Origin of the sequence: Roseateles microcysteis, assembly GCF_036880965.1 — a bacterium.
Taxonomy (GTDB): domain Bacteria; phylum Pseudomonadota; class Gammaproteobacteria; order Burkholderiales; family Burkholderiaceae_C; genus JAUASW01.
Window position 1 is genome coordinate 1 of record NZ_JBAJMV010000009.1, and the last position, 57,440, is coordinate 57,440.

The 57,440-nt window shown below is 65.4% G+C and carries 48 protein-coding genes and 1 tRNA gene; 19 read left to right on the forward strand and 30 right to left on the reverse strand.

Features of this window, described 5'->3' with window-relative positions; translation table 11 throughout:
* The first annotated feature begins 527 nt into the window (after positions 1-527).
* Positions 528-746, forward strand: coding sequence for a hypothetical protein (locus tag V3596_RS21230; protein WP_334279841.1), 219 nt, complete (start codon positions 528-530; stop codon positions 744-746).
* Between the two features lie 210 nt (positions 747-956).
* Here V3596_RS21230 and alaS read toward each other — a convergent pair whose 3' ends face one another.
* Positions 957-3,584 carry an alanine--tRNA ligase gene (gene alaS / locus V3596_RS21235; RefSeq protein WP_334279842.1) on the reverse strand — a complete coding sequence of 876 codons (2,628 nt, stop codon included), beginning with the start codon at positions 3,582-3,584 and terminating at the stop codon, positions 957-959.
* A 158-nt stretch (positions 3,585-3,742) separates the two neighbouring features.
* On the opposite strand from alaS, the gene V3596_RS21240 reads away from it, so the two are divergent.
* The 6 genes from V3596_RS21240 (at position 3,743) to V3596_RS21265 (ending at position 17,101) form a co-directional block, all read left to right on the forward strand.
* Positions 3,743-5,239 (forward strand): NAD-dependent succinate-semialdehyde dehydrogenase, encoded by a 1,497-nt coding sequence (locus tag V3596_RS21240; protein ID WP_334279843.1) that lies wholly within the window; start codon positions 3,743-3,745, stop codon positions 5,237-5,239.
* A gap of 98 nt (positions 5,240-5,337) precedes the next feature.
* Complete coding sequence (locus V3596_RS21245; RefSeq protein ID WP_334279844.1) at positions 5,338-10,194, forward strand: CHASE domain-containing hybrid sensor histidine kinase/response regulator; 4,857 nt, start codon at positions 5,338-5,340, stop codon at positions 10,192-10,194.
* The gene (locus V3596_RS21250; RefSeq protein WP_334279845.1) at positions 10,194-11,165 is read left to right on the forward strand and encodes a diguanylate cyclase; all 972 of its coding nucleotides are present in this window, start codon (positions 10,194-10,196) and stop codon (positions 11,163-11,165) included. Before V3596_RS21245 ends, V3596_RS21250 begins: the two co-directional genes overlap by 1 nt.
* An 8-nt stretch (positions 11,166-11,173) precedes the next feature.
* Positions 11,174-13,663: a hybrid sensor histidine kinase/response regulator gene (locus tag V3596_RS21255; RefSeq protein ID WP_334279846.1), complete on the forward strand. Its 2,490-nt coding sequence runs from the start codon at positions 11,174-11,176 to the stop codon at positions 13,661-13,663.
* Positions 13,656-15,488 (forward strand): GGDEF/EAL domain-containing response regulator, encoded by a 1,833-nt coding sequence (locus V3596_RS21260; RefSeq protein WP_334279847.1) that lies wholly within the window; start codon positions 13,656-13,658, stop codon positions 15,486-15,488. Before V3596_RS21255 ends, V3596_RS21260 begins: the two co-directional genes overlap by 8 nt.
* A gap of 80 nt (positions 15,489-15,568) precedes the next feature.
* The gene (locus tag V3596_RS21265; protein WP_334279848.1) at positions 15,569-17,101 is read left to right on the forward strand and encodes a methyl-accepting chemotaxis protein; all 1,533 of its coding nucleotides are present in this window, start codon (positions 15,569-15,571) and stop codon (positions 17,099-17,101) included.
* 107 nt (positions 17,102-17,208) lie between these two features.
* Here V3596_RS21265 and V3596_RS21270 read toward each other — a convergent pair whose 3' ends face one another.
* Positions 17,209-17,844 carry a hypothetical protein gene (locus V3596_RS21270; protein ID WP_334279849.1) on the reverse strand — a complete coding sequence of 212 codons (636 nt, stop codon included), beginning with the start codon at positions 17,842-17,844 and terminating at the stop codon, positions 17,209-17,211.
* Positions 17,845-17,982: 138 nt separating this feature from the next.
* Between V3596_RS21270 and V3596_RS21275 the strand changes: the two genes are divergently transcribed.
* A tRNA-Gly gene (locus V3596_RS21275) sits at positions 17,983-18,056 on the forward strand.
* Between the two features lie 22 nt (positions 18,057-18,078).
* Here V3596_RS21275 and V3596_RS21280 read toward each other — a convergent pair.
* Both V3596_RS21280 and V3596_RS21285 read right to left on the reverse strand, forming a co-directional pair.
* Positions 18,079-19,302, reverse strand: a complete 1,224-nt coding sequence (locus tag V3596_RS21280; protein ID WP_334279850.1) for a hypothetical protein — start codon at positions 19,300-19,302, stop codon at positions 18,079-18,081.
* 57 nt (positions 19,303-19,359) lie between these two features.
* Positions 19,360-20,193, reverse strand: coding sequence for a dioxygenase family protein (locus V3596_RS21285; RefSeq protein WP_334279851.1), 834 nt, complete (start codon positions 20,191-20,193; stop codon positions 19,360-19,362).
* Between the two features lie 98 nt (positions 20,194-20,291).
* Here V3596_RS21285 and V3596_RS21290 point away from each other — a divergent pair, with 98 nt between their 5' ends.
* Positions 20,292-22,841, forward strand: a complete 2,550-nt coding sequence (locus tag V3596_RS21290; RefSeq protein ID WP_334279852.1) for an ABC transporter permease — start codon at positions 20,292-20,294, stop codon at positions 22,839-22,841.
* 81 nt (positions 22,842-22,922) lie between these two features.
* Here the strand turns inward: V3596_RS21290 and V3596_RS21295 are convergent, their stop codons facing one another.
* From V3596_RS21295 to V3596_RS21315, 5 genes are all read right to left on the reverse strand, one after another.
* On the reverse strand, positions 22,923-23,417 hold the full coding sequence (locus tag V3596_RS21295; protein WP_334279887.1) for a chemotaxis protein CheW: 495 nt from the start codon (positions 23,415-23,417) through the stop codon (positions 22,923-22,925).
* A gap of 116 nt (positions 23,418-23,533) precedes the next feature.
* A complete protein-coding gene (locus V3596_RS21300; RefSeq protein WP_334279853.1) occupies positions 23,534-25,366 on the reverse strand; it encodes a methyl-accepting chemotaxis protein in 1,833 nt (610 codons plus the stop codon).
* Between the two features lie 54 nt (positions 25,367-25,420).
* Entirely contained in the window at positions 25,421-27,535 is a 2,115-nt protein-coding gene (locus V3596_RS21305) for a chemotaxis protein CheA (protein ID WP_334279854.1), read from the reverse strand.
* Between the two features lie 30 nt (positions 27,536-27,565).
* Positions 27,566-27,928, reverse strand: a complete 363-nt coding sequence (locus V3596_RS21310) for a response regulator (protein WP_282826159.1) — start codon at positions 27,926-27,928, stop codon at positions 27,566-27,568.
* A 50-nt stretch (positions 27,929-27,978) separates the two neighbouring features.
* A complete protein-coding gene (locus V3596_RS21315) occupies positions 27,979-28,428 on the reverse strand; it encodes a hypothetical protein (protein WP_334279855.1) in 450 nt (149 codons plus the stop codon).
* 297 nt (positions 28,429-28,725) lie between these two features.
* Here V3596_RS21315 and V3596_RS21320 point away from each other — a divergent pair, with 297 nt between their 5' ends.
* From V3596_RS21320 to V3596_RS21345, 6 genes are all read left to right on the forward strand, one after another.
* Positions 28,726-29,871 (forward strand): hybrid sensor histidine kinase/response regulator, encoded by a 1,146-nt coding sequence (locus V3596_RS21320; protein WP_334279856.1) that lies wholly within the window; start codon positions 28,726-28,728, stop codon positions 29,869-29,871.
* Entirely contained in the window at positions 29,868-30,509 is a 642-nt protein-coding gene (locus V3596_RS21325; RefSeq protein WP_334279857.1) for a response regulator transcription factor, read from the forward strand. The genes V3596_RS21320 and V3596_RS21325 overlap by 4 nt, the downstream gene beginning before the upstream one ends.
* 199 nt (positions 30,510-30,708) lie before the next feature.
* Entirely contained in the window at positions 30,709-31,302 is a 594-nt protein-coding gene (locus V3596_RS21330) for an EF-hand domain-containing protein (protein WP_334279858.1), read from the forward strand.
* Positions 31,303-31,409: 107 nt separating this feature from the next.
* A complete protein-coding gene (locus V3596_RS21335) occupies positions 31,410-32,789 on the forward strand; it encodes a diguanylate cyclase domain-containing protein (protein WP_334279859.1) in 1,380 nt (459 codons plus the stop codon).
* Positions 32,770-34,743 carry a TonB-dependent receptor plug domain-containing protein gene (locus V3596_RS21340; protein ID WP_334279860.1) on the forward strand — a complete coding sequence of 658 codons (1,974 nt, stop codon included), beginning with the start codon at positions 32,770-32,772 and terminating at the stop codon, positions 34,741-34,743. Before V3596_RS21335 ends, V3596_RS21340 begins: the two co-directional genes overlap by 20 nt.
* The gene (locus V3596_RS21345) at positions 34,740-35,249 is read left to right on the forward strand and encodes a YfiR family protein (RefSeq protein ID WP_334279861.1); all 510 of its coding nucleotides are present in this window, start codon (positions 34,740-34,742) and stop codon (positions 35,247-35,249) included. The genes V3596_RS21340 and V3596_RS21345 overlap by 4 nt, the downstream gene beginning before the upstream one ends.
* Positions 35,250-35,328: 79 nt before the next feature.
* Here the strand turns inward: V3596_RS21345 and fliR are convergent, their stop codons facing one another.
* From fliR to fliF, 13 genes are all read right to left on the reverse strand, one after another.
* Entirely contained in the window at positions 35,329-36,093 is a 765-nt protein-coding gene (fliR, locus tag V3596_RS21350; protein ID WP_334279862.1) for a flagellar biosynthetic protein FliR, read from the reverse strand.
* A 12-nt stretch (positions 36,094-36,105) separates the two neighbouring features.
* Positions 36,106-36,375, reverse strand: coding sequence for a flagellar biosynthesis protein FliQ (gene fliQ / locus V3596_RS21355; RefSeq protein WP_334279863.1), 270 nt, complete (start codon positions 36,373-36,375; stop codon positions 36,106-36,108).
* A 14-nt stretch (positions 36,376-36,389) separates the two neighbouring features.
* Positions 36,390-37,139, reverse strand: a complete 750-nt coding sequence (gene fliP / locus V3596_RS21360; RefSeq protein ID WP_334279864.1) for a flagellar type III secretion system pore protein FliP — start codon at positions 37,137-37,139, stop codon at positions 36,390-36,392.
* Positions 37,129-37,476: a FliO/MopB family protein gene (locus V3596_RS21365; RefSeq protein ID WP_334279865.1), complete on the reverse strand. Its 348-nt coding sequence runs from the start codon at positions 37,474-37,476 to the stop codon at positions 37,129-37,131. Before V3596_RS21365 ends, fliP begins: the two co-directional genes overlap by 11 nt.
* A gap of 75 nt (positions 37,477-37,551) precedes the next feature.
* Positions 37,552-37,998, reverse strand: a complete 447-nt coding sequence (fliN, locus tag V3596_RS21370; RefSeq protein ID WP_334279866.1) for a flagellar motor switch protein FliN — start codon at positions 37,996-37,998, stop codon at positions 37,552-37,554.
* Positions 37,991-38,992 carry a flagellar motor switch protein FliM gene (gene fliM / locus V3596_RS21375; protein ID WP_334279867.1) on the reverse strand — a complete coding sequence of 334 codons (1,002 nt, stop codon included), beginning with the start codon at positions 38,990-38,992 and terminating at the stop codon, positions 37,991-37,993. The genes fliN and fliM overlap by 8 nt, the downstream gene beginning before the upstream one ends.
* Positions 38,993-39,092: 100 nt before the next feature.
* Positions 39,093-39,689, reverse strand: coding sequence for a flagellar basal body-associated FliL family protein (locus V3596_RS21380; protein ID WP_334279868.1), 597 nt, complete (start codon positions 39,687-39,689; stop codon positions 39,093-39,095).
* A gap of 146 nt (positions 39,690-39,835) precedes the next feature.
* Positions 39,836-41,260, reverse strand: a complete 1,425-nt coding sequence (locus tag V3596_RS21385; RefSeq protein ID WP_334279869.1) for a flagellar hook-length control protein FliK — start codon at positions 41,258-41,260, stop codon at positions 39,836-39,838.
* A gap of 70 nt (positions 41,261-41,330) precedes the next feature.
* Positions 41,331-41,804 (reverse strand): flagellar export protein FliJ, encoded by a 474-nt coding sequence (gene fliJ, locus V3596_RS21390; protein ID WP_334279870.1) that lies wholly within the window; start codon positions 41,802-41,804, stop codon positions 41,331-41,333.
* A gap of 39 nt (positions 41,805-41,843) precedes the next feature.
* A complete protein-coding gene (gene fliI / locus V3596_RS21395; RefSeq protein WP_334279871.1) occupies positions 41,844-43,268 on the reverse strand; it encodes a flagellar protein export ATPase FliI in 1,425 nt (474 codons plus the stop codon).
* A complete protein-coding gene (locus tag V3596_RS21400; RefSeq protein ID WP_334279872.1) occupies positions 43,265-44,053 on the reverse strand; it encodes a FliH/SctL family protein in 789 nt (262 codons plus the stop codon). The genes fliI and V3596_RS21400 overlap by 4 nt, the downstream gene beginning before the upstream one ends.
* A gap of 12 nt (positions 44,054-44,065) precedes the next feature.
* The gene (gene fliG, locus V3596_RS21405) at positions 44,066-45,061 is read right to left on the reverse strand and encodes a flagellar motor switch protein FliG (RefSeq protein ID WP_334279873.1); all 996 of its coding nucleotides are present in this window, start codon (positions 45,059-45,061) and stop codon (positions 44,066-44,068) included.
* 20 nt (positions 45,062-45,081) lie between these two features.
* Positions 45,082-46,779 (reverse strand): flagellar basal-body MS-ring/collar protein FliF, encoded by a 1,698-nt coding sequence (fliF, locus tag V3596_RS21410; RefSeq protein WP_334279874.1) that lies wholly within the window; start codon positions 46,777-46,779, stop codon positions 45,082-45,084.
* A gap of 177 nt (positions 46,780-46,956) precedes the next feature.
* On the opposite strand from fliF, the gene fliE reads away from it, so the two are divergent.
* A complete protein-coding gene (fliE, locus tag V3596_RS21415) occupies positions 46,957-47,280 on the forward strand; it encodes a flagellar hook-basal body complex protein FliE (RefSeq protein ID WP_334279875.1) in 324 nt (107 codons plus the stop codon).
* 7 nt (positions 47,281-47,287) lie between these two features.
* Here fliE and V3596_RS21420 read toward each other — a convergent pair whose 3' ends face one another.
* The 8 genes from V3596_RS21420 to V3596_RS21455 all read right to left on the reverse strand — a co-directional run bounded on the left by V3596_RS21420 (position 47,288) and on the right by V3596_RS21455 (position 54,279).
* Entirely contained in the window at positions 47,288-47,776 is a 489-nt protein-coding gene (locus tag V3596_RS21420; protein WP_334279876.1) for a pilus assembly FimT family protein, read from the reverse strand.
* A complete protein-coding gene (locus V3596_RS21425) occupies positions 47,776-48,534 on the reverse strand; it encodes a flagellar brake protein (protein ID WP_334279877.1) in 759 nt (252 codons plus the stop codon). The genes V3596_RS21420 and V3596_RS21425 overlap by 1 nt, the downstream gene beginning before the upstream one ends.
* 24 nt (positions 48,535-48,558) lie before the next feature.
* Entirely contained in the window at positions 48,559-48,858 is a 300-nt protein-coding gene (locus tag V3596_RS21430) for a flagellar protein FliT (protein ID WP_334279878.1), read from the reverse strand.
* 53 nt (positions 48,859-48,911) lie between these two features.
* Positions 48,912-49,346, reverse strand: coding sequence for a flagellar export chaperone FliS (fliS, locus tag V3596_RS21435; protein ID WP_334279879.1), 435 nt, complete (start codon positions 49,344-49,346; stop codon positions 48,912-48,914).
* Between the two features lie 179 nt (positions 49,347-49,525).
* Complete coding sequence (gene fliD / locus V3596_RS21440; protein WP_334279880.1) at positions 49,526-50,968, reverse strand: flagellar filament capping protein FliD; 1,443 nt, start codon at positions 50,966-50,968, stop codon at positions 49,526-49,528.
* Positions 50,969-51,121: 153 nt separating this feature from the next.
* Positions 51,122-51,979, reverse strand: a complete 858-nt coding sequence (locus tag V3596_RS21445) for a flagellin N-terminal helical domain-containing protein (RefSeq protein ID WP_334279881.1) — start codon at positions 51,977-51,979, stop codon at positions 51,122-51,124.
* 212 nt (positions 51,980-52,191) lie between these two features.
* Entirely contained in the window at positions 52,192-53,031 is an 840-nt protein-coding gene (locus tag V3596_RS21450) for a flagellin N-terminal helical domain-containing protein (protein WP_334279882.1), read from the reverse strand.
* A gap of 408 nt (positions 53,032-53,439) precedes the next feature.
* Positions 53,440-54,279, reverse strand: a complete 840-nt coding sequence (locus V3596_RS21455; protein ID WP_334279883.1) for a flagellin N-terminal helical domain-containing protein — start codon at positions 54,277-54,279, stop codon at positions 53,440-53,442.
* A 706-nt stretch (positions 54,280-54,985) separates the two neighbouring features.
* On the opposite strand from V3596_RS21455, the gene V3596_RS21460 reads away from it, so the two are divergent.
* From V3596_RS21460 to flhD, 3 genes are all read left to right on the forward strand, one after another.
* A complete protein-coding gene (locus tag V3596_RS21460; protein ID WP_334279884.1) occupies positions 54,986-55,510 on the forward strand; it encodes a tetratricopeptide repeat protein in 525 nt (174 codons plus the stop codon).
* A 23-nt stretch (positions 55,511-55,533) separates the two neighbouring features.
* Complete coding sequence (locus V3596_RS21465; RefSeq protein ID WP_334279885.1) at positions 55,534-56,982, forward strand: class I SAM-dependent methyltransferase; 1,449 nt, start codon at positions 55,534-55,536, stop codon at positions 56,980-56,982.
* Positions 56,983-57,119: 137 nt separating this feature from the next.
* Positions 57,120-57,440: flagellar transcriptional regulator FlhD (gene flhD / locus V3596_RS21470; RefSeq protein ID WP_334279886.1), on the forward strand; the 321-nt coding region annotated here is incomplete at its 3' end.

Sequence of the window (57,440 nt, forward strand, 5' to 3'; positions counted from 1 at the left end):
GAAATGACTCAGCGCCGATGATAGTGCGGATTCCCGTGTGAAAGTAGGTCATCGTCAGGCTATTTACCCCGCGAAACCCTCCGACTCCCATGAGTCGGAGGGTTTTTGCTTTTGCAGCGTGCAATATCTGCGCTCAGCATGCAATATCTCTGCGTCCTGCTGCAGTCGGCATCCTGGCTCATCTTGGACGCCCCGTTCCGTCAATACCTTGAAAGCGCCGCCGTCTTCCGATGCATCGGCTACAAGGTGCGGCAAGTCCCGGTGACATGTCGAAGACGGCGATGAAGTTGTCTTGAAGTTCATTAATCGAACATGTCGAGATCTCCCTCCTGCAGGTATTCGCTCCCTCGTATCCCCGCTTTGTCGCAGCGGGATGCAGTTCGTCGCTTGTCCGTGGCGGCTCATCTCGGCACTGGGAATACTCCGATCCCTACAAAGCTCGGCCATCAGACCGGGCTCGTGGAGAGAGACCCATGCGACGCTGCGATTACCGCCTTATTGCGAGTTCTTTGACCCTTGCCCTGACGTTGGGCTTGCCTGCTGTGCCTGCGCAAGCGAGTGAGGTGGTCAAGCTGGCGCGCCTGGTCATCACGGGCAAGCGCCTGGGCAGCACGCCGCCCCCGCCGGTGGCGCCCGCTCCGGCCAAGCTGCCCCGAGTTGTGATCGAGGGCCAACATGTCGAGCCCATGTATCGCGTGGCTCAGCAGCATCCCATGCCTGTGCGCGGTCTTGTCAGGCCCATCTGATTCCTTCCAGCGCAACCTGAGCGCTGTCCTTCGGACTCAGACCCAAGCGGGTGGCTTCGGGTTTCGGCGGCCCATCGCGAAGCTGTCCACACATGGTGGCGCCGCCTAGCACTTGAAGTGGAGGGTAGTTAAGGTGGTGCGGTGGGGCTCATGGTCCCAAGAAGAAAAGGGCCCAGAAGGGCCCTTGAATCTTCGAGTGAGTGACTCGGGTCAGAGCCGCTCCGCCACCCAGGCTTGCACACCAGCCAATGCAGCAGGCAAGGCCTTGGCATCGGTGCCACCGGCCATGGCCATGTCGGGCTTGCCGCCACCCTTGCCGCCCACTTGCTGTGCCACGAAGTTGACCAGGTCACCGGCCTTGACTTTGCCGATGCTGTCCGACGTGACTCCGGCTGCCAGCTGGACTTTGTCGCCGTCGACAGCTGCCAGCACGATGGCTGCCGTCTTGAGCTTGTCCTTCAACTTGTCCATGGTTTCGCGCAGCGTCTTGGCATCTGCGCCGACCAGCGTGGCGGCCAGGACCTTGATGCCCTTGACGTCTACGGCTTGAGCCATCAGCTCATCACCCTGGGCGGAGGCCAGCTTGCTCTTGGCCGAAGCGAGTTCCTTCTCGAGTGCCTTGACCTGATCCAGCACCGCATGAACGCGTTGCTCCAGCTCGGTGGGAGCCGCCTTCAGCGTGCCGGCCACAGCCTGCACCGTGTCTTCCAGCGATTGCAGATAGGTGAGGGCGCCGTCGCCCGTGACTGCTTCCACGCGGCGCACACCAGCAGCCACGCCGCCTTCGCCAACAATCTTGAACAAGCCGATATCGCCCGTGGCCTTGACGTGTGTGCCGCCGCAGAGTTCCTTGGAGGATCCGATGGAGAGCACGCGCACAGTCTCGCCGTACTTCTCCCCGAACAGCATCATCGCGCCGCTCTTCTGAGCGTCGTCCAGCGCCATCACTTCGGCCTTGGCCCCCGCATTGGTCAGGATTTCGGCGTTGACGATGGCCTCGACCCTGCGGATTTGCTCGGCCGTCATTGGCGCGTTGTGCGCGAAGTCGAAGCGGGTGCGCTCGGCGTTGACCAGCGAGCCCTTCTGTTGCACATGGCCGCCGAGCACTTCGCGCAGGGCCTTGTGCATCAGGTGGGTCGCGCTGTGGTTGCGCACGGTCTTGCTGCGGGCTTCGGCGTTCACCTTGGCGGCGAACTGGTCGCCGGTCTTGATCGTTCCTTCCAGCACCCGACCATGATGACCGAACACATCGGCCTGGATCTTCAACGTATCTTCCACGGCGAAGCGGCTCGTGTTGTTGCGCAGCTCGCCGCTGTCGCCGGCCTGGCCTCCGCTCTCGGCGTAGAAAGGCGTGTGGTCCAGCACCACCACGGCGTCGTCACCGGCCTTGGCTTCGCTGACCAGCGCGCCATCCACATACACAGCCGTGACCTTGCTCGTTTCGCAGACCAGGTGCTCATAGCCGTGGAAAGCCGTGGCCGTGCCCTTGTACTCAAGGCCGGCGGCCATCTTGAACTTGCCGGCGGCACGGGCCTGCTCGCGTTGACGGGTCATGGCGGCGTCAAAGCCCGCTTGATCGACAGTCACGCCACGCTCGCGGCAGACGTCGGCGGTCAGGTCGACCGGGAAGCCGTAGGTGTCGTGAAGCTTGAAGGCGGTTTCGCCGTCGACCTGCTTCTCGCCCTTGGCCAGAGCGGCCTCGAGGATTTCCATGCCATTGGCAATGGTCTGGAAGAAGCGTTCTTCTTCCTGCTTGAGCACCTCGGTCACGCGCGCCTGCGCCTGGCGCAGTTCCGGATAGGCATCGCCCATCTGGTTCACCAGCTCGCCAACGATCTGGTGGAAGAAGGGCTTGCGGGCGCCGAGCTTGTAGCCGTGGCGGATTGCGCGGCGAGCGATGCGGCGCAGGACGTAGCCGCGGCCCTCATTGCCCGGGATCACGCCATCCACAATGGTGAATGAGCAGGCGCGGATGTGGTCGGCGATGACCTTCAGCGAGGCGCTTTCCTTGTCGCAGTCGCCGCCACCGGCCGCATCGACGGCCGCCTTGGCCGCAGCGAGCAGGCTGACAAAGGTGTCGATCTCATAGTTCGAATGGACATGCTGCAGGACGGCCGCCAGGCGCTCCAGGCCCATGCCGGTATCGACGGAGGGCTTGGGCAGCTTGTGCATCACACCGTCTTCGGTGCGGTTGAATTGCATGAAGACGTTGTTCCAGATCTCGATGTAGCGATCGCCGTCTTCGTTCGGGCTGCCCGGCGGGCCGCCAGCGATTTCTTCGCCGTGGTCGTAGAAGATCTCGGTGCAGGGGCCGCAGGGGCCGGTGTCGCCCATCATCCAGAAGTTGTCGGACATGTAGCGGCCGCCCTTGTTGTCGCCGATGCGCACGATGCGCTCGGCGGGCACGCCCACAACCTTGTTCCAGATCTCGTAGGCCTCGTCATCCTCGGCGTAGACCGTCACCCACAGCTTCTCTGCCGGCAGCATGAACTTGGTGGTTAGCAGCTCCCAGGCGAACTGGATGGCGTCATGCTTGAAATAGTCCCCGAAGCTGAAATTGCCCAGCATTTCGAAGAAGGTGTGGTGGCGCGCGGTGTAGCCCACGTTGTCCAGGTCGTTGTGCTTGCCGCCGGCGCGAATGCACTTCTGGCTGGTGGTGGCCCTGCTGTAGGCGCGCTTGTCAAAGCCCAGGAACACGTCCTTGAACTGGTTCATGCCCGCGTTGGTGAACAGCAGCGTCGGGTCATCGCCGGGCACGACCGGGCTCGAGGCAACGATCTGGTGACCCTTGGACTCGAAGAACTTCAGGAAGGTTTGGCGAATCTCTGCTGCTTTCATTCCGGAGGGCTTTCTGCGGCTACCGCAAGCGGTAAATACTTGATTTTTCGGGGCTTTCGATTATAAGCGGCCTGACCCGTCGAAGCGGCTCCCGGCCCGGGTAGAGTTGCCCCTCCAACGCATCGAGCGAATGAACGAACGAGACGGAGCGAGTGACGATGGACCAATCCCTGTTGGAACCCCTGGCGACCCTGGATGACGCCAGTCTGCTCAGGACCCAGGCCCTGATTGGCGGCGAATGGGTGAGCGGCAGCAGTGGCGCCCGCTTCCCGGTGCATGACCCCGCGACCGGTGCCTTGCTGGCCGAGGTGGCCAATCTCGGCGCGGTGGATGCCGAAGCGGCCGTGGCGGCGGCCAACAACGCCTGGCCAGCCTGGCGCACCAAGCCGGCCAAGGAGCGCGCAGCCATCATGCAGCGCTGGTTCCAGTTGCTGATAAGGCATGCGGACGACCTGGCCCGCATCATGACGGCCGAGCAGGGCAAGCCGCTGTTCGAGGCGCGCGGCGAGGTGACATACGGCGCGAGCTTCATCGAATGGTTTGCCGAGGAGGGCCGGCGCATCTATGGCGAAACCATCCCGACCACGGACAACAACAAGCGTTACCTGGCGATCAAGCAGCCCATCGGCGTCTGCGCCGCGATCACGCCCTGGAATTTCCCCATCGCGATGATCACCCGCAAGGTCGCGCCGGCCCTGGCTGCGGGTTGTACTGTGGTGATCAAGCCCGCCGAGGCCACGCCGCTGTCGGCCTTGGCCGTCGCCGAGCTGGCCCAGCGCGCCGGGATGCCGGCCGGCGTGTTGAATGTCTTGAGCGCCGACGCCGACGCGTCCATCGCCATCGGCCAGGTGCTGTGCGACAGCCCCGTGGTACGCCATCTCTCCTTCACAGGCTCCACCGAGGTTGGCCGCATCCTGATGCGCCAGTGCGCGCCGACGATCAAGAAACTGTCGCTGGAGCTCGGCGGCAACGCGCCCTTCATCGTGTTTGATGACGCCGACCTGGATTCGGCCGTCGAAGGCGCGCTGGTCAGCAAGTACCGCAATGCCGGGCAGACCTGCGTCTGCGCCAATCGCTTCTATGTGCAGGAAGGCGTTTACGACGCCTTCGTCGAGAAGCTGGCGGCCAAGGTGGCCGGCATCAAGGTCGGCAATGGCTTCACGCCGGGCATCAACCAGGGCCCGCTGATCGATGACGCTGCCATCACCAAGGTCGAGGCCCACGTGGCTGATGCCCTGGCTCTGGGCGCGCGCCTGGTTGTGGGTGGCCGCCGGGCCGAGGCGCTGGGCCTGCGCTTCTTCGAACCCACGCTGCTGGCGGACGCCACGCCCGACATGCTCTGCGCCCGCGAAGAAACCTTCGGCCCGGTGGCGCCGGTGTTCAAGTTCAAGACTGAGGCCGAGGCGATTGCCCTGGCCAACAACACCGAGTTTGGCTTGGCCAGCTACTTCTACAGCCGCGACATTGGCCGCGTGTTCCGAGTCGGCGAGGCGCTGGAGTACGGCATGGTGGGCGTGAACACCGGGCTTATCTCCACCGCTGAAGTCCCCTTTGGTGGGGTCAAGCAAAGCGGTCTCGGCCGGGAGGGGGCTCGCCAGGGCATCGAGGACTATGTGGAGATCAAGTACCTCTGTCTGGGGGATCTCCAGGGCTGAACAGACCGTTCGCCAGGGATTCCACGGGGGCGGCGGACGCGTGCCTGCGTTGAATATCGGGTCATCCGCGCTGCATCTTGCGCGCGCGGAGCAAGCCCATGCAGGCATCGCCCCTGGTCGACGGCATCCACAAGGTCTGGCAGCGCCTGCTGGTGCTGGCCGAGACCTGGCCTGCCTTGCTGGTGCTGGTTGGCGGCCTGGCCAGCACGGGCCTGCTGGCCATCACCTGGCAAGCCGAGGCCGAGCATGAGGTGCAGGGGCGGTTTGCCGGCCTGAGCGAGCGGATCGAGGCCGAACTTGGCCGTCGGCTGGATGCCAGCGTGCTGGCCCTGGAAGGTGCCCGCGGCCTGTTCGCTGCCTCCGGCGAATTGCGGCGCGAGCAGTTCAGCGTCTTTGTCGAATCCTTGAGCCTGCGGCGCGAGCTGCGCGGTGTGCGCGGCCTGGGCTTCGTGCAGGCCGTGCCGCGCGAAGAGCTGGCGAGTTTCGTCCGGGCGCAGCGTGCGCAAGGGGCGGAGCATTTCAACTTGCAGAGCCAGCTGTCCGACGCCGAGCAGTATGTGGTTCGCTTTGCCGAGCCGGCGGCGCGCAATCGCGTGGCGCTGGGCCTGGTGATGAACGCCGAGCCCACGCGTTATGCCGCGGCCTTGCAGGCGCGTCGCAGCGGCGCGCTCACTTTGTCAGGCCGGCTGCGCTTGTTGCAGGAGGAGAGCAATGCGCAGGCCTTCCTGCTCTTGCTGCCGATCTACCGAAGTGGCGTGCCGCGCGCAGGCGAGCCGGAACCGCCTCAGGCCTTGCAGGGTTTTGTCTATGCAGTGCTGATGGCCGATGAACTGGGCGCCGGCATGGGCGAGGCCGCCGACGGCCTGCTGGAGTTCGAGCTCTTTGACAGCCCGCTGCCCTTGCCGGAACAGCGCGTCTATGTCTCCACCACCAACGCTGGCAGCGCTCGTTTCAGTTGGCAGCGACGCATTGCCCTTGGTGGTCGCGAACTGCTCCTGCGAACACAGAGTACGCCGGCCTTCGAGCAAAGCCCCAACCTGGAACGACCGTGGCTGCTGGCCGGTGCAGGCACTCTGTTGAGCCTTGCGCTGGCCTGGGTAACCTGGCTGCTCAGCTCGGGCCGACGGCGTGCTCAGGCACTGGCCAAGGAGATGACGGTCGATCTGGAACTGCTCGCACGCGTGGCCCGTGCGACCAACAACGCGGTGCTCAGCGGCGACCGCGAACTGCGCATCAACTGGGTGAACGAGGGCTTCACCCGGCTGACCGGCTACAGCAGCGAAGAGGCCTTGGGTCGAACGCCGGGTGAACTGCTCACGGGACCGGAGACCGACCCTGCGGCGCTGCAGTTGCTGGCCGATGTGACCTCTGAAGGCGTCGGCGCCCGCCTCGAAATCCAGAATCGACGCAAGGACGGCAGCCTCTACTGGGCCGAGACCGAGATCCAGCCCATCCGCAACGCTGACGGCGCGGTCACCGGCTTCATCGAGATCGCGCTGGACATCACCGAGCGCAAGGCCATGGAGGCCGAGCTGCGTGCGCGCAACACCATGCTGGACCACGCCGGCCGCCTGGCCGGCGTCGGTGGCTGGGAACTCGACCTGCCGACGCGGACCATGCGCTGGTCGATGCAGGCCTGCCACATCCACGACGAACCCAGCGGCCTCGCACCCGAACTCGACCAGGCACTGAAGTACTACGGCAGCGGCGGCCGTGGCCTGTTGCGCGATGCGGTGGAGACGGCTGCGCGCACCGGCGAGGGCTGGGACATCGAGCTGCCCCTGACAACTGCGCTCGGTCGCTTCATCTGGGTGCGCGTGGTTGGCGAAGCCGCCGAGCGCGGGCCCGATGGCAGCGTGATCAAGCTGGTCGGAGCCTATCAGGACATCACGGCCCGTCGCTCTCTCGAGGCCCGCACCGTGCGCAACAACGAAGTGCTGCGCAGCGTGCTGGAGAACCTGCCCTGCGGTCTGAGCGTGTTCGATTCCGAGCTGCGCCTGCAGGCCTACAACGCGCAGTTCCGTGCGCTGATCGAGCTGCCCGACGAGCAGTTCCAGGTCGGCCGCACCCGCTACGAAGACATCGTGCGCTTCAATGCAATGCGCGGCGAGTACGGCCCGGTCGAGAAAGCCGAGCGACATATCGCCAAGATCATGGCGCGCGGTCGCAGCGAGGAGCCACACCAGGTCGAATGGAACCGGCCGAACGGCTGTGTGATCGAGGTGCGCGGCGCGCCTATGCCCGGTGGGGGCTTTGTCGCCACCTACCTCGACATCAGCGAACGCAAGAAGGCCGAGGCCGAGATCGCCCGCACCGGCCTGCTGCTGCGCACGGTGCTTGACGCTGCGGTTGACGTATCGATCATCGCCACCTCGCGATCGCGCGAGATCACCGTCTTCAATCGAGGTGCCGAGCGCCTGCTCGGCTATCGCAGCGAGGAGGTGCTGGGCCAGCGCGCTATGGAGCTGTTCCATGATGCCGAGGAGGTGCGCCAGCGCGCGGCCGAGTGGTCGGTGCGGCTGATGCGTCCGATCATGGGCAACGAGGTCTTTGTCGACCGCGCGTTGCTGGGTGTGGCCCAGGAATGGACCTATGTCCACAAGAGCGGCGCTCGCGTGCCGGTGCTGCTGACGGTGAATCCAATGCAGACCGAGGACGGCGAGATGCTGGGCCACCTCGGACTGGCCATCGACCTGACCCGCCAGAAGCAGCACGAGGCTTCGCTGCAGCTGGCCACGCAGAAGGCCGAGCAGGCCAACGAGGCCAAGAGCCAGTTCCTCGCCAATATGAGCCACGAGATCCGCACGCCGATGAATGCCATTCTCGGCATGCTCAGGCTCTTGCAGAAGACCACGCTGAACCCACGCCAGGCTGACTATGCTGGCAAGGCTGATGGCGCGGCCCGCTCGCTCTTGGGCTTGCTCAACGACATCCTCGACTTCTCCAAGGTCGAAGCGGGCAAGATGAGCCTGGATCCGCATCCGTTCCGGCTTGACCAGCTGTTCCGCGAGCTCTCGGTGATCCTCTCGGCCACGGTGGGCAACAAGCAGGTCGAGGTCTTGTTCGACATCGCACCCGATCTGCCGCCGCTGCTGATGGGCGACGCCTTGCGGCTGCAGCAGGTGCTGATCAACCTCGGCGGCAATGCGATCAAGTTCACGCAGAAGGGCGAGGTCGTGGTGCAGCTGCGGCTGCTGGAGCGAGGCGACAAAGACGTACTGCTGGAGTTTGCGGTGCGCGACACCGGCATCGGCATCGCGCCCGAGCACCAGGCGCAGATCTTCACCGGCTTCACCCAGGCAGAAGCCTCGACGACGCGGCGCTTCGGAGGCACCGGTCTGGGCTTGGCGATCAGCCAGCGCCTGGCTCGAATGATGGGCGGCGAGCTCAAGCTGGACAGCGTGCTGGGTGCCGGCAGCCGCTTTCATTTCCAGCTGCGCCTGCCGGTCCTGGCGGCCGCCGAGGCCGGCGCACCTGTGCATGAGGATCAGGAGCTGCGCGTGCTGATCGTCGATGACAACTCGAGCGCTCGCGAGATGCTCGGCTCGATGGCCCGCTCACTCGGCTGGCGGGTCGATACCGTCGGCTCCGGCGCTGAGGCGCTGGCCCAGTTGGCCGCGCGGCATGGCGGTGGCGCCAGCTACCAGGTGGTGCTGGTGGACTGGCAGATGCCCGGCATGGACGGCTGGGAAACCAGCCAGCGCATCCGCGAGCTGGCGCCCGATGCGGCCACGCCGCTGCTGGTCATGGTCACTGCCCATGGCCGCGAAATGCTGGCCCAGCGCAGCGAGCAGGAGCAGGGTCTGCTGAACGGCTTCCTCGTCAAGCCGGTCACTGCCTCGATGCTGCTGGATGCGGTGGTCGATGCCCGCACCGCCGGCGGCGCCGAGCCCGGCAAGCCCTTGCGTCTGCCTTCCTTGCAGCGCCTGGCCGGCTTGCGGCTGCTGATCGTCGAAGACAACCTCAACAACCAGCAGGTGGCCTGCGAGCTGTTGGAGGATGAAGGCGCCAGCGTGCTGCTCGCGGCCGATGGTCAGCAGGCGGTCAACCTGGTCAGCAGCGCGCAGCCGCAGTTCGATGCCGTGCTGATGGACGTGCAGATGCCGGTGATGGACGGTTACGAGGCCACGCGCGTGATTCGAGAGCAGCTGGGCTTGCGCGAGCTACCTATCGTCGCGATGACCGCGAACGCCATGCCGGCGGACCAGGCAGCGAGCCGGGCCGCTGGCATGGACGAGCATGTCGGCAAGCCCTTCGAGATCGACCATCTGGTGGCACTCCTGAACCGGCTCTGCGGCCGCGGCAATCTCGCCGCGCGCCTGCCGCGTGCCGGCCTGGAAGACATCGCAGTGCTTGTGGAGGCTGCGCGCCAGCAGGGTGTAGTCATCGCCGCAGCACTCGACCGGCTGGGCGGCAAGCGCGAACTGCTTGCACGGATGTCCGCCAGCTTTGCGCAAGGTCAGGCTGGGCTGGCTGCGCGTCTTCGTGAGCTTCTTGGCGCACGCCAGGTGGCCGAGGCGGCGGGTGCCTTGCATGGTCTGCGCGGTCTGGCTGCCACGCTTGGGGCCGAGCGCCTGAGCGCCCAGGCCCAGCTGCTGGAAAGCCGCCTTCGCGCGGACGGCTCGCTGGCGGATGATCAGCTGCAGCGCTTCGAGCACGAACTGGCCGAGGCCTGCGCAGCACTGCAGTCGGTTGCCAAGGCGCTCGCCGGCGCGGAGCCGCCGCCCGCAACAGCAGCGATTTCCCACGGGCCCTCACTGGCTTCGCAGATGCGCAACCTGGTGGCGCTTCTGGCCCAGTCCGACCTGGCAGCGCTCGACGCCTTCGAGCAGTTGCGCCAGCAGCATGGCGCCAGTCTGGGGCCAGGTCTTGCCTCTTTGCAGGCAGCGATCACCGAGCTTGATTTTGAGACTGCGCTGGCTCAGTGCCAGAATCTGCCGCAGGGAGTCAGCTGATGGAAGACCTGGGCCTGACAGCGGATGGTGCACCGGCGCATGACCACGGCAGCCTGCTGAGGCTGCTCGGGCGGCGTCCGCGCCTGCTGCTGGTCGACGACCAGCCGCTCAACATCCAGGCGCTCTACCAGGTGTTCTCGGCTGACTATCAGGTCTTCATGTCCACCCACGCCTCGCAGGCGCTGGCCCTGTGCCGGGACCGCCAGCCCGATCTGCTGCTGCTCGACGTGGAAATGCCCGGCATGGACGGCTACGAGCTGTGCCGCGAGCTCAAGCGTTCGCCCGACCTGCGGGGTATTCCGGTGATCTTCGTGACCGCCCACCAGGATGCCGAAGCCGAGACCCGCGGCCTCGAGGCCGGCGCGGTGGACTTCATCTCCAAGCCCTTCAATGCAGGCGTCGTGCGGGCCCGGGTCAAGGCGCAGCTGAGCCTGAAGCTGCAGTCCGATCTCTTGCGTCGCCTGGCCTTTCTGGACGGTCTCACCGGCCTCTACAACCGGCGTCATTTCGACGAACGCTTCGAGCTCGAATTCCAGCGAGCCCGCCGCACCGGCGCGCCCTTGTCCCTGGTGCTGGCCGATGTGGACTTCTTCAAGCGCTATAACGACCACTACGGCCATCTGGCCGGCGACGATTGCCTTCGCCGTGTCGCCTTGGCCCTGAAGGATTGCCTGAAGCGGCCTGGCGACCTGCTCAGTCGCTATGGCGGCGAGGAGTTCGCTTGCGTCCTGCCTGAAACCGACCTGGCGGGCGCGCTGGCGGTGGCCACCGGCATGGAGCAGGCGGTGCGTGAGCAGCAGATGGCGCATGCACATTCCGACGCCGGCGCCGAAGTCACCATCAGCCTGGGTGTTGCCTGCGTGCAGCCGCATGCGGGCATCGAGTCGGCGCAGTTGATCACAACCGCCGACGAGCAGCTCTATCGCGCCAAGGCCCAGGGGCGCGCCCGCGCATGCGCGATCCAGCTGTGAACGCAGGCATGGACAAGCAAAGCCGCCGCGAGTCTCGGTGGCAGGGCCTGACCTTGTTGCTGCCGATGCTGGCGGCGCTGGCCGTTGGCGTGCCTACCTTCCAGGTTGTCAACGCCAGCCAGCAACGGGCGCTCGAAAGCCAGCTGCAGGCCACGCTGACGGCCAACCGCGAATCGATGCAGCTGTGGCTGGAAAGCGAGTGGCAGCGCGCGCGCCATGCGCTCGAAAGTGCCAAGCTGGCCGAGCTCATCGCCAGTGGCAACCGGCCACGCCTGGATGCGCGGCTCCAGGATCTCGAGGAAGGCCTGCAAGGGCAGGCCGTCAGCCTGATCGACATGGAGGGCCGGCTGCTGGCCAGCAGCGTGAGCTGGACGCAAGCGCCCGACTTCTCCCGGGCTCGCGGCCTGGTGCATTTGCGGCGCGGCGAGAACACGGTGCTGGGCCTGCAGCGGCGCGGCCCTGGGCAGTCTGCCTGGGTGAGCCTTGCCGTGCCGCTCGAGCGTGCCGAGGGGCAGCCCGTGCGCCATGCGCTGCTGCTGCACCGCCTGGCCGGCGCGGGTTTATCGCGCACGCTGGCGGTGGCCCGCTTCGGTGCCACGGGCGAGTCCTATGCCTTCGGCCCGGAAGGTGAGTTGTACACCGAGAGCCGGTTTCCCGACCATCTGCAGGCCATCGGGCTGCTGCCTCCGGCTGCGCATTCGGCCATCCTCGGCCTGCGCCTGGGCGACCCGGGCGTCAATCTGGTTCAGGGGCAGCGCAACAAGCTGCCCGCCGCGCAATGGCCGCTCACCCGCATGGCGCAGTCGGCCGTCGCGGGGCGCAGCGGCATCGATGTGGAGGGCTACCGCGACTACCGCGGCGTGCGCGTGATCGGTGCCTGGCAATGGCTGGACGAGCTGGGTTTTGGCCTTGCGACAGAGATCGACGAGGCCGAAGCTTATCAACCGGTGCGAGTCGTCGCACAGGGCTTTGCGGTGTTCGGCCTGATGCTGGCAGCCGGCAGCCTGGCCTTGGCCTGGCAGCAGCGCCGCCAGGCTCTGCAGCGCCGCGCGCTGGCTGCCGCCGCCCAGGAGCTGCAAGCCGAAATCAAGGTGCGGCGCGAGGCCGAGATCGAACGTGAACAGGCCCTGCTGATCGCCGAGCATGCCTCGCGGGCCAAGACCCGCTTCCTGGCCAATATGAGCCACGAAATCCGCACGCCAATGAATGCCGTGCTGGGCTATGTGCAATTGCTGCAGCGAGACGGCCAGCTGGGCCCCGAGGAGCGGCACAAGGTCAACGCCATCGCCAGGGCGGGCCAGCATCTGCTGGCGCTGATCAATTCGGTGCTGGACATGGCCAAGATCGAGGCCGGCCATATCGACCTGCAGGACGAGGTGTTTGACCTGAGCGAGCTGCTTCAGGGGCTGGACGAGTTGTTCGAGCTGCGCTGCCGCCAGCAAGGCCTGACCTGGTGCACCGGCCTGGTCCTGCCCAAGCCCTGCCCGGTGCGCGGCGACCGCCACAAGCTCAACCAGGTGCTGATCAATCTGGTCGGCAACGCCATGAAGTTCGGCCGTGAACGCATCGAGCTGCGAGCCGAGCGGCTGATCGATGGCCGTTTCCGCTTCCTGATCCACGACGACGGTCCGGGCCTGCCAGAGAACGAAGCCGAGCATGTCTTCGAAGCCTTTCACCAGGGTGAGGAAGGCATTGCCAAGGGCGGCACCGGCCTGGGCCTGGCGATCACGCGCGGGCTTGTGCATGCGATGGGTGGCCGGGTGCGTTTGCGCAACGCCAACCCTGGCTGTGAAGCCAGTGTCGAACTGCCCCTGGCAGCCGCGGCGGAACTGGCACCAAAGGCCGTCAGGCAAGGCCCGGTCCAGGGGCGGCTGGAGCGCAGCGTGCGGGCCCTTGTGGTGGACGACAACGATGACAACCGCCGCATCCTCGGCGAGACCTTGCAAGGCCTGGGTGCCGAGGTGCAATTGGCGGTCGATGGCCAGGAGGGCTGCGATCTGGCGCTGGCCCGGCCGCCCGACATCATCTACATGGACCTGCGCATGCCCCGCATGGACGGCATCCAGGCGCTCAAGCACCTGCGCGCCCAGGCTGCGACGGCGCAACTGCCCATCGTGGCTGTGTCGGCGTCCAGCCTGACGATGAGGCGGGAAGACTTTCTCTCGGCCGGCTTTGATGAAGCGGTCAGCAAACCCTTTATGCTCATGGACATCGTAGCCACGCTGACGCAGCTGTTGGGTGTGCATCTGATCGATACCTCGAGCCCGGCCAGGCAAGACCTGCCCCCCGCAACCGGCCGACCGCATGTGCCGGAGGCGCTGCGCCATGCCCTGCGCGAGGCGGCCGAGCTGGGGGAGCTGACCAAGGCGCAACGCCTGCTGGACGGCTGGCTGGTGGCCGGTGGCGATGCCGAGGCTGTGGAGCTGCTGCGGCAGATGCTGCGCCGCTTCGACTGGGACGGTTTTTCTGCAGCCCTGGCGGAGGCCGACCATGATTGAAGCCAGCACCAGCACCAGCACCAGCACCAGCACCAGCCGCAGCGCGCGCATCCTGATCGTTGATGACACGCCGGCCAATCTGGAGGTCATCAGCGGTCTCCTGCAACCGCTGGGCCATGAGTTGTCCACCGCCACCAGCGGCGAGCGGGCCCTGCAGATCGTCGAGCGCCTGCTGCCGGACCTGATCCTGCTGGACATCATGATGCCTGGCATCGACGGCCTGGAAACCTGCCGGCGCCTGAAGAGCAATCCGATGACGGCCGGCATACCGGTGATCTTCGTGACCGGCGCTGGCGACAACGTCGATGCGGGCTTTGCGGTCGGTGGCGTAGATTACCTCGTCAAGCCTGTGCGCGAAGCCGAGCTTGGCGCACGCGTGATGGCACATCTGAAGCTGGGCTGGCTGGTGCGCGAGCTGGCCGAGAAGAATGCCGGCCTCGAGGAAGCGCGTCAGGAACTCGAGCGCCGGGTGCTCGAGCGCACGCGCGAACTCTCGGTGGCCAACCGCAACCTGCGCCTGGAGGTCAATGAGCGCCGTCAGGCCGAAGACCGGCTCAACTTCCTGGCGCGTCACGACTTCCTGACCCGGCTGCTGAACCGGCCGGCCTTCGAGGACGCATTCGCTCACCTGCTGAGCAGCCGTGCCGGCCTGCCGCATTGCCTTCTCTACCTGGACCTGGACCAGTTCAAGGTGGTCAATGACGTCTGTGGCCACGTGGCCGGCGATGAGCTGCTGCGTGAAGTGGCGGAGCTGATACGCGGCCTGCTGGGGCCGGGGGACCTGCTGGCGAGGCTGGGGGGTGACGAGTTCGCCGCACTGCTGGTCGGCGTCAGCATCGAACAGGGCAAGCGTCAGGCCGACCAGATCCGCCGCGCCATCGAGGAATATCGCTTCGTCTGGGAACAGCACACCTTTGGCGTGGCCGCCAGCGTTGGCCTGGCCGCCGTGAAGGGTGACGAGACCTCGGTCGACGCGCTGCTGGGCCGGGTCGATGCCGCCTGTTTCGCGGCCAAGGAAGAAGGCCGCAACCGCGTGCATGTCTATGACGAGCAGGTGGGCGACCTGCAGACGCGCCAGGCCCAGATGCAGTTGGCGCCGCGCCTCACCCAGGCGCTCGAGCAAGACCGCTTCGTTTTGTACCGCCAGCGCATCAAGCCCCTGCAGGTCAACGAGGAGGGCGAGCATTTCGAGGTGCTCCTGCGCATGCGCGACGAGCAGGGCGGTCTGGTGCAGCCGCATGGCTTCATTCCGGCGGCCGAGCGCTTCGGCCTGATGGCCCAGATCGACCGCTGGGTGCTGCGCCGCCTCAGCTGGCATTACCGGCGCCATCCCGAGCAGCTGCAAAGTCTGGCGCTGTGCAGCGTCAACCTCTCCGGTCTGTCGTTGGGCGACCCGATGTTCGAGGAGTTCGTCGAGCGTCTGCTGGAGGAGGGCCATCTGCCGCCGCCCAAGCTGTGCTTCGAGATCACCGAGACCGTGGCCGTGACCAACCTGCCGCGCACCTTGCGTTTCATCCACAAGTTCCGCCGCCTGGGATTGCGCTTTGCGCTGGATGACTTCGGCAGCGGCGTCTCGTCCTATGCCTATCTGAAGTCCTTGCCGGTCGACTTCCTGAAGATCGACGGTGTCTTCGTCAAGGACATGGTGAGCGACCCGGTGGACCGTGCCATGGTGCGTTCGATCAACGAGATCGGGCAGGTCATGGGCCGGCGCACGATTGCCGAATATGCCGAGAACGGGGCGATCATCGCCCTGCTCACCGATTTGGGTGTCGATTTCGCACAAGGGTATGGGCTGGAGCAGCCGCAGCCCTTCATTTACTGAGGATTGCGTCGAGAGATTCGCTGAGTGTTTTGCCTGGTTGGGGTAGCTGGGTTGAAGACCTTGTTAAAAGGGGAATGCACATGAACTCGATCTCGATCAGTAAGAGGCTGGCCTTGTTGGTTGTCGGCCTGCTGGGGCTGCTGGCCCTGGTGGTGCTTGTCTCGCTGATGCGGCTGGACAGCTCGAACAACACCTTGCGCTCGCTCTATGGCGACCGCATGGTGCCGGTCAAGCAGCTCAATGAAGTGGCGGACGGCTATGCCATCGGCGTTGTCGATTCAGCGCACAAGCTGCGCGATGGCGGCATGAAGCCCGATGCTGCAGTGCGAGCCATCGAACAGGCGCTGAAAACTGTAGACAAGGAGTGGAAGGCCTATCTGGCCACCGAGCTGACCAAGGAAGAGCAGGCCCTGATCGACAAGACCAGACCGGCCCTGAAAGCCGCCGAGGGCGCCGCCGCCAAGCTGCTCGAACTGGCCCGTGCAGGCAATCTCGAAGGCGTGGCCAAGTTTGCCGGCGCCGAGATGTATCCGGCGATCGACCCCCTGGCTGGCGATCTGCAGGAATTGATCGACCTGCAGTTGACCGTGGCCGAGAGCGAGTACAAGGCCAGCCAGGAGGCCTTCAAGGCGCTGCTATGGACGAGCATCATCGTGTTCCTGCTGACACTGGCGGTGGCTGCGGTGCTGTCGGTGATGATCGTGCGCTCGATCACCGGCCCCTTGAAGGAAGCCGTCGAGATTGCGGAAACCGTGGCCGCCGGCGACCTGCGCCGCAAGATCGAATTCAGCGGCTCGGACGAAACCGCCCAGTTGCTCGGAGCCCTGGCCAAGATGAATCAGGGCCTGGTGGACATCGTCAGCCAGGTGCGCGATTGTGCCGAGTCCATCACTTCGGGCTCCACCGAGATCGCCAGCGGCAGCATGGACCTCAGCCAGCGCACTGAGGAGCAGGCGAGCAGCCTGGAAGAAACCGCCGCCTCGATGGAGGAGCTGACCTCGACCGTCAAGCAGAACTCGATGACTTCGGAAGAGGCCAACAGCCTCGCGGCCAAGGCTTCGGGCGTGGCCGGCAAGGGTGGGCAGGTGGTGCAGGGCGTGGTCACGACCATGGGCCAGATCACCGACCAGTCCAAGAAGATCAGCGACATCATCGGCGTGATCGATGGCATCGCATTCCAGACCAACATCCTCGCGCTGAACGCCGCCGTGGAAGCCGCGCGGGCAGGTGAGCAGGGCCGTGGCTTTGCCGTGGTTGCGAGTGAGGTGCGCTCGCTGGCCAGCCGCTCGGCCGAGGCTGCCAAGGAGATCAAGAACCTGATTGGCGCCAGTGTCGAGCGGGTCGAGGCCGGCGCTGCGCAGGTCACCGAGGCCGGCCGCACGATGGACGACATCGTGTCGCAAGTCCAGCGCGTCAGCCAGTTGCTGGCCGAGATCAGCCTGGCCAGCCGCGAGCAAAGCCAGGGCATCGACCAGATCAGCGACGCCGTGATGCAGATGGACCAGGTGACGCAGCAGAACGCCGCCCTGGTCGAGGAATCGGCTGCCGCCGCCGAGAGCCTCAAGCTACAGGCGCAGACGCTGTCTCGCGTGGTCTCCTTGTTCAAGCTCTGAGCTGAATTGGCGACGCACCGCGGCCGCCTTGCCCAGGCCCTGAGAGCGCTGCCCCGTCAAACAAAAAGCCCGACCTGAGTCGGGCTTTTTGCTTGGAGCGCTCCAACTCAGGCGGCTGCTGTCGCTGCCACGGCTTCGACGGCCTGCTTGGCTGCAACGCGAACGCGCTTGGCCTTGGCCACCACCGGCGCGACAACTGCTGCCGGCGCAGCAGCGCGGCGGGCCGGTGCCTTGCGGACAGGCTTGGCAGCAGGCTTTGCCACCGCCTTGGCAGCCTTGACGACCTTCTTGGCGACCTTGCTGGCGAGCGGCTTGACAGCGGCGCGGGCCTTGCGGGCCGGGCGCTTCACTTCAACAGCCTTCACCAGGCTGTCGGCACCGGCGGCAGCCTTGCCGGCCACGGCCAGCACGGCCAGGGCGCTGGGCAGGCTCAGGCGCGAAGCGGTCTGCAGGCCGTTGGCCAGGACCGGATTGTCGATGCTGTTGGCGAACTTCGCGGCCTTGCTGATCTGCGTGGCGGTGGCTTTGGCGCTGATGTCGATCAGCTGCTCGCTGCGGTCGGCGACCTGGTCCACGCCCTTGGCTGCCAGCTGAGTCAGGGTGTTAACGCGTTCGTTGCTGGTCTTGACCTTGCCGATGACGCGGTGGCCGCCCAGGCGGTAGGCCTTGACGACTTGCGTGGCGGCGCTGCGGCACTGCTCGACGGTGTTCAGGGTGACGTGGGTCAGGGTGGGCTTGCGCATCGGGACATCCTTGCTGGTTCAGTTGAAGACAAATCGACTGAAGCCAGTATGGGTGGTGAGTTCTAGGGAGGGATACCCAAGCCAGCCCGATTTCCTAGAGAGCGCGCTCCAATGCCGGCGCTAGAATCTGGCCACTTCGCGGGTGTAGTTCAATGGTAGAACGCTAGCTTCCCAAGCTCGATACGTGGGTTCGATTCCCATCACCCGCTCCACTTCCTTGCGCTCCACTCCCTCTCAGCGCACCTTCTTCAGCTCCTCACCGCCCACCGGTGGCGTGGCATAGGGGTTGCTGGTCGTCGTGTACGTGCCATCGGGATTTCGGATCACGCGCTGGCCGCCGTGGATGCTGGCGCGCACGTTGTTGCCGTTGGCATCGCGGTAGGTGTTGTACTCGCCAATCGCCTCCAGGTTGCGGCGGTGCATGTTGTCGTTGGTGGCCTGCGTATTGGCATTGGTGTTCGAGTAGATCTGCGCCACCTCGGCATTCGTCTGCGATCGGATGGCGGCGCGGTCGGCCGCACCCTTTGCGTTGATCCTTGCCATCTCGCCAGCGTGCCAGCGCTCGATCTCCTGCCGTTGATTGGATGAGAAACGCTGCTCGGCATTCCTGGTGGAACCCTGCAACATCGCGACCCATTGCGGATTGGCCTTGATCGACGAGGTGATGCGGTCGCCGACCTTGGGGTCCAGCTGGCCCTCGGGCGCACGCTGCGCAAACACCATCGAGGTGCCGCCCACCACATTGCCCTGCAGCTCGGAAAAGGTGACGCTGGCACTGAACAGCTCGCGCACCGGCTGGCCATTGACCTGGTAGGCGATCAGCATCTGCCCGGCATCGAAATGCATGCGAGTGCCGCCCTGCGGCGCAGCGGTTGCGGCGCGGGCCGCCTGCGACAGGTCGGCGCGGTCGCGGTATTCCACGATCTGCGCGCCGGGGCGCCGCTGCTGCACGACGCCTGCGAGAAAGGCCTGAGTGGAGTTGAAGGGCACGGCGGGGCAGGGGTTCATCTGGATCTGCGTGCCCTGCACTTGCCAGCTGAAGCCGTGCAGGATCTCCAGGGCCTGCTGCCCATCAGGCGAGCTGGCCAGCCATTCGATGCGCATCTGGTTGCCAACGCAATTCGTCTGGCGGTTCCAGTTCACGCCGCCTTGCGTTCGCCAGCCTGCCGGGATCATGGCACTGGCCGCTGCGATGGGCTGGCCGAAGCCCTGTGCATCGACGATGTCGACCGCTTGCTCACCCTGGGCCATGGCCTGGGCCGGAGCCCGCAGATTCGCGGCAGGCGGCGCCTGATCCGGCGCTTGCATCGGCACAGGTCCTGGCTGGGCCTGGCTGCCCAGCTTGTCACCCGGCTTTTCGGTGACCGGCTGGGCGCCTTGCGGGCTGCACGCCGCCAGAGTGGCGACAGCAAGGGTGGCAAGAGACAGACGAAGCCAAGGCGTTTGATGCGTGTCCATGGGCACTCCTGCTCGAGGAGCGCCCATGATGTCACGGAGGCACGGGCTTGTGGAGCTTCAGACGGCGTCCCAGGCGCTGGCCGAGGGCCCGAAGGCAAAGGCGTCCATGCCCAGACTGCCGAAGGTCAGGCTGGCATGGATGCGGCGCGCTGCAGCCTCGCGGCCGCCTGCGCCGGCAGCGATGTACCAGGGCAGCAGATGCTCGTCGGTCGGATGCATGTCGAGCGCATGCGGTGCCTGTCGGCGGTAGTTCATCAGCGCCTCCCAGTCCCGCGCGACGCTGCGTTCGACCATCCACTGGCGGAAGGCGGCCGACGGCTCAATCTCCTCTGCATCAATGGCCGGATTGCCCATGAGGACCATGCGCAGGTTGTGGGTGATGCTGCCGCTGCCGATGATCTGCACGCCCTGTGCAGCCAGCGGCGCCAGGGCCTCGCCCAAGGCGAATTGCTGGGCCGGGCTCTGCGTGGGCACGAAGGCCAGCGGCAGCACCGGGATGTCGGCCTCGGGGTACATATAGCGCAAGGGCACCCAGATGCCGTGGTCCAGGCCAGCCTGGTCAACACGGGCGGTTTCAATGCCGGCCGCCTTCAGCAGGGCCTGGGTTTCCTCGGCCAGCGCCGGCGCGCCGGGCGCGTCGTAGCGCAGCGTCTGCAGCTTGGGATCGAAGCCGCCGAAGTCGTAGATCGCCTGATGTCGAGTGCCGGCCAGCAGCACCGGCATGCGGCCCGAGGTGTGGGCCGAGACAATGAGGATGGCGCGCGGCCGGCCGAAGCGCTCATCGATCTGCCGACCGAGCTGCTGCAGGAAGGCGCCTGCCTCGCGCGGCTCCAGCGCGGTCATCGGCGAACCATGGGAGAGAAACAGCGGAGCATGGACGTGCGTGTTCATGGCTCCCATTGAACGCCTGCCGCTGCGCCGGACCGCGCTGAATTCTTGTACGGGCCATTCGAACGGCTTGCATGCCCGCTCGCCGCTACAGTCGGGCCATGCCTGAATCTGCTATTGCCCCTACGCCTCCCTCGGTCCTGCAATTGGCCTGGCGCCAGTTCTGGCGCGATGCCCGCGCCGGCGAGTTGCGCCTCTTGATGCTGGCCGTCGCGCTGGCCGTGGCGGCGCTGTGTTCGGTCGGCTTCCTGTCGGACCGGCTCGACCAGGGCCTGAAGCGCGATGCCGCCCAGCTGCTGGGCGGCGACGCGGTGGTCTCCAGCGACCAACCCACGCCCGCTGCCTTGAAGGCGCTGGGCACGGAGCTGGGGCTCAGCCAGGTGGACAGCGCCACCTTCCCCAGCATGGCCCGTGCGCCGGATGCGCGGGGCGGCGCCAGCAGGCTCGTGGCCGTCAAGGCCGTGGGCGATGGCTACCCCTTGCGCGGCAAGCTCCAATTGGAAGACGGGCGCAACGTCGGCACGCCGGCACGCGGCCAGGCCTGGGCCGACCCGGCGGTGCTCGATGCCCTGGGCCTGAAGCAGGGCGACACGGTGCTGCTGGGCGACAGCAGCCTGGTGCTCGCGGGCGTGATCCGCAACGAGCCCGATCGCGGCGCCGGTTTCATGAATTTCGCACCGCGGCTGATGATCCATGTCGCCGATCTGCCGGCAACCGGCCTCATCCAGCCGGCCAGTCGGGTGAGCTATCGCCTGGCCCTGGCCGGTGAAGCGGCTCAGGCGAGCGCGGTGCGCAGCTATGTTGAGCGTGCCAGCAAGATGATCGAGACCGAGCATTTGCGCGGTGTGCGCCTCGAGTCGCTGGAAAACGGCCGCCCCGAAATGCGCCAGACCCTGGACCGGGCCGGCAAGTTCCTGAACCTCGTCGCAATGCTGGCCGCCTTGCTGGCGGCCGTTGCCGTGGCCCTGGCGGCACGCGACTTCGCCTCGCGCCATCTGGACGACTGCGCGATGCAGCGGGTGCTGGGGCAACCGCAACGCCGCATCGCCTGGGTCTACGGCCTGGAGTTCGGAACCGCGGGCGTGATCGCCAGCCTGATCGGAGTGGCGCTGGGCTTTGGCTTGCACTATGGCTTCGTGGCACTGCTGTCAGGGTTGATCGACGTCAGCCTGCCACTGCCGAGCGCCAAGCCCGGCCTCTTGGGCCTTGGGTTGGGTTTGTCGCTGCTGCTGGGCTTTGGGCTGCCACCGGTCTTGCAGCTCGCCGCCGTGCCGCCGTTGCGCGTGATGCGGCGTGATCTGGGCAATCTGAAGGGCGGGTCCTTGCTGGTGCTGGTCAGCGGCGTGCTCGGCTTTGCGGCCATCCTGATGGCGCTGGCTGACGACGCCAAGCTGGGCTTGATTTCGGCTGGCGGCTTTGGCGTGGCACTGGGCTTCTTTGCGCTGCTGGCCTGGCTGACCGTTGTGCTCTTGCGCAAGGTCGTACCGATCAGCGTCAATGGCAATGGCGCGCCGCGCTGGCTCTTGCTGGCCACGCGCCAGGTCGCGGCGCGGCCGGCGTTTGCCGTGGTGCAGGTGGCTTCGCTGGCCGTGGGACTCCTGGCGCTTTCGCTCTTGGTGCTATTGCGAACCGACCTGATAGCCAGCTGGCGCTCGGCCACACCGGCCGATGCGCCGGACCGCTTCGTCATCAACATCCAACCGGAGCAGGGCGAGGCGTTTCGCGCGCGCCTCGTGGCAGCTGAGGTCAAGCGCCTGGACTGGTATCCGATGATCCGCGGCCGCCTGATTGCCATCAATGGCAAGCCCATCGAGCCCAAGCAATTCAAGGAAGAGCGCGCCCAGCGTCTGGCCGAGCGCGAGTTCAACCTCAGCCACACGGCCGAGCTGCCCAGCCACAACAAGGTTGTGCAGGGGGCCTGGACGGCGGACGAAGCCGAGGGCTTGAGCGTGGAGACCGGCTTGGCCGAGCAGCTCGGGCTGAAACTCGGCGACCGTCTGCGCTTCGACGTGGCCGGCACGCAGGTGGAGGGGCGCATCAGCAATCTGCGCAAGGTTGACTGGAGCTCGATGCGTGTCAACTTCTTCGTGCTGTTCCCGCAGGCGCACATGCCCGAACTGCCCAGCAGCTTCATCTCGGCCTACAAGTCGCCTGCCGGCAGGGGGCTGGACACGGCGCTGACGCGCGAATTCCCGAACGTGACCGTTGTCGACGTGTCGGCGCAATTGCGCCAGGTTCAGCAGGTACTGGACCAGGTGATCCAGGCCGTGCAGTACCTGTTCGCCTTCACGCTGGCGACCGGCCTTGTGGTGCTCTTGGCGGCCGTCTCGAGCACCCGCGATGCGCGCACGCGCGAGTTCGCCCTGATGCGTGCCTTGGGTGCCAGCGGCAGGCTGCTGGCCCAGGTGCAGCGGGCCGAGCTGCTGGGCCTGGGGGCACTTGCCGGTGGCTTGGCCGGCTGCGTCGCGCTGCTGCTGGGCTGGCTGCTGGCCCGCTATGTGTTCGAGTTCCAGTGGAGCGCAAGCGCCTGGGTGCCGCTGGGCAGCGCACTTGCCGGCGCCTTGCTGGCGCAGGCCGCGGGCTGGTGGGGCTTGCGCGGGGTGCTCAACCGACCGGTGGTGGCGACTTTGCGTGAGGCGGACACGCAGTAGGGCAGGCCGGGTCGCGCAAGGCCAAGTTGACCCAATGAAAAAGGCGCCTCGCGGCGCCTTTGCTTTTTGTCAGTCGAACGCTCAGTTCGCGGCGGCCGAGGTCACGCTGTCCATCAGGCCCATGTCGGCGCTGCTCATCAGGCCTTCGATGTCCATGAGGATGAGCATGCGCTCATTGATGGCGCCGATGCCGGTGATGAAGCTGGTGTCCACCGCGGCCGAGCTCAGCTCAGGGGCAGGGCGGATCGCATCGCGGCTCAGTTCAAGCACGTCTGACACCGAATCGACCACGGCGCCGACGACGCGGTTCTTCACGTTCAAGACGATGACCACGGTGAAGCTGTTGTACTCGGCCGTGGCGCAACCGAGCTTCAGGCGCAGGTCGACGATGGGCACGATCACGCCGCGCAGGTTGACCACACCCTTGATGAACTCGGGCGCGTTGGCAATGCGGGTCGGCTGCTCGTAGGAGCGGATTTCCTGCACCTTCAGGATGTCGATGCCATATTCCTCGGAGCCCAGACGGAAGGTCAGGTACTCGCCGTTGTGCGGCACGTGTGCCTTCTGATTGACCATCAGCGCACCGGAATCGCGGGGGACCACAGCGGTGGAGGTTTCGTGCATGTTATCCATTTGGGCCTCTTGGTGGTTCATTCAGCAATGCGAAGGGGACGACGGACTGTAATCCGGCTTCAGAAGCTTTCCCAGTCGCCGCCAGCGTCGGGCGTGACCGTTTCACGAGCCGGTGCGGCTGCTGCAGGGCGGGTGACGGACTTTTGCGCAGTTGCCACAGCCACAGGCGCCTTTTTCAGGGCTGGCTGGGCGGTAGTCGGCCGGGCTGTGGCGCCAGCCCTGGACGGGCTGGAAGCGGGCTGAGACCTGGCCACCGTGCTGTTGCCGGCTGCCGGCTTGCGCGTGGTGCGCACTGCAGCAGCGGGGCCTGGGTGGGAAGGTGCCGAGGCGCTGATGCGGAAGCGGTCGACCGACTGTGCCAGTCGCTCGGCCTGGTCACGAAGGCTTTCGGCCGCTGCCGCCGATTGCTCGACCAGAGCAGCGTTCTGCTGCGTCATCTGGTCAAGCTGCACCACCGACTGGTTGACATTGCCGATGCCGTCGCTCTGTTCACTGGCGGCAGCGGAGATTTCGCCAATGATGTCGGTCACGCGCTGCACGCCGGCCACGATTTCGCTCATCGAGCTGCCGGCTTCCTGCACCAGGCGAGAGCCAGTCTCGACCCGCTCGACGCTGGCGCCGATCAGGGTCTTGATTTCCTTGGCGGCCTCGGCGCTGCGTTGGGCCAGCGAACGGACTTCGCTCGCCACGACCGCAAAGCCGCGACCCTGTTCGCCGGCACGGGCGGCTTCCACTGCCGCGTTCAGCGCCAGGATATTGGTCTGGAACGCGATGCCATCGATCACGCCGATGATGTCGTTGATCTTCTTGGAGCTGGTGTTGATCTCGTCCATCGTGCTGACCACGTGGCCCACCACTTCACCGCCACGCGCGGCGGCAGAAGAGGCCGATGAGGCCAGTTGGTTGGCGGTGCGCGCCGAGTCGGCTGTCTGCTTGACCGTGCCTGTCAGTTGTTCCATCGACGAGGCCGCCAGCTGCAGGTTGGAGGCGGTTTGCTCGGTCCGGCCCGACAGGTCCTGGTTGCCGGTGGCAATCTCGACCGACGCGGTGCGGATGCTGTCTGCGGCCACTCGCAGCTGACCGATCAGGCCCTGCAGCGCCTGCTGCATCTTGTGCAAGGAATGCATCAGGTTGGAAGCCTCGTCCTTGCCCTCCACCGACCTGAGCGTTTGGGTCAGATCGCCTTCGGCGATGGCTTCGGCCAGCGCCTCGGCTTCGGCCAGAGGCTCGCAGATGCTTTGCATATTGAGCAGCGTCAGCGGTGCGACGACCACGGCGCTGAGGACTAGCACGACGACGAACCAGGTCAGCATGGCGGACTGGGTCTTCTCGGCAGCGGCTTGAGCAAGCTGGGATTCCTTGCTCAGCGCTTCGCGCAGCCCCTCCAGCAGCTTTTCCGCTTCCCTGATCGACTCCTTGCCGGCGCTGAGATCCTTGTTGGCGGCGACGACGTCGCTGTAGCCGCCCGATTCGAGCTTGCCAAACACCGGCTGTACCTTGTCTGCATAGCTGTCGATCAGGGGCAGCATCTGGCGCAGCACCTGGTTGTCGGCATCTTCCTCGCCACTGAGCATTTCCTTGGCGGCGGCCGCAAAGCCCTGGCGGGCTTCGTCCCAGCGCTTGCGCTGGCTGCGCACCTCATCGGCACTGCCGACGCTGATGATCATGTCCTTTTCATAGCGGCGCAGGTCGCCCATGGCACCGATCAGGCGGCTGAGACTGTTGGCCTCGGCCACCGACATCTCGGCAAACTGCTTGGTCTGCGCACGCAGCGAGTTCATGCCGAGAAGGCCGACCCCGCCCACCATGACGAGCAGGGCCAGGACCATGGCGATGGCCCCGATCATGCGGGTTCGAATGCTGAATTGACGGATCAAGGCGCTGAACGACATTGTTATTTTCCCGAATGTTTCTCGACTGTCTGACAGGTGTCGAGACGAGTGGTCTCAGTGGCGCGATCGGCGAATCAGGCTGCCAACGTCCAGGATCAATGCCACGCGGCCATCGCCCATGATGGTGGCACCCGAGACATCGGTGACCTTGCGGTAGTTGGCCTCGAGGTTCTTGACCACCACCTGCTGTTGCCCGAGCAGTTCGTCGACCAGCAGGGCGACGCGGCCGCCCTCGGCTTCGACGACCACCATGATGGACGAGACATGCTCGAAATCGAAGCGTGGAACGTTGAAGACTTGCTCAAGCTCAATAACCGGCATGAATTCGTCGCGCACCTCGACCACGCGGCCCGAGCCGCCCACGGTCTTGATGGTGTCGGACTGCACCTGGAAGGACTCGACCACCGAGGCCAGTGGCAGGATGTAGACCTCTTCACCAACACCCACACTCATGCCATCCATGATGGCCAGCGTCAGCGGCAGGCGCACCGAGACCTTCATGCCGTAGCCTTCGGCCGAGTCGATCTCGACCGTGCCGCCCAGTTGGGTGATGTTCCGCTTCACCACGTCCATGCCGACACCGCGGCCGGATACGTCGGTGACCTGGTCAGCCGTGGAGAAGCCAGGCGCGAAGATCAGGTTGTAGACCTCGTTGTCGGTCATGCTGTCCGGCGCGTCGATGCCCTTCTCGCGGGCCTTGGTCAAGAGCTTCTGGCGGTTCAGGCCGCGGCCGTCGTCGCGCACTTCGATGACGATCGAGCCGCCCTGATGGGAGGCCACGAGCGTGATCGTGCCGGTCTCGGGCTTGCCCTTGGCCGCGCGGTCGGCAGGCATTTCGACACCGTGGTCGCAGCTGTTGCGCACCAGGTGGGTGAGGGGGTCGGTGATTTTCTCGACCAGGCCCTTGTCCAGCTCGGTGGCTTCACCTTGCGTGACCAGCTCGACCTTCTTGCCCAGCTTGGAGGCCAGGTCGCGCAGCATGCGCGGGAAGCGGTTGAATACGACCGACATCGGGATCATGCGAATCGACATCACCGATTCCTGCAGATCGCGGGTATTGCGCTCCAGGTCGGCCAGGCCCGAGGCCAGCTGCTGGTACAGGGCTGGGTCGAGGCCGGCGCTGTTCTGCGCCAGCATGGCTTGAGTGATGACGAGCTCGCCCACCAGATTGATCAGCTGATCGACCTTTTCGACAGAGACGCGCAGCGTGGATTGGTCCATGCCGCCGGGCGCTCCCTTGGCCTCGACCTTCGGTGCAGCGGCCTTGGGCGCTGCTGCAACCGGCGCGGCAGCGACCACGGGCTTGATGTCGCCGCTGGCTGCACCAGGCGAGCCGGGTGCGTCGTCGAAGAAGCCGTAGCCCATGTCCTTGGCCTCCGGCTCGGGTGCGCCGGGCGCGCCCTCATGGAAACCGAAGCCATCGCTCAGCGGCAGGATCTTGACCTGCTCGCGGGCGACGTGGAAGGTGAACAGGTCCAGCAAGTCGTTGTCGCTGCTGCTGGTCAAGACCTTGAAGCGGCGCATGCCGTCGGCAGCAACGCCGCCGTCCAGCGGCTCGATGGTGCCGAGGTCGGTGATTTCCTTGAACAGGTCGACCAGGTTGTCGGCTTGCGACGGGTTGTCCAACGGGCCGACCTGCAGCTCGATGAAACGAGCGCCAGGCTTGCCAGAGGCCACAGGTGCCGCGGCAGCGGGCGCTGGCGCAGGGGCGGCCTTCGGCGCGGCGGGTGCAGCGGCGGCGGGCGTGCCGCCTTCGACGAAGGTGCGGATGCTGCTGATCAGCTCGACGGTATCGACAGCGTCGCCACCGTTACCAGCATGGCGACCCAGCTGCGCGCGCAGCGCATCACCGGACTGCAGGAGCACGTCGACCATCGGCGCCGAGGCCTGCAACTCATGACGGCGCAGCTTGTCCAGCAGCGTTTCCATGATGTGGGTCAGCTCGGCCACGTCGCTGAAGCCGAAGGTGGCGGCGCCGCCCTTGATCGAGTGAGCGCAGCGGAAGATGGCGTTCAACTCCTCGTCGTCCGCCGTCTCGATGTTCAGATTCAGGAGCATCTGCTCCATGTTGTCCAGGTTCTCACCCGCTTCTTCAAAGAAGACCTGGTAGAACTGGCTCAGGTCAATGCCAGCACTGATGCTTGCGCCTTCGGAGGTCATATCTCCCATGTCCGGACTCCTGCTTTCAACGCACGCAAATTAGCGGATCACCTTGCCGATCACCTCGATCAGCTTGGCAGGGTCAAAAGGCTTGACCAGCCAGCCGGTGGCGCCAGCCGCACGGCCGGCCTGCTTCATCTGGTCGCTGGACTCGGTGGTCAGGATCAGGATCGGCGTGGTCTTGAACTTCGGGTTGTCGCGCAGCTTCTTGGTCAGGCTGATGCCGTCCATGCGCGGCATGTTCTGGTCTGTCAGCACCAGGTCGAAGTCACGCTGGCTGGACTTTTCCCAGGCATCTTGCCCATCCACGGCCTCGACCACATTGAAACCTGCGTTCTTCAGCGTGAAGGAGACCATCTGGCGCATCGAGGCCGAATCGTCCACAGCAAGAATTGAGTGCATCGCTTTCTCTCCGGGGTAACTTGTGTTTGGTTGATCTGTTGATTCTGTATTCAAAACAGCTCGATTGAGCCTGCATCCATCTCGTCCTGCGTGACAGGATTGGGGCGCAGCGGCGCTATTTCGACCACGGCCAGGCCATCTTCGTCATCGCCAAAGGTATCGCGGGCCAACTGGTCCGAGCAATTGCGCAGGCGCTGGCTGGTATGGGCAATCAGTTGCGTGGCCATGTCCTGGAACTGCAGGGCGGTGATCGCGCCGGCCACATCGGAGCGGATCTGCAGCAGGCCATCGCTCTGGAGGCCGGCTTCGGCGGCTTCCTGCAGCAGGTGGTTGAGCTGGGTCGAGGCACTGAAGAAGTGGGCGGAGAGGGCTTCGCCTGCGTCGTCGAGCAGGCGCTGCAAGCGCTCCAGATCATTGGTGACCGTCATCAGATGATCCTGGAGCTCGGCCGCCGCGAGCAGCGGCTGCATGCCCGGGTCTTCGTCCGCAGGGGCTTGCATGTCATTCATCTAGGTCTGGTCTCCAACGGTTGTGCTTTGCCTGCGGCCGCCGCCCCATCCTCTAGACCCCGAGAGCGCGTGCGTGCGGCTGTATCCATTTGTATGGATCTTCGGCATTTCCGTCTCCGGTGTCGACAGGGCTATCGCGGACATGCCGGGACAGTGCAACTGTTCGACGCTTTCCCTGAATTTCTGCCTAGGGTAATCCCTTTTTGCGGGGCAGGGCGTGGTTTTGCAGTCGCACTTGCGATTTGGCATGGTCGGGCGTCATGGAGCGAATTGGCATACTCCCGCCTCATGACGGCCCCCCTGGCAGACCGGCGCCTGCGCGTCCTGCATGTTGAAGACTCCGAGCTCGATCATCAGCTGATCCTGGCACAGCTGCGCCGCGCCGGGCTTGCCATGGACATCCAGCGCGTCGACACCTTGAACGAGGTGCGTCAGGCGCTGACGATGGAGTGGGACGCCATCATTTCCGACTACAACCTGCCAGGTTTCTCCGGCCTGGTGGTGCTGGACATGGTCAAGGATGCGCGGCTGATGATGCCCTTCATCCTGGTCTCCGGCGAGATCGGCGAAGACACTGCCGTGGCGGCGATGCGCACGGGCGCTTCCGACTACCTGCTGAAAAACAACCTGACCCGCCTGGCCCCGGCCTTGTTGCATGCCATCGAGGCCAATGAGAGCGAGCAGGCGCGCATGGAGGCGGACCGTGAGCTGCTGCGTTCCAAGCAGCGCCTTCACGAATTGGCGGGGCATTTGCAGACCAGCGTCGAGATGGAGCGGGCGGCGATCGCCCGCGAGATTCATGACGATGTCGGCGGCTCCCTGACGGCTCTGAAGTTCGACCTGGCCTGGATGGCCCGCCATGCGCAGGATGAAGGCGTGCGTGGCCGCGTGCAGTCGGCGCTGGAGACCGTGAGCCACGCCATCGAGGCCAGCCAGCGCATCATGCACAACCTGCGGCCGGCGATTCTTGAGCAGGGCCTGGTGGCGGCCGTGCAATGGATGGGCGCGCGCTTCGAAAAGCGTACCGGCATCAGCACCTCGATTTCAACCAGCTCCGAACAGATCCAGCTTCCGCCCGGCGTGCCGCTGGTGGCCTATCGCACGGCGCAGGAGGCGCTGACCAACGTCTCCAAGCATGCAAATGCGTCAAAAGTCACGATCGAGTTGAGTGTCGCCTCGGGCGTGCTGACCCTGGAGGTCAGCGACAATGGCGGCGGCCTGACACCGGGCGCGCTGGCCAAGGCGCGCAGCTTCGGCATCCGCGGCCTGCATGAGCGGGCGGCGACGGTGGGCGGCTGGGTCGATCTGAGCAGCAGCACGCGAGGCACGAGCCTGATCTTGTCGGTGCCGCTGGAAGCGCAGCGGGCCGAACAGTTGGGACAAGAGGAGGCTTCGGCCATAGAACACGATCCGTCTTCCTGGGGCAGTGCATGATCAAAGTGATTCTTTGTGATGACCACGCGTTGATTCGGCGCGGCATCCGCGACACCTTGTCCGATGCATCCGATATCGAAGTGGTCGGCGAGGCTGGCGACTACGGCGAATTGCGCACGCTGATGCGCCAGCCCGAGTTCGCCTGCGACGTGCTGGTGCTGGACATCAACATGCCGGGCCGCAGCGGCCTGGACGTGCTGCACGTCCTGAAGGACGAGGGCTCGCCGATCAAGGTGCTCATCGTCTCCATGTATCCGGAAGACCAGTACGCGATCCGCGCGCTGCGCGCCGGGGCCTACGGCTACGTCAACAAGGGCGGCGACCCGCAGCTCCTGGTGCAGGCGGTGCGCACCGTGGCGCAAGGCCGCAAGTACGTGACGCCCGAGATCGCGCAGATGCTGGTCGAGAGCCTTACCGCACCGATCACCGAGCAGGCGCACCAGAAGCTGTCGGACCGCGAGTTGCAGACCCTGGTGATGATCGCCTCCGGCAAGCGCCTGTCCGACATCGCCGAGGAGCTGATGCTCAGCCCCAAGACGGTCAGCGTCTATCGCGCCCGTGTGCTGGAAAAACTGGGCCTGGCCAACAACTCCGAACTGACCGTCTACGCGATCCGCAACGGTCTGGTCGAGAGCTGAATGCAGCGCGCGACGGGAGTCGCGCGGAACTGGCCGGTGAACCCGGAGCTTCTCTGGGGATCCAGGCGTGCTTTGTGTCGGACTCGACACCCACCAGCAACAAGCCGGTGCTCCGGCCTGCGAAAAATCGATCGGGCCTCGTCGGTGACTCCGTGCGGGGCTTGATTGATCCACAAGCAATCCCGTGAAAGGAGTTCCCATGAGCACGATAGCCACGGTCGGCAGCAGCTCAAGTGCCTGGTCCGGCCTCAGCGCTTCTCGCGCTGGCCCGACAAAGGAGAAGATGTTTGCGAAGGTCGACAGCGACGGCAGTGGCGGTGTCGACAGCAGCGAGCTGCAGGCCATGCTCGACAAGATGAGCGAGCGCACAGGCCAGAGCCTGGGCATGGCCGACGAACTGCTTGCCAAGATGGACGCCAATGCCGACGGCAGCCTCGATGCCGATGAGCTGGACAGTGGCATGAAGAGCCTCATGCCGCCGCCGTCATCGACGTTGCAGTTCGCCGGTCAGCGCAGCGGCAGCGAAGGCGGGCCGCAGGGTGGGCATGGTGGGCCGCCGCCGGGGCCACCGCCAGCCCAGCTGTCGAATGCGGAAAGCAGCCCATCTTCATCGACCTCGACCTCGTCCACGGATCCGCTGGACCTCAATGGCGACGGCACGGTTTCTGCGCAGGAGCGTGCCACGGCGGCCCTGGAGCAATTGGTCCAGCTGCTGCGCGATGCCTACAGCCAGACCATTGAACCCGGTCAGACGAGTGCGAAGACGGCGGGCAAGCTCAGCGTCGCGGCCTGAATGAACGCCCCCGGTTGGCTGTTGCACCGGAGGCGTTTTCATGCTGGCAGCCTGGCCCGCTTGGCCTTATAAAGGGGGCTACCCCTTCGGGGCAATAGAAGCGGGCCATGAGCAATCTCGCCACCGAGCACGAGCCGCAAAGTCCGGCCGTGCCAGCAAAGACATCGTTGGCCGCGGCCTTGCCGCAGGCTTCATCGCGCCCATCGCGACCATCGCGCCAGTCCCTGGTCCAGCGCCTGAGCTGGCTCAATCTGAGCGTCTTGAGCCTGACCTTGCTGCTCACCTTGAGCCTGATCGCCTATCTGTCCTGGTGGCGGGTGCGCGAGCGCCAGGCCCAGGCTGCCGAACTGAGTGCGGTGCTCCTGTCCAACAGTCTCGCTCCGGCCCTGGCCTTCAATGATCGCGATGCCGTGCGCAACGAGCTGAGCGCCTTCTCCCGCCGTGCCGACCTGCTCGAAGTGCTGGTGCTCGATCAGGGCCACAGCTTGATCGGTCAGTGGAAGGCGCCAGGGCTTGCCATCGTTTCGCGCGCAGCGGCGCCGCCCGAACTGCTGCAAGCCCAGACCGAGATCAAGGGTGCCGAACTCGAGGTCTGGGTGCCGGTGCAGTTCAAGGGCGAGACCTTGGGCGCGCTGCGCTTGCGGGAAAGCCTGGAAGGCCTGCAGCGAGACGTCTGGCGAATCCTGGCCCTGGCGGCCTTGCTGACTATGGTGGCGCTCGCCATCGCTGCCCGGGTGTTGCGCGTGGTTCAGAAGCGCGCCCTGGCGCCGCTGCTGGAGCTGTCCAGGCTGGCTGAGCAGGTATCGCTTGGCCATGACTACAGCCGGCGCGGCACCGTCTACCGCCAGGATGAGGTGGGTCGCCTGACTGAGCGCTTCAATGAAATGCTCAAACGCATCGAGGTCTGGCAGGCCGACCTGAACCAGCAGCTCAAGACCGAACAGGCCGTGGGTCAGCAATACCAGCAACTGGCCCACTACGACAGCCTCACGCAACTGGCCAACAGGCACTTCTTTCAGCAGGAAATCCAGCGCATGGTGTCGCAGACGCTTCGCGACAAGGGCCTGTCGGCGCTGATGTTCATCGACCTGGACAACTTCAAGCAGGTGAATGATCGCCATGGCCACGAGGCGGGCGACGAAGTGCTTCGTGAGGTCGCGCGGCGCATGCAGGCGGTCCTGCGCCTGTCGGATCGGCTTTGTCGCCTGGGCGGCGACGAGTTCGCGCTGCTGCTGCCCAATCTGCCCGATGAAGCCGGCGCCGAGCATCTGGCGGGCCGTCTGGTCGCCGCGGTGCGCGAGCCCATGCTGGTGCACGGCGAGCTGATGCCGGTCGGCGCCACCATCGGCCTGGCCTTCTGCCCCCTGGATGCGCGCGATGCCGCCGGGCTCCTCAACCGAGCCGATGGCGCCATGTATGCAGCCAAGCGGGCCGGCAAGAACACCTTCCGTCGCGCGGTGCAAGATGATGGCCCGGCGCCTGACTGAAGCCCTGGGGCTGGCCCTCGTGCTGCTGGCTGGCCCGGCCTGGCCGCAGGCCGCGGCCGAGAGCGCCGACCCCAGCCTGGAGGAGTTGCTCAAGCGCAGCCTGCCGGGTGCGGCGCGTCACGCGGAGGTGTCCACTGCTTCGCGCTTCTCGCAGAGCGCAGACCGGGCGCCGGCGCTGACCTACCTGGTCACGGCCGAAGACATCCGCAACCATGGCTATCGCAATCTGGGCGACATCCTCAACAGCCTGCCCGGCCTCTACCTGACCTACAACGGCGTGTTCAGCTTCGTGGGTGCGCGCGGCCTCGGGCGGCCGGGCGACTTCAATGCGCGCTTGCTGGTGCTGATAGATGGCATGCGGGTCAACGAGAACATTTATGACGCGGCCCAGATCGGCCCGGAGTTCCAGCTCGACGCGGCCTTGATCGAGCGCGTCGAGTTCACGCCCGGGCCGGGCTCCGCGCTCTATGGCAACAACGCCTTTTTCGGCGTGATCCAGGTCTTCACCCAACGGGTCGACAAGCTGGCCGGTCCGCAGCTGGGCGTGAGCTTGGGCAGTGATCGCTTCGTGCGCGCCCATGCCTCCTATGGTCAGCGCCTGGAGCAGGGGGGCGACTGGTGGTTGGCGCTGACGGCCTTCAACCAGCGCCACCTGCCGCTGCTGGTAGAGCTGCCGCCGCGCGGCCTGGACGTCGAGGCCCTGCGTCAGCGCCAGTGGGACCGCGGCAGCAAGCTGGCCGTCGGCTGGTCGCAGGGCGCATTCAATCTGCATGCGGGTGTCTCCGAGCGACGCCTGGGCTTTCCCGACGTCGCGCTCAACAGCGCGCCACCCCTCTACGTGCAGGCGCGCGACCTGACGCGGCTCAGCTATGTGGCCTTGCAGTACGAGGGGAGCTGGGGCGCCGACTGGGACTGGGAGCTGCGTGCCTCGGCGCAGCGCTCGCTCTACCACCGCGACACGCCGCTTTTCGACGAAGCAGGCCAGCCCCAGACCTTCCGCGGCCGCGCGCTCGGGCGCTGGAACGGGGCGGAGTTCAAGCTGGCCACCCAGCGCTGGGCCGGGCAGCGCTGGATCGCCGGGCTGGAGGTGCAGCACGACCTGATCCAGCGCCTGAGCTATCAGTTGCTGGGCCAGGAGCCGCTGCAGGAATCCTGGGGCACGGACCGGCGCATGGGCCTGTATCTGCAGGATGAGCTGAGCCTGTCCGAGAACCAGCAACTGGTGCTGGGCTGGCGCCGGGACCTGTCCCGCTACTCCCCCGGCAGCAGCAGTCCGCGCCTGGCCTGGGTCTGGCGGCCCAACGAGAACGCGAGCCTGAAGCTGCTGCACGGCAGTGCCTACCGCAGCGCCAACCTGTTCGAGTTCGATCTCAACCTTGGACAGGATCAACCCATGCCAGCGCCCGAGCGGACCCGCAGCACCGAGCTGGCCTGGGAGCAGGCGTTGGGCGGGGGCCTGCACTACAGCCTGGCCGTCCATCAGGCCCGGCTGCGCGACTTGATCACCCTGGACACGGAACGCTTCACCTTTGACAACCAGACCAGCGTGAAGAGCCGCGGCATCGACATCGGCATCGATCAGCGCTGGCCTGGCGGGGCCCAGTTGGGGGGCACGCTGTCGCTGCAGCGCAGCCATGACCAGCAGGGGCAGCGGCTCAGCAATTCGCCGACCACGCTGCTGAAGGCTCGCTGGCTGCAACCCCTTGCTGCCAACTGGCAGCTGGGCTGGCAACTGCTGGCCATGAGCGAGCGGCGCACCGCCATCGGCCCGCTGGCCGGCCATGCCGTCCATCACCTGAACCTGCTGTGCAGGCTCCAGCCCGACACCGAGCTGGCCTTCGGCCTCTACAACGCTTTCGACAAGCGCTACTACGACCGCACCGACCCCGAGGGGCCACCGCTGCGCCAGGAAGGCCGCAGCCTGCGCATCAGCCTGACGAGGCGCTGGCCATGAGGCGCCTGCTTGCACTGCTGACGCTGCTGGGCCTGGGCGTCGGCGGGGCCTGCCGCGCTGAGGAGTCTGAGGCGCAGCTGAAGGCGGCCTTCATCTATCGCTTCGTGCAATACACGCAATGGCCGCCGCCACCCTTGCGCGAGTTTGGCTATTGCGTGGCCGGCCGCGGCGGGCTGCCGGAAGCGATCAAGTCCCTGGCGACCAAACCGCTGGACGTGGCCGCGGTGCGTTTCCATCGCATCACGGCGCCTGAGCAGGCCGGCCAATGCCAGACCCTGGTGCTGGCAATGACCGAGCGGGGCGAGCTGCAGCGCTGGTTGTCGGCGCTGGCTGATGCGCCCATTCTCGTCATCGGCGACAGCCCGGAGGCCTTTCGTGCCGGTGCGGCCATCGTGCTCGCGGTGGAGCCCAATGGCCTGAGCTTCCGCGTGAATCTGGCGGAAGCGAGAAAGCGTGGCTTGAGCCTGAGCTCGCAGCTCTTGAAGCTGGCCCGGGAGGTCAGGTAGCGGGCAAGCGCTGGGCCGCTCCCGAGCTGCCCGCCACCCACTCGGGGGGCGCCTGACGCGCCGCGCCAGGCCTAGGGGCTCACGTAAATGCCGCCAGCATGCGCTCCAGTGCGATCATGAAGGGCTGATGCATCAGCGGCAGCGTCGCCACCATGCCGATCAGGCCGATGCTCACTGTCAGCGGGAAACCGACCGAGAACACATTGAGCTGCGGGGCCACGCGCGAGATCACGCCCAGCACCAGGTTCACGAACATCAGCATCGTCACCAGCGGCAGGGCGATCCACAGCCCCATGCGGAAGATTTCGGCGCCCCAGGCCTGCGGCTGCGCCACGCGCAGGAAATGGAAGGGTTCCTCGCCGACCGGGAAGGCATGAAAGCTCTGCACGAGCGCATTGATGAGCAGCAGGTGGCCGTTGATCGCGATGAAGAGGAAGGCGACCATCGAGCCGAAGAAGCGCGCGCTGGCCGTGCCCTGGCTGCCGGTTGCGGGGTCGAAGAAGCCGGCAAAGTTGAGGCCCATCTGCAGGCCGATCACTTCACCCGCGAACTCCAGCGCGGCAAACACCACGCGCACGGCAAAGCCCATCGAGAGCCCGATCAGCAACTGCTGCATCAGGAGCATCATCAGGAGCGGCGGCGAGTCCAGGCTCTGCACCGGCATGTCGGGCAAAGAGGGCTGTGCGGCCAGCGAGATGAAGACGGCCAGGCCGATGCGCACCCGCATCGGCACATTGCGCTGGCTGAAGATCGGCATGCCCGACATCAGTGCCAACGCGCGCACCGCCGGCCATAGCAGCGGGTTCAGCCAGGCCAGCAGCTGGGCCTCGGTGACGCTGAACATCAGCGTGCCCCTTCAGCCGACAACGGACGGAATCGTCTGCAGCGTGCGCTGGATGTACTCCACGAGCGTGGTCATCATCCACGGGCCCGCAATCGCCAGCACCAGCACCGCCGCCACGACCTTGGGCACGAAGGACAGCGTGGCTTCATTGATCTGCGTGGCCGCCTGGAACACGCTGACCAGCACGCCCACGGCGAGCACCGTCAGCAGAATAGGCGCGGCCACCAGCATCAGCATGTACAGGCCTTGCTGGCCGAAGGTGAAGACTTGTTGTGCATCCATGGCAGGCAGTCTTTTCAAGTCACAAAGGAGGCCGCGAGCGAGCCAAGAAGTAGATTCCAGCCATCGGCCAGCACGAACAGCATCAGCTTGAAGGGCAGGGCCACCAGCACCGGCGACAGCATCATCATGCCCAGGCTCATCAGCACCGAGCTGACGATCATGTCGATGACGAGGAACGGAATGAAGATCAGGAAGGCGATCTGGAAGGCGCTCTTGAGCTCGCTGGTCACGAAGGCCGGCACCAGCACCTTGAAGGGCACTGCTTCGGGCTTGACCGACGCATCGAGCTTGGCCAGGCGCGAGAACAGCGCCATGTCCGACTGCCGGGTCTGTTTGAGCATGAAGCTTCGCATCGGCACTTCGGCCTTCTGCAGCGCCACCTCGAAGCTGATCTGGCCGGCGTTGTAGGGCTGGTAGGCGTCGGCGTAGACCTTGTCCAGCGTCGGGCTCATCACGAAAAAGGTCAGGAACAAGGACAGGCCGATGATCACCTGGTTCGGTGGCGCGGCTTGCGTGCCCAGGGCCTGGCGCATCAGGGAGAGCACGATGACGATGCGGGTGAAGCCCGTCATCATCAGCAAGACGGCCGGCAGGAAACCCAGCGCGGTGAAGAACAGCAGGGTCTGGATGGGCACCGAATAGCTGTTGCCACCTGCGCCCTGGCCAATGATCAAGGGCAGGGTCCCCGGGGCCGTGGTCTGCTGGGCGAAGGCAGCAGCGCTGCCGGCCAGCAGCAGCAAGGCCAGCGAGAGCTTACGAAGCATCGCTGCCCCCGGAGTTGCCGCGCATGCGGGCCTTCAATTGCTCGGCGAAGGGCAGGGCATGTGCAGCGGGCGCGCTTTCCGGCTGGGGCGGCATCACATGCAAGGTGCTGATCTGCGCGCCGGTCACGCCCAGCACCAGCCAGCGGCGGTCATCGCCCTGGCCGACCTCGACGGTCACGATGCGCTGGTTCGGCGACAGCGGCAGCATTGCCACGGTGCGCATCTGGCCGGCGGCTGCGCCGCCGCCCAGCGGCGTGCGCTTGAGCAGCCACAGGGCGAGCGGAATCAGGCACAGGATGGCCAGGAACCAGAGAAAGGGGAGCAGGCTGGAGGTCATTGGCCCTGATTTTGGGCCGCCGTGCGCTCCGCCAATCCGCCGTTCAGGGGCGGATTCCCGGCGCTTCAGAAGGTTTTACTGGCCTTTGGAGAGGCGGCGCATCCGTTCGGACGGCGTCACGATGTCGGTCAGGCGGATACCGAACTTGTCGTTCACCACCACCACTTCGCCCTGGGCGATCAGGTAGCCATTGACCAGCACGTCCATGGGCTCGCCGGCCAGTGCGTCCAGCTCCACCACCGAACCTTGGGCGAGCTGCAGGATGTTCTTGATCGGGATGCGGGTGCGGCCGAGTTCAACCGTGAGCTGGACCGGGATGTCCAGGATCATGTTGATGTCGCTGCCCGGCATATTGCTCGGCGTGGGACTGAAATTGGCAAAGCTGGCCGCGGCCACCTGCTCTTGCGGCGGCGCGACCTCCTCGGCGACTTCGGTGCCGCCTTGCGGGTTGGCTTCAGCGAGCGCGGCAGCCCATTCGGCCGCCATCGCGTCCTGTTCTTCTTGCGACGGGGTATCAGGCATTGCGTGCTCCCAGCCAGCCCTGGTCAGGACCGGTCAGCATGTTTTCGACCTTCAGTGCGTATTTGCCGTTCGAGGTGCCGTAGTGGCAGTCGAACACCGGCACGCCATCGACCTTGGCCTTGATCAGTTGTTCCAGGTCCAGCTCAATGAAGTCGCCGGGCTTGAATGCGAGCATCTGCTCCACCGTGGATGGCGCCGTGCCCAGCTCCGCCACCAGCTCGACCTGGGCGGCCTGGATCTGGTGCTTGAGCAGGTTGACCCAGCGGCGGTCGGGCTCGGTCGAATCGCCCACCGTGGTGGAGTAGAGAACGTCGCGGATCGGCTCCAGCGTCGAGTAGGGCACGCAGAAATAGACGGTGCCGCTGGTCTCGCCGATTTCCAGCGTGAACGAGGTCGAGACGACGATTTCGCTCGGCGTGGCAATGGTGGCGAACTGCGGCTGCATCTCCGAGCGCTGGTACTCCAGCTCCAGCGGATAGATGCCGGTCCAGGCCTTCTTGTACTCGGCGCAGATCACTTCCACGAGGCGCAGGATCACGCGCTGCTCGGTGGCCGAGAAGTCGCGACCTTCGATGCGCGCGTGGAACTTGCCGATGCCTCCGAACAGCGAATCGATCACTGCGAACACGAGCGTCGGGTCGCAGACGATCAGCCCGGAGCCGCGCAGCGGCTTGACCGAGACGATGTTGAAGTTCGTCGGCACCACGATCTCGCGCAGGAAGGCGCTGTACTTCTGCACCTTGATGCCGCCGATGGCGACTTCCGGGCTCTTGCGGATGAAGTTGAACAGGCCGACGCGGATGTTGCGAGCGAAGCGCTCGTTGATGATTTCCATCGTGGGCATGCGCCCACGAACAATCCGCTCCTGGCTGGCCAGGTTGTAGTCGCGGATGCCCCCTTGCTGGACTTCTTCGGCTTCGAGCTTCTGGCTCTCACCGGTGATGCCCTGCAGCAGTGCATCAACTTCGTCTTGCGAGAGGATTTGCTGATTCATGGCGTCGCGCCTTCCAACTCACAGGACGAACCGCCGGGCCGCCCCAAGGTGAGGCCCGGCCCCTTCGGGGGGCAGATGACGAAGTCAGCGGGGGTTGTCATTACTGGACGATGAAGTTGGAGAACAGCACCTGATTGACCGGGCTGACCACGACGGGCTTTTTCTTCTTCTTTTTCTTCGGCGTTGTGTCGGCTTCTTCTTCCTCGTCTTCGTCAGGCAGTTCAACGCCCATCGGGCGCACCGACTCGCGCATGATTTCCTTGGCCAGCTTTTCCTTGCCCTCGCGGCTCAGGAGATCGGCCGAGGTCTTGTGCGAGAGCACCATCAGGATGTTGCTGCGGATCGCCGGCATATAGGCCTTGACCTGGTCGGCGATCTTGGCGTCACCCACTTCCAGGGTCACGCCGACTTGAGCGAAGCGGTCCACGTCCTTGTCGGCCAGGTTGACCGTGAACGGGTCCAGCGGCACGAAGACCGGCGGATGGCTGGGGTCGACCTTGTGGGCGGCGGCCGGCGCATGAGATTCGGCTGCTGCTTCCTCGCCGTCTTCGCCCTCGGCCGGCGGCTTCTTCTTCAGCACCAGGAAGGCACCGGCTGCAACGAGGACGAGCACCAACACGCCGACCACGATGATGATCAGCTTTTTCTTGCCACTCCCTGCGGGTGCGGCTGCGGTCTCGGCGGCGGCTGTTGCCATTGATGGGGCTCCTGGTTCGGGCTCACGGCATCACGCGAAGGCGTGAGGATGGGTGAGCCTGACCCGATTATTGAAAACTCCAGCTTAGTGGATGCAAAAAATAACAGGGCAAAGCACTCAGTTATGAGTCGCCCTGCATGAAAACCTTAGGCGTAGAGGTCCAGAACGCCTCGGCTTCGAAGGGGCGGGGTGCGGCTGCCCGCCTGGGCCGACAGCAGTTCGGCGTCGCTGGGCAGGCCGTTCAAGTTGCTTTGGCCGGCCAGGCTCGAACCGGATGTGCTCTGCTGGGCCTGTTCACGGGCTTGCTGCTGGCTTTGCTCGAACACGCCGCCGCCACTGAGCGTCAGGCCTTGATCGCGCAGGGCTGCCGCCAGCTCGGGCAGGCTTTGCTCCAGCACATGGCGGGTATCGGCCTGCACGGCATGGAAGGCAATCTGCGCCTGCTGCCCTTCAACCGTGATCTGTACCGACACCGGACCCATCTCGGCCGGGTTGAGCTGCAATTGCGCCTGCTGCACACCTTCCGCGGCCAGCAAGGCCAGGCGGGCCGACATGGCGGGCGCGAACTCCGGGCTGTGCAGCGGCTGAGCCAGCGCGACCGGTGCTGGCGAGCTGCTGCCGGCGGCTTGCGCCGAACGTGGGTTGGCCAGTGCTTGCAGATGAGCCGCAAAGCTGCCCGGGCTGCCGGCTGGCGCTTGGGCGCCTGGGGCCGTGAGCGCTTCCGCGGTGCGGGCCGGCCGGGATTCACCCGCAGCCAGCGCCTGACCCTGGAAGGTGTCTGTGAGTTGCAGCTGGCTGGTGCCTGCGGCGGCCGCATCCTTGGCTTGCGCCACGGCGGTGGCGGGCAGGCTGAGGTCTTGGGCCGTGACCGGCAAGGCCGATGCGCCCGCCGCCGATGACTGAGGCAGCGCCTCTGTGGCATCGGGATCGGCAGCGGTGCCATTGGCCACAGTCTTCAGCGGCGCTGCGGCCGGCGTGTTGAGCATTTGCAGAATGGCTTGCGCCACGCTGGCGCCGGCAGCCACTGCTTCATCAAGTGGCAGATCGTCGCCGGCGTCGATGGCCGGCTCGACAGCTGCCTCGTCGGCGGCGCAGGTCAGCTTCAGCGGCTCATCAGGCACTTGCCGAGCCTGGGCCGCCTCGCTGCCTGGCTTGAGCTGCGTCATGACCGCTGTCTTGGCGGCCTTGCGATTGCGCGGATCGACCTGTGTCTCGGCAGTGCCGTTGTCCTGGGCGATGGCGGTTTGATCCTGACCCTCAGCGCTGGCTTCAGCAGCGTCGCCGGCTTGGGTCTGCTCGGCTGCTTCGGCCTCGGCCTTGCGTGCTTTGCCTCCAGGCTGGGTTGGCGCTTTGGCTTGCGTTTGAGCCTGAGCCGGCGCGGGCGCCGGGCTGGCAGCCTTGGGGGCTTCCTGCTTGGGTGCGGCAATCTTCTCGCGCAGCAGCTCGGAGAAGGCGGCTCCGCCACCTTCAGTGCCATTGCCGGCGCGAGCGCTGCCGCCCAGGCCCAAGGTGGGCAAGAGCGCGGTGTTGGGGCGGTTGCCCGCCTGGGTGCTGGGTGTTGTACTGCTCATGGGGAGATCCTTGTTGGGGCGCGACTGCGGGGCATCAGGCCAATCGGGCGACTCGGGCGACTCGGGCCAATCACGCTGACAGGCGCATCGCGGGCCCATAGGCCGTCAGCGCGGCGCGGGCGGCCTGCTCGTCGGTGGCCTTCTGTTCCTGGCGTAGCAGGCCGCGCATCTGCTCCAGACGCCGGCGCTCGATCAGCTTGCGCACCGAGGCCACGCGCAGCTCGCGCTCGCGCACCAGGGCCTGGGCCGTGGCCAGATGCGTTTCCGCATGGCTGGCGACATTGCCCTGGCTGGTGATGGCCTGGTCCAGGCGGTTGCCGAAGGTCTGGTAGCAGCCCAGGATGTCGACCGTGGTTCGTTGTGCGAATTGCTGGGTCCACCGCTGCTGGTATTCCTGCCGGTAGTCGGTCAGCTGGTTGGCCTGCATGCGGGCGGCGTCCGCGCGCGCGCGCGCCTGCTGCAAGGCCTGCAGGGCTTCATCGCGCTCAACTTCGGCACGCTCGAGCAGTATCAACAGGGCCGACAGGTTCTGGCTGGCGCTCATGACGGAGATCTCCTTCTTGGCTTATCGGCCAGTTCTGACTCAAGCTTGAAGAATCACTTGGCCCAGCTGTGAAATGCTGCCGGCCAAGGGGGCCGCGCTGTGCATGTCCTGCTGTAGCAAGCGATTCATTTCGGGATGCAGGCGCACGGCCGTGTCCAGGTCCGGGTCGTTGCCTGCCTGGTAGGCGCCCAGCTGGATCAGGTCGCGAGCCTTGTTGAACTTGGCCAGCAACTGGCGGAAACGGCGCGCCGCTTCCACATGCGGCTGCTTGGCCACATTGGTCATCACCCGTGAAATCGAACGTTCGATGTCAATCGCCGGGTAATGGCCGGCTTCGGCCAGCTCACGGGACAGCACGATATGGCCGTCCAGGATGCCTCGGGCGGCGTCCGCAATCGGGTCCTGCTGATCGTCGCCCTCGGACAGCACGGTGTAGAAGGCCGTGATCGAGCCCTCGCCATACAGGCCATTGCCGCTGCGCTCAACGAGTTGAGGCAGCTTGGCGAAACAGGAGGGAGGATAGCCCTTGGTGGCCGGCGGCTCGCCGATGGCCAGGGCGATCTCGCGCTGTGCCATCGCATAGCGGGTCAGCGAATCCATCAGGAGCAGCACATGCTGTCCACGGTCGCGGAAATGCTCGGCAATCGCGGTGGCGTAGGTCGCGCCCTGCATGCGCACCAGCGGCGGCGCATCAGCCGGCGCGGCCACGACGACCGAGCGTTGCAGGCCTTCCTCGCCGAGGATGTCTTCGATGAATTCCTTCACTTCGCGACCGCGTTCGCCGATCAGGCCGACCACGATCACGTCCGCCTGCGTGTAGCGGGCCATCATGCCCAGCAGCACCGACTTGCCGACGCCTGTGCCGGCAAACAGGCCCAGGCGCTGGCCGCGGCCGACGGTGAGCATGGCATTGATGGCGCGCACGCCAGTGTCCAGCGGCGTACGGATCGGTTCGCGGTCCATGGCGTTGATCGGGCGGCGGATCATCGGCTCGTCCTGCACCAGCTCCAGCGGGCCCTTGCGGTCCAGCGGATGGCCATGCGAATCGACGACGCGGCCCAGGAGGCCATCGCCCATGGGCAGATGCAGGCCGCGGTCTTCGCCCCGGCGCCAGAGATGCTGAGGATGGCCAAGCTGTGGCGCCTGTGCCGGGCCGATGCGCGGCAGCACCAGAGCGCCGCTGGACAGGCCTTGCACTTCGTCCGTCGGCATCAGATAGGCCCGATCGCCCGAGAAGCCCACCACCTCGGCCTTGACCGGCGCACTGCCGCGGCGCGGGTTGGCGCTCGTGCTGGGCATGTGGATTTCGCAGACCGAGCCGACGGGCACGCGCACGCCGGTCGCTTCCAGCACCATGCCGGCCACGCGCACCAGCTTGCCTTGCGGCTCCAGCGGCACCGGGTTGGCGGCGAAGGCCTGGAGGTCTTCCAGATACCTTGTCCAGCGCTCAGCCCGCGCGCTCATTCCTCGCCCCCTGCGTCGCCGGCCGTGCCGCCGCGCCGGTCTTCCCAAAGCGAGCTCTGGCCCATCGCAGCCACGGCTTGCTGCCAGCGCGTTGCCATCGTTGCATCGACGCTGGAGATGTCGGAGTCGACCTTGCAGCCGCCGCGGGCGACTTCCGGGTCGGGAATGACTTGCGCCTCGCGGGCCCGCATCTCTTCACCGGCACCGTCCTGCACCAGGGGCAGGTCGGCCGGGTTCACGCGCACACGAACATGGCGGGCGGACAGCAGGAGCGCCTCGACCGCGTCGTGCGCGACGCGGGCGATCAATTCGGGGTTCTGCTTGAGTTCGCTGCGCACCACCTGGCGGGCCAGCTCGACGGCGCAACGCGCCAGTGTCTCGCTCATCTGGCCTTCCAGCTCCAGCAGCTCGGCATCGAAGCCGCTGACCAGCTTGCCGATCTGGGCGCTCATCTGCGTGGCGAAGCTGTGCTTGAAGGCATCCAGCGCGGCCATGCCATCGCGATAGCCATCCTGATAGCCGGCCTGGCGAGCGGCATGCAGCTGCTCATGCAGATCGGGCTCGGGCGGCGCCGGCGGGACCGCGGCCGGCGCCGGTGCTGCCGCAGGGGCGCTGACGCCGGGGCCACCGCGCGGATTGGCGGGCTTGCCGCTGAGCGCGTCCGGGCTCCAGGCCGCGAAGCCGCTGAGCTCTTCGCGCGGAATGAAGCGGGCATAGGTCTCGCGCCTCTCCTCGCCCGTCCGGCGTTCCGGCGGTGGCACTTGGCGTGGAGCTCTGGTGACCATCTGCATTCAGCCTCAGACGAACTGGTCGTCGCCACCGCCCACCAGGACGATCTGGCCTTCGTCCACCAGGCGGCGAACGATCTTGAGCATTTCCTTCTGCTCGGACTCGACCTCGGAGAGCCGCACGGGGCCGCGCGTGTCCAGGTCTTCGCGCAGCGTTTCGGCCGCACGCGTGGACATATTGCGGAACACCTTCTCGCGCAGCTCGGCGTTGGCACCCTTGAGGGCGACCACGAGCGATTCGCTCTGCACTTCCTTGAGCACGGCCTGGATGCCCTTGTCGTCGATCTTCTCGAGATCGTCGAAAGTGAACATGTTGTCCATGATCTTCTGGGCCAGATCGGAGTCGGCCTCGCGGATGTAGTCGAGCACGGACGCTTCGACGCTGCTGCCCATCATGTTGATGATCTCGGCCGCGGTCTTCACGCCGCCCAGCGAGCTCTTCTTCATGCGCTCGCCGCCGGCCAGCAGCTGGCTCATGACTTCGTTCAGGTCTTTCAGGGCCGTGGGCTGGATGCCGTCCAGCGTGGCGATGCGGATCAGCACCTCGTTGCGCTGGCGTTCGGTGAACACCTTCAAGACCGAGCTGGTCTGGTCATGGTCGAGGTGCGAGAGCACCGCCGCGATGATCTGTGGATGCTCGTTGCGCAGGAGCTCGGCCACCGAGCCCGAGTCCATCCACTTCAGGCTTTCGATCGAGGACACATCGCTGCCCTGCAGGATGCGGTCGATCAAGAGGTTCGCCTTGTCGTCGCCCAAGGCCTTGCGCAGGACGGTACGCACATATTCGTCGGTGTCTGCGACCAGCATGCTCTGCGTTTCCGCCACGGCATCGAAGCGGTTCAGGACCTGTTCGACCTTCTCGCGCGGGATCACCTTGAGCTTGGCGATGGTCTCGCCCAGCCTTTGCACTTCCTTGGGCTGCAGATGCTTGAAGACCTCGGAGGCTTCTTCCTCTCCGAGTGACATCAGAAAGATGGCTGCGTCTTCTATGCCTTGTTCGTCCATGGTCGCTGCTTTCTTCGGGCTCAGGCGGTGCCGGCAATCCAGTCGCGCATGATGTTCGCGACGGCCACCGGGTTCTCCCGCGCCAGTTGCCGGGCGCGTTCGAGCTTCTCATTGTGCAGGGGGGCTTCCAGCTGCGGCAGCTGCACCATGCCATCGGGCAGGGCGTTCTCGTCGTCGACCACGGCGTTCAGCTGATTGCCGGCAGTATCCGCGCCGGGCACCACTTCCGGCGCGGGCGGATTCACGGCGCGGATGGCCGGGCGCACCATGCCGAACACGGCGATCAGGGCCACGATCACGAGCGCTGCGGGCACAACGGCGGCGCGCAGCAGGTCCAGCAGCCAGGGCTGTTTCCAGACCGGCACTTCGACAACGTCGATCTTTTCCTGGATGAAGGGTGCGCTGACCACTTTCACCGAGTCTCCACGGTCGGCATTGAAACCGAGCGCCTCCTTGACGAGTTCGTTCAGCTTGTCCAGCTCGGCCTGGGGCAGGGCGGCGCTGGTGGACTTGCCCTTGGGGTCGACCGTCGTGCGATGGTTGAGGACTACGGCGGCATTCAGGCGGCGCAGATTGCCGGTGGCGTTGCGGGTCACGCGCACCGTCTTGTCGAGCTCGTACTGGGTCGAGGCATCGCGGCGTGAGCTGTTGTTGCCAGCACCGCCTTGCGTGGCCTGCAGCGGCGCGGAGGCGCCATTGATCGGCGCCGTGGCCGGCACGGGCGGCTGATTGGTCGCGGCGCCGGGCACACCGGTGGGCTGTTGCGGCGTGGCGTTGTTCGATTCGCTGCTCTGCTGCACCCGCACCGCGGCGCTGGCGTTCTGGCCCTGGTTGGGCTTGTATTCCTCGGCGGTCGACTCGGTCTGCGAGAAGTCCACATCGGCGGTGACCGTCGCGCGCAGGTTGTCTCGGCCGACCACAGGCTCCAGCAGCTCGTAGATGCGCTTGTTCAGGTTGGCCTCGACCTGCTGCTTGTATTGCAGTTGCTGGCTGTCGAGGCCGCTGCCGGTCTCCGGCGGCGTGGAGATCAGTGCGCCGGTGTGGTCCAGCACGCTGACGGCCTTGGGGTTGAGCTCAGGCACCGAAGCCGAGACCAGATGCACGATGCCGGCCACCTGGGCGCGGTCCAGCGTGCGGCCTCCGCGCAAGGTCAGCATCACCGAGGCGCTGGGCTTTTGCTGCTCGCGGAAGAAGCCGTTCTGCTGCGGCATGGCTAGGTGCACGCGGGCGTCGGCCACATCGGCCAGGGCGGTGATGGTGCGGGTCAGCTCGCCCTCGAGAGCTCGCTGGAAGTTCAGCCGCTCGTTGAACTGGGTCTGGCCGATGGAGGTCTTGTCCATCAGTTCGAAGCCGACCGTGCTGCCCTTGGGCAAGCCGGCCGAAGCCAGCTTCATCCGCACGTCATAGACCTGGGCTGCCGGCACGAGGATGGTGCCGCCAGGCTCGTTGCGATAGGGCACGTTCATCGCGGCCAACTGGGCGATGACGGCGCCGCCGTCCTTGTCGGACAGGCCGGAGAAGACCGGTCGGAAATCGCCCTGGCTGGACCACAGCGTCATGGCCAGAACGGCAGCGGCCAGCGCGGCCAGACCGGCCACGAAGCTCAGCTTGGAGCGCAGCGGCATGGCAGACACGCGCGCTGCAAACCCGGGCTGGGCCGGTTCGGCTTCGATCACGTTGCCAGCGGCGTTGAGGTTGGGGCTGAGGGCGTTATCCATGAGAGGCTGCAGTTTTCGCGGGCCTTGGACAGCATGCTCCCGCTGGTGCCGATTATTTAGAAATGTCCCCTCAAGAAAGCCGGGAACAGGCCGATGAAGCGAGCGCAGTTCCCACCTTAGACGGGCGCAGTCCTGCCTACCATTGCCTCACCTTGCCACCCTTGGCAGGAGCAGGCCATGGACCTCAAGCTCAAACCTTTCGATTTCGCCCAAGCTGCCGCACGCGCCGGACTGACCCCCACCGGTCAGCCCCTGGCGACGGCCAAGCCTGTGGGCGGCACCAGCTTTGCCGATGCCATGAGCCAGGCGATGAAGGGCGTCAGTGCAGCCCAGAACGAGGCTGGCCGGCTGCAGCGCGAGGTGCAGCTCGACAACCCCACCGTCAGTCTTGAAGAGACGATGGTGGCGATGCAAAAGGCCCAGATTGGCTTCCAGGCGACCCTGCAGGTCCGGAACAGGCTGGTTTCCGCCTATTCCGAGATCATGAACATGCAGGTGTAGAGCGGTCTCAACAAGGTGCCGACTTGGGCGCATCCTTGCCGCACAGCGAGGCGCGGCCCAGCGCATTGAGCTGCACCCGTACCTGGCCGCCATGCTTGGTCGAGAACTCGGTCGGGCCATGCTCGACGGCGCGGCCCAGGCCCGCCTCGAACTGCGCATCGCTGGAATACACCATCCAGACGCCCGGCCAGTCCTGACTGCGCTGCGAGACCACGTTGCAGCGTTCCTTCAGGCAGTTGCAGGGCGTTGTGCTGTTGGCGCCCCAGCACCATGCCTGGCCTTCGTGCTTGAAGTTGAAGAACACCGGGCCGACCTTGCTGCTCTGGCTGTGCGCCAGCTGGAAGTCCCGCTGCAGGGACTCGGCCGCCAGCCGCATGCGCTGACGCTCCTGCATGCGCTGGTAGTTGGGCACCGCCACGGCGAGCAATATCGCCGCCACAGCCAGCACGATGGCGACCTCCATCAGTGTGAACCCGGCGTGGCGTGGGCGGCTCATCAGATCTTGCGCTGCAAGAGGCGGCGCCGCTTCTGGGTCTGGTCGATGAAGCGCTGCAGATCGCGCAGCGAGAGCGGTGGCAGCTGCACGAAGGCGCAGCCCAACTGCACAAACTCGGCCGGGTTCTGCAGCGAGCTGACGTGCTGCAACCGCAGACTGGTTTCCAGCCGGGTATCCCGGTCCAGCTCCAGGCGTGCCAGCTCGATCAGTGCACCCGGTTCCAGCGGCGGCAGCTCCGGCGGCAGAAGCAGGGCGAGGCCGCCAATGCTCACGTCCAGCACTCGGAGGCGCAAAAGGCCGATGGCAGGGTCGGGGTGCTCGAACTTGGCGAAGGGATAGGCGCTACCCGTCGGTTGCACCCGGTAGGCCTGGCGGCGCTGGAAACGAAACAGCGGGCTGGGCAGATTGGCTTGCAGCATGGCGCCGGCGCTGCCTTGCACCAGCACCAGGCCGTCGACATCGAACTGCAGCCTGATGTTGTCCAGAAAGGCTTGGGCCTGGACCTCGTCGCTGGCCAGCAGCGTGCGCAGGTGCTCTGGGCTGGCACTGCTGTCCAGGTCGATCACGCCCCGGCGCGCATCCACCTCGACGAGCATGGCCTTGCAGGTTTCGCCCGTCGGCGTGCTGAGGGTCAGCGGCGTGCGTTGGGCCTGCAGCTCGCGCAGCAGGGTCTGGATCTCGAGGGTCGCATCGAGACGAAAAGAGCCGACGTCGACTGTGTCGACGCCGGCCTCAGACGACGGGTTGGCATCAGGCATGCCTGGAGGATGCGCTTTCCCGGTTCAGTGAACCGTCTTGTTCTTGCCGGCCAGTACTTGGTCGAGGTCTTCCAGCCAGGGTTCGGCCAGGTGTCGGATCTCGGCGTCGTTCAGGAGGATACGCTGCATGATGCGCGTTTTCAGCTTCGACTCTTCCGGCTGCAGGGCCGCCTGCGAGGCCGCGTGCTTGAGCTGTGAAATCAGCAGCACGCAAGCGCCTTCGAGCTTGACGACTTCGTCCCAGTTGCCGGTGCGGGCGGCCGAGAGCATGTCGGCACTGGCCTGCTCGATGGCTTCGTAATAGCTGAGAAGGTGGGTGTTCATGGAACGTCCGCTGGATTCTGGGTGAATGAAGGGCGCTGTCTGACTACCTGGCATCAGGCTGCCGCACGTGCATGTGCGGCGCTTGGAGCAATGCTAGCCCAGGCTTCGCGGATCGGTTGCAGCAGACGCTGGCATTCCTCAACGGCGCTGGCATCGCTGTGCAAATTTGCATGAGTGAGGCGTCCACAGGTGTAGACATAGAGGTCACGCAGGTCGGTGGCCAACGGGCCGGCTTCCAGCTTGAGCCCGGCCTTCAGGCCTTCGTCAAGGATGCGCACGGCCCGGCTCAGCGAACGGTTCTTCAGCTCCGTGTTGCCTGCATGGATGGCACCCAGGCCCTGGTTCATTGCGTCGAACAGGCCGTCGAAAAGCATTGCCACCAGGCGGTGCGGGCTGGCGCTGAGCACGTCGGTCTCGACGCCGACCTTGTTGTAGAGGTGGCTGGCCCGATGGGCGCGCGAGGCAAAGGGAGAGGCATTGCCGTACATTTTTCTTAGCTTTCCGAGTGGCCGGGTTGAGAGCGTCTTGAGAGGATTTTCGGCTCACGAGCGGCAAACTTGAGGGAGGCCATTGCCGGGATTGCCCCGCATTTCCGGCGCAAAAAAACCCGGCAGGGCCGGGTTGGTGACGGAGTTGGCACGGCGCGGCCTCGAAGCTTCAGGCGGACTCAGCTGCTCTTGTTGAGCAGTGCCATCTGCTGCGTCACATAGTTGGACAGGCTGGTCAGCTTGCTCATCTGCGTGTCCAGCGCTGTATAACGTGCGCGCAGCCGCGCTTCGGTCAGGCTGACCCGGTCTTCCATCTTGTCGGCCTGCTTGCCGTTGTTGTTGATGCGGGTTTGCAAGCCGGCCTGGCGGCTGGTCAGGCTGCCGTCGGTGCTCAGCAGCTTGTCGGTCAGCGTGCGGAAGCGCACGGCCAGGCCGCTGTTGCTGGCATCGGTCGTATCCACGCCGGCAAAAAAGCCCTTGACCTGGTCCAGATTGGCCAACGCCTTCGTCAGCTTGGTGTCGTTGACCTTGATCAGGCCGTCCGACCCCGGGTCCAGACCCAGGTCGGAAAAGCGGCCCAGGCCGCTGCCGCCAAGCGTGGTGCCGCTGCCGGCGAGGCCGCGCAACTGGTTCTGCAAGCTGGTTGCGGTCGAGTCGCCCTGCAGCGTTCCGGCAGTCTTGTTGCTGGCGTCGTACTTGGTCTGGTCGCGCAGCATCGTGACCGCGGCGTTGTAGTTGGTGACGAATTCGTTGATCGCCTTCTTGATGCCGTCCTTGTCCTGGTCGACGCTCAGCGTCACATCGGCCGTGGTGGGCTTGAGCAGCGTGATGTTGAGGCCGTCGATGGCGTCCTTCATCGTGTTGCTTTCGGACTCGACCGCCACGCCGTTGAGCACCGCCATCGCGTTGGCCGCGGCCAGGTTCAGCGCCATCGAGCTGACACCAACGCTGGGGTCGTAGGCCAGTGCCGACAGCCCGGAATCGTCGCCATTGATGCCATCGGCATCGCCCACGCTGATGCGGAAGGCATTGGTCTGGCCGGTTTCGCTGGAGCGCATCACCAGGCGCGAGCCCGAAGCGTCTGTCACCACCGAGGCAACCACGCCGGCCTTGGCCGCATTGATCTTGTCGCGGATCTGGGTCAGTTGGTCTTCGCCCGGGGCGATCTCGATCGTGACCGCAGTGCTGCCCGCCTTGGTGGTGAACTCAGTCTGGTCGCTGTTCCAGCTGCCCAGCTCGATGGTGATGTTGCCGTTGCCAATGGTGGCGGGCGCTGATGGCAGCACCTTGCTGGACAAGGTCTGCGAGGCCGCCAGCTTGGAAACGGAGACGGCGAACTTGCCGGAGGTGGTGCTGGAGCCGGCCGTGACGGCCACGCTGGTCGAGTCAGTGGAAGAGGCCAGGCTGGCCTGCCAGGTTTCTGGACGAGACAGTTTGAGTGCCGAGTCGCGCAGCGTCGAGAAGGCGCTTTGCAGCTTGCCATACACCGACAGCTGGGTCTTTAAGGTGTCTGTGCGGGTCGCCAGCTGGGTAATGGGCGCGCGCTCGGCTGCCACCAGCTTGGTGATCAGGGATTCGATGTCCAGGCCGCTGCCTATGCCTGCTGATGTGATGGTTGCCATGAGAGTTCTCCAGCGTCTCGAGGGCATGGCAGGTGCCAGGACCCCGGGCGGTTGCCGGTGTTGAGGCTTTTATCGACCAGTCCTGAAAAAACTTTAGGCCGGTTTTTGGCCGGCCCGTCAGTTTGCCGCAAAGGGCGCGATTGCTGCGGGCGATCAGCCGTTGCGCAGCAGCGAAAGCACTTGCTGAGGCAACTGGTTGGCCTGGGCCACCATGGCATTGCCAGCCTGCTGCAGGATCTGCGAGCGGGAGAGGGCCGAGGTTTCAGCCGCGTAGTCGGCGTCCATGATGCGGCTGCGTGCCGCGCTCTGGTTCTCGACCGAGATCATCAGGTTCGAGATCACGGCCTCGAAGCGGTTCTGCGTCGCACCCAGTGCCGCTCGCTGCTCGCTGGCCGTGTTGATCGCCAGGTCGATCGCGTCGATCACGGCGCCCAGCGTCGTCGGGTCGGAGGTGTCGTCGATGGTCGAGATCGTCGGGTCGGTGATCGCGATGATGGTCGGATCGACCGTCAGGTCGACCGTCGTCACGTCGATGGTGTCGTTGACCGAGGTGTTCGGGCCGACCTGGAAGGTCTGCGGTGTTGCCGCGTCCGCACCCAGAATGGTCTTGCCGTTGAAGGTGGTGCCGGCGATCACGCGCTGGATTTCCTTGGCCAGTTCCTGGTATTCCTTGCCCAGGCTCTTGCGGTCCGCGCTTGTGTTGGTGGCATTGCGTGCCTGCACCGCCAGTTCGCGCATCCGCTGCAAGGTATCGCTGACCTTGGCCAGCGCGCCTTCAGCCGTCTGCGCCAGCGAGATGCCGTCGTTGGCATTGCGGATCGCCACGTTCATGCCGCGCACCTGGGCGTTCATCCGCTCGGCAATCGCCAAGCCGGCCGCGTCATCCTTGGCCGAATTGACGCGCATGCCGGATGACAGGCGCTGCATCGCCACGGCCAGGGAGCCCTGAGAGTTGTTCAGGTTCCGCTGCGCGTTGATCGAGGCAATGTTCGTGTTAATGGTCTGGGGCATTTCAGCACTCCTGCAAATTCAGGCCGGGAGGCAGGATTCCACCTACCCGATGACTGAATTCTGCGAGTGCTCAAATTTTTCAAAAGCCCGATCAAGCGCCTAAATCACGGCCAAAAAGGAAGCGTCAGGCCCCGACCTTGAGGTCGGTGCCCAACACTTCCTGCGCTTTTGCTAACTGGATCGCGTGCGACGCGCGCGACCCCTGCCGCGCCTTACTGCAGCAGACGCAGCACTTGCTGCGGTTGCTGGTTGGCCTGCGAAATCATGGCCGTACCGGCTTGCTGCAGGATCTGCGCGCGGCTCAGGTTGGCGGTTTCCGAGGCGAAGTCCGCATCCATGATGCGGCTGCGGGCGGCGGTCTGGTTTTCCACCGAGATCTGCAGGTTGGAGATCACCGCGTCAAAGCGGTTCTGCGAGGCACCCAGCACGGCGCGCTCGGAGTTGGTGGTGTCCAGTGCCAGGTCGATGTTCTGGATGATGGTGTCCAGGTCGGTGCCCACCGTGGTGTCGTCGAACGTTGCGCCGGTGACCGCCGTGATCGTGGCGTCAGCCGTCATATCCCGGGTGACCACGTCGACGCGGTCGTTGGCTGTCGTGTTGGCGCCAATCTGGAAGGTCTGCGTGCCGGAGTCGGCGGCCAGGATCGCCTTGCCGTTGAAGGTCGTGCCGCCGGTGACGCGGACGATTTCCTTGGAGAGTTCGGCGAATTCCTTGCCCAGTGAGCCGATGTCGGTGGTGGTGTTGGTCGCGTTGCGGCCCTGCACGGCCAGTTCACGCATGCGCTGCAGTGCGTCGCCCACTTTGGAGAGCGCGCCTTCAGCCGTCTGGGCCAGCGAAATGCCGTCGTTGGCATTGCGGATCGCGACGGTCATGCCGCGAACCTGGGTGTTCATTCGCTCTGCAATCGCGAGGCCGGCGGCGTCGTCCTTGGCGGAGTTGACGCGCATGCCGGAAGACAGGCGCTGCATCGATGTGGCCATCGAGAGCTGAGAAGAAGCCTGATTGCGCTGAGCGTTCAGCGAAGCCAGGTTGGTATTGATGATCGCAGGCATTTTCAATCCTTTCGGTGTCTAAGGTTTCGGGTACTTGTCCGGTACTCGGGTAGCCTTCTTGCGGTTCGATAACTCGGCCGTCTCCACAGGGAAGAAGCCTTGCCGGTACGACCATGGCTTGCGCCTGGCCTCCTACCGTCCGCGTCCTGCCTAACTTCAATAAGGAATGCCTTGAGGGCAAGCCAATATGTCCATCGGCCGGCTGACCGGACAACGCAGTCCTCAAACATTTCGGACCCGTTGGATGTGTTATCGACGACACCTCGATCTACTTAAATCCTTTCTTGCATGGCGACGCCGGCCCGGCAATTTTTTGCCGGGCGGCGTTCTCAGGGTGCTTGGGCTGGCGGAGTGACTACTTCCGTAGTGACATCGGCCGTGGTCAGGGCCAGCGAGGCTGGCCCAGGGTCATCGAAGAAGCGACAGGACGTTCTGAGGCATCTGATTCGCCTGGGCGATCATTGCCGTACCGGCCTGCTGCAGAATCTGCGCGCGGCTCAGGTTGGCAGTTTCGGCAGCGAAGTCGGCGTCCATGATGCGGCTGCGGGCAGCCGTCTGGTTCTCCACCGAGATCTGCAGGTTCGAGATCACGGCATCGAAGCGGTTCTGCGAGGCGCCGAGCACGGCGCGTTCGGAGTTGACCGTGTCCAGCGCGGTGTCGATGTCGTCGATGATGGTATCCAGGTCGGCCTGGACGATGGTGTCGTCGAACGTGGCGCCGGTGACTGCCGTGATGGTGCCATCGGTGTTCATGTTCTTGGTGGCGACGTCCACGCGGTCATTGGCCGTGGTGTTGGCGCCGATCTGGAAGGTCTGCGTGCCGGAGTCGCCGGCCAGGATGGCGCGGCCGTTGAAGGTCGTGCCGCCGGTGACGCGCAGGATTTCGTTGGACAGTTCCTTGAATTCCTTGCCCAGCGAACCGAGGTCGGCCGTGGTGTTGGTGGCGTTGCGGCCTTGCACAGCCAGCTCACGCATGCGCTGCAGGTTGTCGCCGACCTTGGCCAGCGCGCCTTCAGCGGTTTGCGCCAGCGAAATGCCGTCGTTGGCATTGCGCATCGCCACGTTCATGCCGCGCACCTGGGTGCTCATGCGTTCGGCGATGGCCAGGCCGGCGGCGTCGTCCTTGGAGGAATTGACGCGCAGACCCGAGGACAGGCGCTGCATGGCGACGGAGACCGCCGCCTGCGAGTTGTTGATGTTTCGCTGTGAATTCAGCGAATTGATGTTGGTATTGATGACGGCGGGCATGATTTGCTCCTGTTTCAGCTACATAGACGAATGGCTAGGACCAGTGGCCTGTACCCCCACGGAACAAGGCCGACGTGAACCGAGCGCCCTTGCGGGCTCCCGTGACATGGCTACCCCTGGCCTTCCGGCCAACGATGTCCATACCGCCCAGCAGACAAGTTCACCAATCCAGCATCCTTGCGGATACCCGACCAACAGAGCCTTCTCTACCGGACCACGTGTCTGTTTCCAGACCCGTTGGAATGGGTATCGGACAAGCCAGCGCTGAACTTGAGCGCTGTTTGTCAATAGGCCGATCAATCGATAAGCGCCGTGCATTCCTGCCAGTTCTTCGCTTCACCGTGGGATGCACCTGTAGCGGGGTGCTGAAGCGAGATTGCCGTCATCAGATCCGGCAGGGTGGGGCGCTTGAGGGGTGGGGAGCTCTTGCCTGCTGCGTCTTTGTCAGTCCTGTTGCGAGTTCGTCTATTGAGTAGCTGAAACAGGCTCGCGGTCCAGGGAACTCCGGACCGCGCCGCCATGAATGGTTTTCGGCAGGGGCGCGCAGGGACAGGCTTTGATAAGCAGGGGGCGAATGGGTGCTTTTCTCACGAATGAACGGCAGGGGGCTGCCTAAAGTTCTCCCCATCGTGGCCGATACGCGCGCACCGCGCATGCATTGGAATCTTGTTCGGCGAGAGGCCCCGATCAACTTTTGGAGACTTCCATGCAAGCATGTGAGAACGCAGCCGGCCGTCAAGGTCGCGATGAAATCAGTGAGGAAGCAGCGATGTTGCTGGCGGCCGCCCGCAACGCCGCCTTCGCTGAAGCGAGTCAGGGCCGCCTGGGACACGGGCTGGACCTGCTTCAGGCTGCACTGCAGCATGAGCCGCAAAGCCATGACCTGCTCAGCGACATGGCAGCCCTGCTGCTCAGCGCCGGTGAACTGACGCATGCCGCTTCGCATGCCCGCAGCGCGCTGGCCATTGCGCCCGACCATGGCCCGAGCCTGTATTCGCTGGCTTTCGCCCTGTCGGGCCTCGGCCAACTGGGTGAAGCGCGCGACGTGATGCGCCGCCTGACCCAGGGTGAGGCGCTGCAAAGCCTGGTGGCCGAGGCGCCCGAGCTGCTGGTGCTGGTCCAGACCGAGCTGGAGCGCCTGGAGGCTGCCACGCCCGCACCGCTGCCGGCCGCAGTGAAAGCCATGCTGAACCAGCTTGCCGCTGGCAACAGCCACCGTCCGGCCCCCTGAGCGCTCACGAAGCCGGGCCCGCGGTGACCCCGCTTCATTTGTGCATCCTGCAATCGGCAGGTGACATCCACGCGCTGGGCTTTCTGGACCAGGCGCGCTACCTGCGCTACCAGTTCCGGCGCCTGGGCGCTGAGGTCAGCCTGGCCAAGAACCGGCTGCGCCAGGATGCGATCAATATCGTCTTCGGCGCCCACCTGGGCTTCGACGCCGAGTTGTGCCGGCGCTACCGGTGTGCCTTCCTGAACCTGGAGCAACTGGGCGAGGGTGGGGCGGCCGTGAGCGCCGACTACATCGAGCTGCTGCGCCAGTCCTGCGTACTGGACTACGACGCCGACAACCGTGCCGCTTATGGTCAAGACCAGGCGCCCTTGTTGCCGCTGCTGTACTCGCCATACCTGGCCGTTGCAGAAGCCGTGCCACTGGAGCAGCGCCCGATCGACTTGCTGTTCTTCGGCGTGCTGAACGAACGTCGCTCACGCATGCTGGCGCAGATCGAGGCGGCCGGCGTCAACGTGGCGCAGTTTGATGCGCCGCTGTATGGCCCGGAGCGTGATGACTACATCCGCCTGTCCAAAGCCGTCTTCAATGCCCACTTCTATGCCAGCAGCCGCTTCGAGCAGACGCGGGTTGCGCATTGCCTGTCGCTCGGCACGCCGGTGATTGCCGAGCGTGGCCCCGAGACTCGGCCGCATGCCGCGTTCGAAGATGCTGTGCATTGGGTCAATGAAGAGACCCTGGCCGAATTCTTCACCCAGGATTTCGGCAGCGCTGAGTTTTTCAAGCGCAGCCGCGACCACTTGCAGCGCTTCAAGTCCGCGGATCCCCAGGCCAGCTATGCCCAGGCCCTGCAGCATCTGCAGAAGGCGCTGCCCGGGCGAAACGTCGAGGTCTGGCAGCCCACTTGGCTCAATCTCGGCTCCGGCAAGGATTACAAGACCGGCTGGCTGAACCTGGATATTCTGGAATCGGCCCAGCCCGACCTGGTGCTGGACCTGGCGCGGCCGCTGGAGCTGCCTCTGCGGGCGCGGAGTCCGCTGGCCGGCGAGCTGCAGCTCGCTGCCGGCCAGATCGAACTGATCTATGCCAACAATGTGCTGGAGCATGTGCCCGACCTGCCGGCCCTGATGGGCAATCTGCTCAAGCTCTTGTGCCTCGGTGGCGAGATCGAGATCGAAGTTCCTTATGAGCGTGCCAGCAGCGCCTGGCAGGACCCGACGCATGTGAGGGCCATGAACGAGAACAGCTGGCGCTATTACTGCGACTGGTTCTGGTACCTCGGCTGGTTCGAGCACCGCTTTGACTTGATCGAGTTCACCTGGCTGGACGACAACATCCAGGCCTGCGAGCAGCCAAGCGCCGCCTTCATGCGCGTGGTGCTGCGCAAGGTCGAGACCACGCCGCATGAGCGAAACAAGGTCCGCATGCTGCGCGCCGACTTCGGCGGCCTTCCCGACGACCCGGTCGATTCGTGACATCCTCGACACGCTTGTAGGAACTTGCCTGACAAGCGGCGCGGCCGGGCGGAGACAGCTCAGGCAGATTTGGGCTGATTTGAGGGCCCAGTTCGGCTCACCACAATGGGAACCAGACACCCCCACGGAGCCGCCCCATGAATGCCGACCAAATCCTTGCCGAGATCCGCGAAGCGAATCTGAATTACCTGATGCTGGCTCAGAACCTGATCCGTGCCGACCGCGAACAGGCGCTGTACCGACTGGGCGTGTCTGAAGAGACGGCCACGCTGATCGCGACGCTGTCGCCGGCACAGGTCATGAAGATTGCCAGCGGCAACACCTTGCTGTGCCGTTTCCGCATGGATGACGACCTGGTGTGGGGCTTGTTGACCAGCCACGGCAAGACGGCAGCGAACGACCAGGTCTCGCGCCTTCACGCATCCATCCTGATGGCCGGCCGCCATTCCGAAGCCGCC

Bases quoted from the DNA above. Each gene is read 5' to 3' on its own strand.
- alaS (WP_334279842.1), bottom strand. From the start codon at position 3,584: ATGAAAGCAGCAGAGATTCGCCAAACCTTCCTGAAGTTCTTCGAGTCC.
- V3596_RS21240 (WP_334279843.1), top strand. From the start codon at position 3,743: ATGGACCAATCCCTGTTGGAACCCCTGGCGACCCTGGATGACGCCAGT.
- V3596_RS21245 (WP_334279844.1), top strand. From the start codon at position 5,338: ATGCAGGCATCGCCCCTGGTCGACGGCATCCACAAGGTCTGGCAGCGC.
- V3596_RS21250 (WP_334279845.1), top strand. From the start codon at position 10,194: ATGGAAGACCTGGGCCTGACAGCGGATGGTGCACCGGCGCATGACCAC.
- V3596_RS21255 (WP_334279846.1), top strand. From the start codon at position 11,174: ATGGACAAGCAAAGCCGCCGCGAGTCTCGGTGGCAGGGCCTGACCTTG.
- V3596_RS21260 (WP_334279847.1), top strand. From the start codon at position 13,656: ATGATTGAAGCCAGCACCAGCACCAGCACCAGCACCAGCACCAGCCGC.
- V3596_RS21265 (WP_334279848.1), top strand. From the start codon at position 15,569: ATGAACTCGATCTCGATCAGTAAGAGGCTGGCCTTGTTGGTTGTCGGC.
- V3596_RS21270 (WP_334279849.1), bottom strand. From the start codon at position 17,844: ATGCGCAAGCCCACCCTGACCCACGTCACCCTGAACACCGTCGAGCAG.
- V3596_RS21280 (WP_334279850.1), bottom strand. From the start codon at position 19,302: ATGGACACGCATCAAACGCCTTGGCTTCGTCTGTCTCTTGCCACCCTT.
- V3596_RS21285 (WP_334279851.1), bottom strand. From the start codon at position 20,193: ATGAACACGCACGTCCATGCTCCGCTGTTTCTCTCCCATGGTTCGCCG.
- V3596_RS21290 (WP_334279852.1), top strand. From the start codon at position 20,292: ATGCCTGAATCTGCTATTGCCCCTACGCCTCCCTCGGTCCTGCAATTG.
- V3596_RS21295 (WP_334279887.1), bottom strand. From the start codon at position 23,417: ATGGTCAATCAGAAGGCACACGTGCCGCACAACGGCGAGTACCTGACC.
- V3596_RS21300 (WP_334279853.1), bottom strand. From the start codon at position 25,366: ATGTCGTTCAGCGCCTTGATCCGTCAATTCAGCATTCGAACCCGCATG.
- V3596_RS21305 (WP_334279854.1), bottom strand. From the start codon at position 27,535: ATGGGAGATATGACCTCCGAAGGCGCAAGCATCAGTGCTGGCATTGAC.
- V3596_RS21310 (WP_282826159.1), bottom strand. From the start codon at position 27,928: ATGCACTCAATTCTTGCTGTGGACGATTCGGCCTCGATGCGCCAGATG.
- V3596_RS21315 (WP_334279855.1), bottom strand. From the start codon at position 28,428: ATGCAAGCCCCTGCGGACGAAGACCCGGGCATGCAGCCGCTGCTCGCG.
- V3596_RS21320 (WP_334279856.1), top strand. From the start codon at position 28,726: ATGACGGCCCCCCTGGCAGACCGGCGCCTGCGCGTCCTGCATGTTGAA.
- V3596_RS21325 (WP_334279857.1), top strand. From the start codon at position 29,868: ATGATCAAAGTGATTCTTTGTGATGACCACGCGTTGATTCGGCGCGGC.
- V3596_RS21330 (WP_334279858.1), top strand. From the start codon at position 30,709: ATGAGCACGATAGCCACGGTCGGCAGCAGCTCAAGTGCCTGGTCCGGC.
- V3596_RS21335 (WP_334279859.1), top strand. From the start codon at position 31,410: ATGAGCAATCTCGCCACCGAGCACGAGCCGCAAAGTCCGGCCGTGCCA.
- V3596_RS21340 (WP_334279860.1), top strand. From the start codon at position 32,770: ATGGCCCGGCGCCTGACTGAAGCCCTGGGGCTGGCCCTCGTGCTGCTG.
- V3596_RS21345 (WP_334279861.1), top strand. From the start codon at position 34,740: ATGAGGCGCCTGCTTGCACTGCTGACGCTGCTGGGCCTGGGCGTCGGC.
- fliR (WP_334279862.1), bottom strand. From the start codon at position 36,093: ATGTTCAGCGTCACCGAGGCCCAGCTGCTGGCCTGGCTGAACCCGCTG.
- fliQ (WP_334279863.1), bottom strand. From the start codon at position 36,375: ATGGATGCACAACAAGTCTTCACCTTCGGCCAGCAAGGCCTGTACATG.
- fliP (WP_334279864.1), bottom strand. From the start codon at position 37,139: ATGCTTCGTAAGCTCTCGCTGGCCTTGCTGCTGCTGGCCGGCAGCGCT.
- V3596_RS21365 (WP_334279865.1), bottom strand. From the start codon at position 37,476: ATGACCTCCAGCCTGCTCCCCTTTCTCTGGTTCCTGGCCATCCTGTGC.
- fliN (WP_334279866.1), bottom strand. From the start codon at position 37,998: ATGCCTGATACCCCGTCGCAAGAAGAACAGGACGCGATGGCGGCCGAA.
- fliM (WP_334279867.1), bottom strand. From the start codon at position 38,992: ATGAATCAGCAAATCCTCTCGCAAGACGAAGTTGATGCACTGCTGCAG.
- V3596_RS21380 (WP_334279868.1), bottom strand. From the start codon at position 39,689: ATGGCAACAGCCGCCGCCGAGACCGCAGCCGCACCCGCAGGGAGTGGC.
- V3596_RS21385 (WP_334279869.1), bottom strand. From the start codon at position 41,260: ATGAGCAGTACAACACCCAGCACCCAGGCGGGCAACCGCCCCAACACC.
- fliJ (WP_334279870.1), bottom strand. From the start codon at position 41,804: ATGAGCGCCAGCCAGAACCTGTCGGCCCTGTTGATACTGCTCGAGCGT.
- fliI (WP_334279871.1), bottom strand. From the start codon at position 43,268: ATGAGCGCGCGGGCTGAGCGCTGGACAAGGTATCTGGAAGACCTCCAG.
- V3596_RS21400 (WP_334279872.1), bottom strand. From the start codon at position 44,053: ATGGTCACCAGAGCTCCACGCCAAGTGCCACCGCCGGAACGCCGGACG.
- fliG (WP_334279873.1), bottom strand. From the start codon at position 45,061: ATGGACGAACAAGGCATAGAAGACGCAGCCATCTTTCTGATGTCACTC.
- fliF (WP_334279874.1), bottom strand. From the start codon at position 46,779: ATGGATAACGCCCTCAGCCCCAACCTCAACGCCGCTGGCAACGTGATC.
- fliE (WP_334279875.1), top strand. From the start codon at position 46,957: ATGGACCTCAAGCTCAAACCTTTCGATTTCGCCCAAGCTGCCGCACGC.
- V3596_RS21420 (WP_334279876.1), bottom strand. From the start codon at position 47,776: ATGAGCCGCCCACGCCACGCCGGGTTCACACTGATGGAGGTCGCCATC.
- V3596_RS21425 (WP_334279877.1), bottom strand. From the start codon at position 48,534: ATGCCTGATGCCAACCCGTCGTCTGAGGCCGGCGTCGACACAGTCGAC.
- V3596_RS21430 (WP_334279878.1), bottom strand. From the start codon at position 48,858: ATGAACACCCACCTTCTCAGCTATTACGAAGCCATCGAGCAGGCCAGT.
- fliS (WP_334279879.1), bottom strand. From the start codon at position 49,346: ATGTACGGCAATGCCTCTCCCTTTGCCTCGCGCGCCCATCGGGCCAGC.
- fliD (WP_334279880.1), bottom strand. From the start codon at position 50,968: ATGGCAACCATCACATCAGCAGGCATAGGCAGCGGCCTGGACATCGAA.
- V3596_RS21445 (WP_334279881.1), bottom strand. From the start codon at position 51,979: ATGCCCCAGACCATTAACACGAACATTGCCTCGATCAACGCGCAGCGG.
- V3596_RS21450 (WP_334279882.1), bottom strand. From the start codon at position 53,031: ATGCCTGCGATCATCAATACCAACCTGGCTTCGCTGAACGCTCAGCGC.
- V3596_RS21455 (WP_334279883.1), bottom strand. From the start codon at position 54,279: ATGCCCGCCGTCATCAATACCAACATCAATTCGCTGAATTCACAGCGA.
- V3596_RS21460 (WP_334279884.1), top strand. From the start codon at position 54,986: ATGCAAGCATGTGAGAACGCAGCCGGCCGTCAAGGTCGCGATGAAATC.